This is a genomic window from Euzebyales bacterium, from assembly GCA_035461305.1.
Classification (GTDB): Bacteria; Actinomycetota; Nitriliruptoria; order Euzebyales; family JAHELV01; genus JAHELV01.
Map to the genome: position 1 here is coordinate 1 of DATHVN010000135.1, position 55,368 is coordinate 55,368.

Here is a 55,368-nt window from a genome sequence, read left to right on the forward strand (position 1 = left end):
GCTCGAGCATGTCGCGGAGCCATTGCCGATACTCGGCCGGCGACACCGCGATAACCTCGAACCGCATGTTGGCGTGCTGGACGCCGCAGAACTCGGCGCACTCGCCCAGATACCGCCCTGGCTCGGTGGCATGCAGGGTCAACACGTTGGTGCGTCCCGGGATCATGTCACGCTTTCCCGACAGCTGGGGCACCCAGAAGCTGTGGATCACGTCCTCGGTGTGCAGCCGCACCCGCACGTCGGTGCCGGTGGGGATGTACAGCTCGTTGGCCGTCACCAGCTCGGCGTCCTCGTAGGCGAACTCCCACCAGAACTGGTAGCCGGTCGCGTCGACGACGACGTCGTCGCCGCCTGGTCGTGCCGCGATGCCCAGCAGGTCGATCACGAACAGGGATGCGAACGCAACCGATGGCAGCACGATGCCTCCGCCGACGATGAACCGGCGGTGCAGTCGCCGTTCGTGCTCCTCGTCGACGTCGCCGCTCGGTCTGCGGACCATGGCGACGACGAACAGCGCCAGCCAGCCGACGAAGATTGCCCCGCCGAGGGCCAACGTGAACCACCAGATCCTGGCCGCGATCTGCGCATCGGTGCCACGCGGCGCCAGCGTGCCGCTGAGGCTGCATCCGGCGAGCAGGAGCATCGTAAGGAGAACCACAGCCGTGCGGGCACGCCCCAAACGCCCCGAGTGGACCTGCTGCTCGCGCAACGATGCGCCGGATGCGACGGTCATAGGCATGCGCGACCGCGGTACCCGACCATGTGACGTCATATTCGTCGTCCGGCGAGAAGCATGGCAGCCGATCAGTCTCCCCCACGCCGCGTCGTCCCCGAACGGAGTGTGCCGGATAAGACCCGGATGCGCGTGTTGGCCGGCACGGTCAGTCGCGTTGGAGCACCAGTGCGGCATTGATGAGCGCGAGATGGGACAGTCCCTGGGGGTAGTTGCCCATCAGCACGCCATCTTGGAGTTCGTGTAGGGCCGCTGCGCTCCCTCCAGCTCCGAGATGCCTGAGTCATCACACGTCCACAGCGCGGTCACCAGGTTCGCCATGTCGGCGACGGGGCGCGCAGTGCGGTCGTCGAGCACACGCCCGTCATTGGTGTAGCGCCACGTCATGTCGAGCAGGTCACCGAAGTTGCCGAGCTGCAGCTGACCGGCTGCGCCGTTGCCGATCCGCACCGGTCGGGAGTCGCGGTAGCCGCGCAGATCCAGCGTCTGGTCGGGCAGCCGGGGATCGCCGTCGAGGCCGAACATCGGCTGGATCCGGGGATGCGTCCGGTTCGTCGCACGCTGCAGCGCGGTGAACGAGGCGTGCGCCTGCGCCTGGAGACCGATGCCCATGAACGCGTCGAGGATGAACGACGCGTCGCGCACCCACCGGTAGCGGTAGTCGTAGTTGGCCGAGCCTCCGATGCGCTCCGGCAGTGCCATCGTCGCGGCGGCCGCGATCGCTCCGGAGGACTGGGAGATCAGCAGCTGCAGGGCGAGGCCGCTGCGCACGACCGCGTCCCGGTACGGCCCGTCGTACGACATGGCCGAAGCCCGCTGCCGCCAGAAGTCGGGGGTCCGGCCGATCCGCGTCGCGACCTGGTCCAGGCGTGGGAACACCAGGGGCTCGTCGTCGACGCCGACCAGGCACAGCAGGCGGCGCGAGCCCTCGGTGCACGACACGGTCGCCGTCAGCGTGCCGCCCTCCGCGCGCAGCTCGCCATCGGCATCGGTCACCACTGACACCGCTGTCGAGTCGCCTTGCGCGACCGGGTGGCCCCGTTCCATGCGCCAGCGCGTCGGTCTGCGGCCGAAGTCGAACCGCGGCCGCACGCGGACATCGACGTCGACGCGTCCGCTGACGCACTCGATGCGCCGTGCCAGCTCGACCCACGGCAGCAGGCGGCCCTCCTGCAGCGTCAGCGCATCCATGACCCGCACGACGGCGTTCGCGGTCGTGAACGGGTTCTCGAGGACGTTGGTGTCCGGTAGGTACCGCGGGCGCGCGGTGAACTCGCCGCAGGGTCGCAGCTCGAAGCTCCCGCCGCGGTCAGGGTCGAGCAGTGCCGCGAAGAACGCCGGCCCGGACAGGTCGGGAGGCAGAGCCAGTCGATGGCCCCGTCGGCAGCGACCAGCGCGGCGGCCCGCCCATCACCGATGACGCCGTACGCACTGATCGGTGCCTAGCCGTCGATCCTGTCCATCGCACCTCTCCGTGCATGTTGCCGCTCGACGACGGATGCGCCAGTTGTGCGACGCCTCGGCCGTCGGTAGCGGACCGACCGTCACGGCCGACGCGCAGGTCTCCCCACCCCGCGAGGTGACGCGGCATGCCGACGGCGGGTGGGACGATGATCCCGAGCCGGAGGTCGACGGCGCCTGCAGCCTCGACGACGCGCCGAGCTTGGCGAGCGGGTTTGTTGATGTGCACGAGCCACTCGTCCGGTGCAAGTGTGCTGCTCGCGGCGTGCATGTGGCTCCCGCAGCCGGAGATGTAGGGTCGCAGCGCGCGGCGTAGGAGGTGGCAGTGGACGCAGTGAGGAGTGGCCGACGTGGGTCCCGTCGTCGCGCCCTCGCCGGATGGTCGCTCGTCATCACGTTGATCGTGGCCGGCTGCACCGCGCCGATGACCCGCCCGCAGCAGGTCGGTGCAGGGGAACCCGAGATCGGCCGCCGACTGATCAGCGACTACGGATGCGTGAGCTGTCATGTGGTGCCCGGCATCGCATCGACGCCGTCGTACGTCGGTCCGCCGCTCGACCACTGGGGGCAGCGCTCCTACATCGCCGGCGCGCTGTCCAACAACCAGGAGAACCTCGTGCGCTGGATCGTGGGCCCGCAGGAGGTCGAGCCAGGCACCGCGATGCCCGACCTCGGCGTCACCGAGCAGGACGCCACGAACATCGCCGCCTACCTGCTGTCGCTCAAGGAGTGATCGCGGAGTGATCGCGCCTCGCCGCTGTGACGCGACGGCGAGCCTCACCGGCGCTCCCGCCGACCGTGCGACTGCTGTCGTTCACGACGGGCGGCGTCGGAGCCCGTATCGCACGAGCGAGCCCACGGCGGCGATCGCGCCCACCGCGGCGACGGCGCCGGCGAGGGTCGCTGGTCTGCCGCGATCGTCGAGTCGGTGCCGCATTTCGCCCGAACGGTGCGTGCCCACCGTGACGGCGCCGCTCGACGTCGTTGCGTGACCGGCGATCGCCGCGTCGGCCGCCTCGCCTGCGTGCGACGGTTCGAGCGGGTCGGCGCGCGACAGATCGCGTGCGGCCTTCCACACCCCGAGACCGACGAGCACCGGGAGCACGAAGAAGAGCACACGCTCGGCGTTGCGGACAGGCACGATCGACCAATCGAACGTCGTGACGAACACGTCGTCACTGCCGGCGATCAGCAGCACGACGAAGCCCGTGATCGCCGCGGCCCCCAGCGCCGTCCGGACGGGACGGTCGCGTGGGCGGTCCAGGATGTGGTGCTCAGCGTGGTCGCCCGTGAGCCAGGCCTCCAGGAACGGCCACAGGTAGAGCACGCCGAACACGACCCCGGGGTAGAGCACGGCCGGGAAGAACTGGTTCGCCACGGTCCAGGGTCCCAGTTCGAGGCTCACGCCGGGCATCAGCCGCAGCGCGCCCTGCAGCCACAGGAAATACCAGTCGGCCTGCGACCCGCTCGACACCGCGAACACGTCGTACGGGCCGTAGAGCCACACCGGGTTGATCTGCAGGAACCCACCCATGAGGTTGAGCACCGCGGCGATGAGGAAGAACAGCCCGACCGAGAGCGTGGCGTAGGACGGCCACAGCCGTAGGCCGACGACGTTGTCCTCGCGACTGCCACGCCCCGGGAACTGCGTGTGGTGGGGGCGCGCCACGAGGAACAGGTGCACGCCGATCAGTGCGGCGATGAGCGCCGGCATCAGGAAGATGTGGACGGCGAAGAGCCTGGACAGGAACCCCTCGCCCGGATACTCGCCACCCCAGATCCAGTACGCCAGCCACGTGCCGACGACGGGGATCGACTCGGCGATCGAGTAGCCGATGCGCACACCGGTGCCGCTGAGCAGGTCGTCGAGCAGCGAGTAGCCGGCGAAGCCCTCGGCGATGGCGACGACCATCAGGGTGACGCCCGTGATCCAGTTCAGCTCGCGCGGCCGACGGAACGCGCCGGTGAAGAACACACGGCAGAGGTGGATGAAGATCGCGCCGAGGAACACGATGGCGGCCCAGTGGTGGGTCTGGCGGAACAGCAGGCCGGCGTCGACCGAGAACGACAGGTTGACCACGGACTCATAGGCCTCGGTCATGGTCACGCCGCGCAGCGGCTCGTACGTGCCGGCGTAGATGACCTCGGCCTCGCTCGGTGTGTAGAACAGCGCCAGGAAGATGCCCGTCCCCACCAGCACGACGAACGAGTACAGCGCGATCTCGCCGAACAGGAACGAGAAGTGCTTGGGGAACACGTAGTCGAGCGTCGAGCGGGTGAACTTGGCAGCGCCGACCCGCTGATCGATCCACTGGGCGAGCCGGCCGAATGGCGTCGTCGTGTGGTTGGTCATGCGCCCGCGTCCCCGGCGTCACCCAGTCGCCATCGGTCCGGCCCGACTGGTCCCGAGAAGTCGCCGGCGGCCAGCAACAGCCCGTCCGTGTCGATGCGCAGTGGCAGCTGCGGCAGTTCCCGCGGCGCGGGGCCGAACACCGGGACCGCCCCCTGCGCCACGTCGAACGTGGCCTGGTGGCACGGGCACAGCAACAGGTAGCCGACGTTCTGGTACAAGCCGACGGGACAGCCGGCGTGCGTGCAGACCTTCGAGTAGGCGACGTACCCCTGCGGCGTCCAGTTGGCGCGTCCGGGCGGCAGGTCCAGGTCCTCCATCGGGATGCGCATCAGGACGACCTGGTCGTCGGCTCTCGGGTCACGGCCCTCGGGGAAGACCGTCACGACGCCACCGAGGTCCAGTGTGTCGGACGCGATCCGATGGCCGCGCTCGTCGATCAGGTACACACCCTCACGCCATCCGGTCTGGCGGAGCCCCAACGACGGGGCGGGCCCCAACGACCGTGCGGGCCACACGGTGCCGAGGCCGAGTGCGCCCAGCGCCGCAGCGAGCAGCCCGCCGAGCAGCCCACGGCGTCTGATGGCCCGTCGGCCCGCCTGGAACCGCTCGGCGGTCTCACGCTCCTCCTCAGGCGGTGGGACCAGGGTCGGTCGCGGTTCCTCCGAGGACTCGTGTGGCATCAGCCGCCGCGACCACCAGGCCAGGCCGGCACCGATGCTTCCCAGCGCCACCGCGAGCGCCGCCGACAGCCACTGCGTGCCGGCGTCGAACTGGTACGCGGCGATGAAGCCCGCGCTGGCCGCGACGCTGATCAGGAACGCCAACGCGACCCGCACGGTCCCCCCCGGCCGGTCAGCCACTGCGCTCTCCCAACCACGCGGTCACGAGGACCAGCACCAGCATCGCGACGAACCCGGCCAGGGTCTCGGTCGACGGACCCCAGTGGGCCAGGCCGTACCCGCCGGCGTCCTGGGGCGTCCGCAGGTAGTCGGCGTAGGCGATGACATCGTTGAGCTCCTGATCGTCGAGCTGCCGCTCGCTGAACTGCGGCATCGCGCCGGGACCGACGCGAATGGCCTCGGCCAGCTGCCGGTTGGGCACAGCATGCAACGGCGGTGCGTTGCCGCGGTTGACCAGCGCACCGCCCTTCCCGTCCCAGTTGTGGCACGAGGCGCAGTTGAGCCGGTACAGCTCGCCGCCACGTGCCAGGTCGACGTCGGTCAGGTCGAGCTCCGGGATCGGCGGGCCCGCACCGAGGCCGTCGACGTAGGCAACCAGCTCGCGGATCTGGGGGTCGCTGAAGGCCGGTTCGCCCCGCTTGGTCTCCTGGTCCGGCTCGTCGATGGGCATGCGCCCGCTGCGCAGCCAGTAGTCGGCACTCGCTGCTCCGACGCCGATCAGCGAGGGGCCGCGCCACGTGCCCTGGCCCTGGTTGCCATGGCAGCTCGCACAGTTGGCCTGATACAGCTCGGGCCCGAGGGGCAGCTCGCTCTCGGGGACGTCCTGGCCGTGCGCTGGTCGCAGAAACAGGAGGGTGCCTGCGACGGCGAGCACCACCACCCACCCGAGCAGGGCCCCGGCCTGAGGTCGACGCCGGAAGGCACCAACGGACGGTCGGCGCCGCCAGATGGCGGGCTCGCTGTTCGTCATGCGGGCGGGCCTACCCCTGGTCTCTTCATACAAACGGCTGGTCGTCCGGCTCGTCACGCTACCGAGCCGCGTGTGGACCGCGGAGGCCAGTCGCCATGATGTGTGTCCTTCGGTGAGGCGGGAAGGCAGCAGAGACTCGCCCGACCTCGACAATTGACTCGATGACGGAGTGGACATGGCAGACAGCGGCACGACCGTCGTGATCACAGGGGGGACGGCCGGCGTTGGGCGAGCGACCCCGCGCCGGTTCGCTCAGGACGGCGCCCGCATCGCCTTGCTCGCGCGCGACAGTGATCGCCTGGACGCGACGCGCAGGGAGCTCGAGGAGATGGGCGCGGCCGTGCTCGCGCTGCCGACCGATGTGGCCGACCCCGACCGCGTAGAGGCCGCGGCGAAGGCGGTCGAGGAGGGCCTCGGCGAGACTGACATCTGGATCAACGACGCCATGGTGACGATCTACGCCGAGTTCCTCGACATCGACCCCGACGAGTTCCGCCGGGCGACGGAGGTGACCTACCACGGAACGGTGTGGGGCACGCGGGCGGCGCTGCAGCGCATGGTCCCCCGTGACCGCGGGACGGTGGTCCAGGTCGGGTCGGCGATGGCCTACAGCTGCCAGCAGACCGGTCAACCGTTGGATCCGGAGGGACACGACAACCTGTTCGAGCCCGCGTCCGGCGACAGGGGCGCGCACGGGCCGTTCGACGATCAGGCCCATGCGCACAGCCCCCAGCTGTGGCTGACGAGGCGCCGGGGGCCGGTCGCGCTGGCCGTGGCGGCGGTGTCGGCCGCCGCCGTCGGCACCCTGCTCCGCCGCTCATAGCACGCTGCGCCGGTGCGTGCCCGACTGCTCGTTGCGTTGGTGCTGCTGGCGAGCGCGTGCGGCGACGCGTCGCCACCGTTGGCCGAGACGTCGACCGATCGTCTCGAGCTCGAGGTCGCACTGACGCCCGATCCGCTGGTCGGCGGTCGGGAGGCGACGTTCGAGCTGCACGTCACGAACACCAGCGACCGGCGCGCACTGCTCACGTTCGACACGACCCAGCGCGGCGATGTGGTGCTGTCCACAGGAGACGTCGAGGTGTACCGATGGGCGGCGCGTCGGGTCTTCGCCCAGGAGCCGCACGAGGTGGCGTTCGCGCCGGGGCAGACCGTGCGTTTTCCACTGGAGGAGGAACCGCTGCCGGTCGCACCTGGGGACTACGAGCTGATGGCCACCGTCACGGGCGTGCCCAAGCTGCGTACGATCCGCACTGCCGCCTCGGTCGTCGGCAACGCCGCCACCGAGACGCCGTCGCCTGAGCCGACCGGCCCGCCGGAGCTGTCGGTCGCCTACGTCGGGGTCGTCGCCGACTACGCCGCGGTCGTCGACGCCGGCGGCCGCGCGGCCCTGGACGCGCCGCAGGCCGACCTCGAGCAGGTCGCCGCGAGCCTCGGGCCGTTCGTCGCGGTCACGGCGGGGGGCGTCATCGGGTCCGACTCCGTCACCGAGCTGTTCGGCGCGTGGTCCGACGCCGTGGCCGAGGCGGTCAGCGACGGCGGACGCGGCGGTGCCGTCGCCGTTGCGCAGGCGCACGCAGCGGCGTCCGAGTCCGTTGATCCGCCCGCTCACGATGTGGCCCAGGCGTACGTGGAGCACCTGGACCCGATGGCTTCGACACTGCGGCGCGAGTGCGTCAGAAGCTCACGACGCAGCTGATCGACGAGGTGTTCCTGCTCGCGACGGCCGTCGATGTCGGGAGCTGGAGCAGGCACCCGTCACCGACGTCCTCGACGAGAACGCCGACGGCCGGGGATCGTCGCGGGCCTGCCCACTCAATCGCTCTGGTCCGCGGCGGCCTCCCGGAGCGGCAGCTCGGGTCGGCGCAGCGTTCCGAGGCTGACCACGTCGCGTCCCATCAGCTCCCGCAGGGTCCAGTCGGACCAGACCTGCAGCTTGCGCCGCACGCTGGGCACGCGCGCGATGTGGTACGCGCGGCGCAGGTACCACGGCAGCGCACCGTGCAGATGCCGGCCGAACAGCTGGGCGACGGCGTCGTGGCGGCCGAGCGTGAGCATCTCGCCAACCATCCGGTAGCGGAACGGTGTCGGCCGGCCGCCGCGGACGACCGCGGTCAGGTTGGCGGCCAGGTGCCGTGCCTCCCGGAGAGCGTACTGGGCGCTGGGCGGGCACGTGCCACCGGTGACGATGTCGGGCACCGCCGCGCAGTCGCCGGATGACCACACGGCGTCGTGACCGGTCACGCGCAGCGTGGGGTCGACCGTGACCGCGCCGCTGTCGTCGACGGGTAGCCCGAGCTCGGCCAGAAGAGGGTTCGGCGCGACGCCGGCCGCCCACACCAGCGTGTCGGCCGGCACGGTGTCCCCGTCGGACAGCGTCAGCACGCCGCCGGTCGCGTCGTCGACCGTGGTCCCCAGCCGGATGTCGACGCCACGCCGCCGCAGCGCCGCGGCGGCCTGGTCGGCCAGTTCCTCGTCGACCATCGGCAGGATCCGGTTGGTCGCCTCGATCAGCAGCCAGTGCTGCTGCTCCGGTGCGATCTGCGGGTACAACCCCGCCGCGCTGCGCGCCATCGCCTCCAGTTCCCCGAGGGCCTCGACGCCGGAGTAGCCGCCGCCGACGAATGCGAACGTCAACGCGCGGCGCCTTGCGGCCGGGTCGGTCAGCTGGGACGCGGCTTCGAGCCGCGACAGCACGTGGTCGCGCAGGAACAGCGCCTCGGGCACCGTCGTGAACCCGACCGCGTGCTCGACCAGCCCGGGCACCGGCAGGACCTTCGTCTCGGAGCCCAACGCCAGGACGAGGTGGTCGTATCGGACCTCGGTGGTCTGGCCGTGTGTGGGCTCCACCGTGATGGTCGAGCGGGACGTGTCGACGTCGGTCAGCCGGCCCGCAACGATGTTGGTGCCGTCGAGCACGCGTCGCAGCGGGACGACCACGTCAGTGGGCTCGAGCATCCCCGAGGCCACCTCGGGCAGCAGCGACTGGTAGACCATGTAGCCGGTCGGGTTGATCAGCGTCACGGCCGCATCGTCGGCGTCGAGCGTCCGTTGCAGGCGCCACGCGGTGGTCAGGCCGACGATGCCACCGCCGACGATCACGATGCTCGGTCGCATCTGGGTGGTCGTGGTTGCAGTCATGGGTTCGACGCTTCCCATCGCGGTCCGGCATATGCGGCACCGTCGGATGGGTAGGCCGCTGGTCCACACCGTCAGAGGTCCTTCATGTCCACCGCCGTCGTCCTGTGCACCCGCGACCTGCGCGTGCACGACAACCCCGGGCTCGCCGCCGCCTGCGCCGAGGCCGACCGCGTGGTGCCGCTGTTCGTCTTCGACGACGCGGTGCTGGCCGCGCGTGTCGCCGCGCCGAACAAGGTCGCGTTCCTGCTCGACAGCGTGCGCGACCTGGCGTCGAGCCTGCGGGACCTGGGGGGTGCGCTGTTCACGCGGCGGGGCGACGTGGTCGACGCGGTCGGTGGGGTGGTCGCCGACGTCGACGCCGACGTCGTGCACGTCGCCGACGACGTGACCGGGTACGCGGGTCGACGGCTCGAGGAGCTGCACGGTTCGTTGGACATCGAGGTGCTGACCCACCCCGGTGTCACCGTGGTCGCGCCGGGCGAGATCGTGTCGTCGTCGGGCGGTCACTACGAGCGCTTCACGCCGTACTGGCGGCGTTGGCGCGACGTCGAGCACCGCATGCCGGTGGATGTGCCGGACGGCGTGTCGTGCCCGTCGACCCTGCCGGTCGGCTCGATGCCCGCGCTCGGTGACCTGGTCGACGGCCCGCTGTCGCCGGACCTGCCCGACGGCGGCGAGACGGCGGGGCGCGCCCTGCTCGACGCGTGGCTGTCCGAGGGTGTCGCGACGTACGACGACGGGCACGACGACCTCGCCGGCGACTGCACGTCGCGGCTCTCTCCCTACCTGCACCTCGGCTGCGTGTCAGCCAGCGAGGTCGTCGCGCGCGCCCCCCGCCGCGGGACCGGTGTGGACGCCTTCGTCCGACAGGTCTGCTGGCGGGACTACCACCACCAGGTGCTGGCCGGCCGCCCCGCGTCCGCGTGGGAGGACCACAACGACCGGGGTGACGTCTGGCGCGATGACGACGAGGCGTTCGCTACGTGGCGGGAGGGCCGCACCGGCTACCCGATCGTCGACGCGGGAATGCGTCAGCTGCGGCGCGAGGGGTGGATGCACAACCGCGCACGTCTCATCGTCGCGTCGTTCCTCGTGCGTGACCTCTACGTCGACTGGCGCGCCGGAGCGCGGCACTTCCTGTCGCTGCTCGTCGACGGCGACATCGCGAACAACCAGATGAACTGGCAGTGGGTCGCGGGCACCGGTACCCATGCACGTCCCAACCGCGTGCTCAGCCCGCTGCGGCAGGCGGAGCGGTTCGACCCGCACGGCGACTACGTCCGACGGTACGTGGACGAGCTCGCGGGTATCACAGGCAGCGCGGTCCACCGGCCGTGGGAGTTCGATGACGAGGTCCGTGCGGACCTCGACTACCCCGACCCGATCGTCGACCACGCTGACGCGGTCGACCGCTTCCGGGCAGCGCGGGGACTGGACTGAGGCAGCACACCGGACACAGGAGCAGGTCGATGTCGGACACCCAACCGAGCACCAGGCCGGTCGAGGCGGCGTTCGCCGACGCTGCGCAGGCCGAGCGGGCCGTCGTGCAGTTGCAGGAGCACGGCATCCCGGCCGACCGCATCGACGTCGAGCACGGCGCGACGGCCGCCCCGGGGCGCACCGCGGCGGAGGACACCGAGACGATGAACCGCATGGCGGGCTCGTGGTGGGGCGGTGTGGTGCTGGGCGCGATCGCCGGCGGGCTGCTCGGCGCCCTCATCGGCGTCGTCGTGTCGGGCCCGGGGACCGGCGTGTTCTGGGGTCTGTCGTTCGGCGTCGGTGGCGCCGGTGCCGGACTGGGCGCGCTCTACGGCATGTTCAGCGGGTTCGTCGGGCGCAGCAGCCGCACCCGCCAGTTCGACGACGACCACCGGCCGGAGCTGAGCGACGCGGTGCGGCTGCTGGTCGCCGTCGAGCCGGACCAGCTCGACACCGTGCGCCGCATCGTGCGCGAGAAGGGCGGCACGTTGTCGTAGGCCCGTCGTGGGCGCCGCAACGGTCCTTTGACGAGCTTGGCTTGGTGGAGTGGCTCACGCCACGTCGCGCCCGTCTGAGAAGCTTGGCGCTGCTGTCGGGTCGCCGCGTCGATGGCGTCCTGGCCGCCTGCACGGCCACCAGCTCGCAGCGCCGTACCGCGCGTTACAGCGTCGCGACCAGGTCGACGGGCGTGTCGACGACCGTCGCCGGTCCGCGCGCGGTGAGCGCACTGTCGCCGAAGCCGCCGCTGCGTACCGCGATCATCTGCATGCCGACCCGCCGGGCCGCCGCCACGTCCCATGGGCTGTCACCGACGAGCACGGCGTGCGCGGGCTCGACCTCGATCTCCCGGCACGCCGCGACCAGCAGGTCGGCCGCGGGCTTGGCGTCGTCGACCGCGTCGGCGTCGGTCGCCGGCAGCTGCGGGTCACCGAGCGCGTCGAGGAGGGCCTCGCGGATGGCCGCCTGTGCCGACGTGGCGATCACCGTCGGCACGCCGCGCCGGTCGAGGTCCTCCAGCAACGCGGTGGCCCCGACCGTGGGACGCAACCGGTCGCGCTGCTCGAGGAACAGCTCCTCGTGCGCGTCGGTGATGGCGTCCAGGTCGTCGGGCGCGCCACTCAGCAGCCAGGTCACCAGCCGGCTGCCGCCGAGCCCGATGCCCCGGTGGATCCGGTCGAGTGGCACGTGGTGACCATGGTCGCTGAGCGCCCGGTCCCACGCCAGGACGTGATGGTAGACGGAGTCGACGAGCGTCCCGTCCAGATCGAGCACGACACCGAGCCGCACGGCAGGTCCTTTCGAGGTGGGCGACGTCCTTCGTCCTACCCCGTGCGCCGCCGCACCATCGCGCTCGCCGTGGCTGTCGATCAGCGTGCCAGGACCAGCTGCAGCGCCATCGCCCCGACGATTGCCACGAGCAGGACCGTGATCGCGATGGTGGTCGCCGGCCGCACCGTCAGAACCTCCCGGGTCGTGCGTGCCCACTCGATGCCGGTGTGCGGTCCACGATCGGCACGCCCACGCCGGTCTCGTCCAGCGCCAGCTCGTCGGCGAGGCGCTGAGCCCCGGGAGCACCCGGCTCGTCGGGAGCCGGGAGCTCGCCCCGCAGCCACCGCTCCGCGCGCTCGCGCTGACCGGAGAGGAACCGCACGAGGTCGTCGCGGTCGTCGGCGTACGGGCGGATGTCGAGCTCCAGGGTCACGGTGCCGCTGTAGCCGCTGCGCCCGACATGCGCGAGGAAGCGGTCGATCGGCAGCATGCCCGTGTCGAGTGGTGCGTGGCTGTCCTTGCCGTTGCCCAGGTTGTTCGACACGTGTAGGTGCACGACGCGGTCGCGCAGCGCATGCCACGCCTGGAACAGGTCGACGCCGGTGACCGCGAAGTGGCTCGTGTCGAACACGACGTGGCGGAACGCCGTCAGCTCGTCGGGCCGGACGACCGACGAGAACGGCAGGCCCCACAGCGGGTAGAGGTTCTCCATGCCGAAATGCAGGTGCCGGTCGGCGGCCTCGTCGGCGGCGTCGGTCCGGGCCCAGTCCGTGTGCGCACGTTCCCACCGCATCGGGGCGTGCGCGACGAGAATGCTCGCGCCGACCTCGTCGGCCAGCTCGAGCGACCGGCGCGACTTGTCGACGTAGTTCCCGCTGAGGACGTTGCGGAGGAACAGCATGTACGGGCCGTGCACCACGGGTACCGACAGGCCGGCCTCGCGTGCGAAGTTGCAGATCTTGTCGCTGTCCCGGGTCTCGGCGCTGTGCGAGAACAGGACCTCGACGCCGGTGAAGCCGGCCTCGGAGAACAGGTCCATGGTCCAGCCCAGCGGGCTGAACATGAATGGGCCGGTCGCGCCGAGCACCTGCGGAGCTGAGGTCATGCTGCCAGGCTAGCGAGCATGCCTGTCGCTTCGTGGCGGGTGGGCACAGCGGAGGAGGTCGAGCCAGCCGTGGTCACACGCCGGAGGGTCACTGTCTACACCCGGCGGGGCTGCCACCTGTGCGAGGACGCCATCGCGATCGTCCGGAGGGTCGCCACGGGCCGGGCGGACGTCGAGCTGGTCGACATCGACGGCGACCCGCACCTGTTCGAGCGCTACACGGTCCGCGTGCCGGTGATCGCGGTCGACGGCGTCGAGATCGCCGAGTACCAGATCGCCGCGGACCAGCTGGAGCACGCGCTGCGCTGACGGCTGGGTCGTGGTCAGGCGCACGCTGACCTGGTGTCCGCGATGCACGCGGTGCCAGCGAGTCGCCGGGCGAGAGCCTGACGCGCCAGCTGCTGCGCACTCTGGGCGTACCCGCGCCGCGGCAGCAGGACCGGATCCGGCTGCCATCCAGAGCCGTCGCCCGTGTCGACTTCCTGCTCGCCGGGCATGTCGTGGTGGTGGAGTTTCGATGTCCCGGACCCTCGACCGCACGGTCGTGACGCGAGCGGACACGCTCGTAGGTGTCCTCGTGAAACGACCGCGACGGTCGGGCGTGACACGCAAGGCTTTGAGGCGGTCGGCCCGCACGCCTACGCTGGTTGGGTCCGGCACCGAATCGTCCGAAGGCCGCACGTGGCCCCCCGTCAGATCCCCGAAGCGAGCGTCTCACGCCTGCCGGTGTATCTGCGTGCGCTGGTCGAGCTGGCCGAGCAGGGCGTGCACACCGTCTCGAGCGTGGCGCTCGCGGACGCCGCAGGTGTCAACTCGGCCAAGATCCGCAAGGACTTGTCCTACCTCGGCTCCTACGGCACGCGCGGCGTCGGCTACGACGTCGAGTACCTCATCCACCAGATCAGCCGGGAGCTGGGACTCGAACAGGACTGGCCGACGTGCATCGTCGGCATCGGCAACCTGGGCCGCGCGCTGGCCCAGTACGGCGGGTTCGGTCAGCGTGGGTTCAGGATCGCTGCGCTGTTCGACGCCGACGCCTCGAAGGTGGGCACGGGCCTCGGGGGGTTGGCCATCGCCCACATCGACGACATGGACCGGGTGATCAAGGAGCACGAGATCACCATCGCCATCATCGCCGTCCCGGCACGCAACGCACAGGACGTCGCCGATCGGCTCGTCGCCGCCGGCATCACCTCGATCCTGAACTTCGCGCCGTCCGTGATCCAGGTGCCCGACCACATCAGCCTGCGCAAGGTCGACCTGTCGATCGAGCTGCAGATCCTGTCGTTCTACGAACAGCGCAAGGTGGCGCAGGAGTCCGTGCTGCGCGGGACGACCCGCCGACGCCTCGAGGCGGTCGAGCGCGACAGCGGCGCGGACGCCTGACCCCAGGGGCGCCGCGATGACCGACGCGCAGGTCCCGGCCGCCGGCGTGCCCGTCCTGGTGTATCCAGCGCGGCTGCGGGTGCTCTGTGTCGGTGGCGGCGTCGTCGCCACCGGCAAGATCACGGATCTGCTCGACGGAGGTGCGCGGGTGCGGGTCATCGCTCCCGAGGTGACCGCCACGCTGCGGCAGGCGGCCGACGAGGGTCGGCTGCGGTGGCGGCGCGGACACTACCGCCCGGACGACATCAGTGACGCGAACCTCGTGCTCGCGGCGACCGGTTCGCCACAGGTCAACGCGGCGGTCGCGGCGGACGCGGACGCGGCGGGGCGTCTGTGCGTCCGCGTCGACGACGGACCCGCCGGCAGCGCCGCGATGATGGGATCGGTCAGGCGCGGACCGCTCGTGCTGGGCGTCGCGACCACCGGCGCGGCGCCCGCGCTGACCCGTCTGGTGCGCCGCGAGCTGGCGGACCGCTACGGTCCCGAGCACGGCGTGCTCGCAGAGCTGAGTGTCGAGCTGCGGAGTGACCCGCGGGTCGTCGCCGCGCTCGGCGATCTGGACGTCGAGACGCGCCGCGCGCGTTGGCGCGCCGTGTACCACCCGGATATCCTCGACCTCATTCGAGCCGGACGTCTCGATCAGGCAAAGGAAGCTGCGTTAGCGTGTCTGTTGTCGTCGTCGGACTGAATCACCGGCACGCCTCGCTTGAGCAGCTCGAGCGGCTGGCGGTGTCTGCGGACCAGGCCCCCAAAGCGCTGCTGTCGCTGACGCAGCGCACCCACATCGCCGAGGCGGTCGTGCTGTCGACGTGCAACCGCGTAGAGGTGTACGCGTTGGTCCACCGCTTCCACGGCGGCATCGCCGACGTGCGCGCCTTCCTGTGCGAGTGGGGCGGCATGGCGCCCGAGGACCTCGACGGCCTCACGTACGAGTACCACGACGAGCGTGCCGTCGCCCACCTGTTCTCGGTCGCCTGCGGCTTGGACTCCGTCGTCATCGGCGAGCGCCAGGTGGCCCGCCAGGTCAAGCACGCGCTGTTGGCCGCCCGCGCCGAGGACGCGTGTGGCTCGCGGCTGGGCGTGGTGTTCGAGCGCGCGCTGCGGGTCGCTCGACGGGTGCGCACCGGCACACGGCTCGAGCACGCCGCGTCGTCCATGCTCGACGCGGGCATCGAGGCGGCACTGACGCACCTCGACACACTCACGGGGCGCACCGTCCTGCTCGTCGGTGCCGGCAAGATCGGCGCGATGGCGGCCCGCGAGCTCGGTCCGCTGACGGGGCGGCTGCTCGTGACGAACCGGACCGCCGAGCGCGCCGAGCGGCTGGCGGTCCACGGTGCCACCCCGGTGCCCATGGACGACATCGAACGGGGCCTGGCCACCGCGGACCTCGTGATCAGCTCCACGGCGTCGCGGGGTGCGATCATCACACGCGACCTGCTCGAACGGGTCGTCACCCAGCGCGACGGGAGGCAGCTCGTGCTGGTCGACCTCGCGGTGCCGCGGGACGTCGCCGGTGACTGCCGGGACGTCGACGGCGTGGTGGTGCTCGACGTCGACGCCGTCTCGTCGACCGTGACGTCCGCCCCCGCCGTGACCGAGCTGGCGCGCGCGAAGACGATCGTGGCCGAGGAGGTCGCCGCGTTGACGGCCTGGCAGCAGGCGCGGCCGGTCGAGCCGACCATCGCGGCACTGCGGCGGCGGGCAGAGGAGGTCCGCGTCGAGGAGGTCGAGCGCCTCGCATCCCGGCTCGGCGGGCTCGACGAGCGGCAGCGCGCCGCCGTCGAGCAGCTGACCCGGGGCATCGTCAACACCCTCCTGCACGAGCCGACCGTCCGCCTGAAGACGGCGGCGGGCGACGACGCGGCGTGGCGTGCCGAGGTTGTGCGGGACCTGTTCGACCTCGACGATCTCGGCGACTGAGCGGTCTGCACGTGTTGCGCATCGCGACACGCCGCTCCGCGCTGGCGCGCGCCCAGGCGACGCAGGTCGGCCTGTCGCTCGGCGTGCCGTTCGAGCTCGTCCCCATGGCGACCACCGGGGACCTCCATCCGGACCGGGCGATCGAGGCGTTCGACACCAAGGGGATGTTCGTCGACGCCATCCGCGTCGCGGTCGCCGACGGCTCGTGCGAGCTCGCCGTGCACTCGGCCAAGGACCTGCCCGGCGATGCCGTCCCCGGGCTCACCATCGGGGCGTATCCCCGGCGGGAGGACCCGCGCGACGTCCTGATCACCGCCGAGGGCCACCTGCTGCGCTCGCTGCCGTCGGTGGCCACGGTCGGCACGTCCAGCGGGCGGCGCAGGCTGCAGCTGCTGCGCGTGCGGCCGGACCTGCAGGTGCTCGCGGTGCGCGGCAACGTCGACACGCGCCTGCGCAAGGTCGTCGACGGTGAGCTGGTCGCCGTGGTCGTTGCGCTGGCCGGGCTGCGCCGTCTCTACACCGACCCGTCGGAGGGTGGCGTCGGGCCGCTCGGGCTGCCGCTGAAGGCCGTGACGCTCGAGCCGGGGGAGTGCCTTCCCGCCCCCGCGCAGGGCGCGCTCGCCGTCGAGTGCCGAGCCGACGACGCGGACACGCTCGCCGTGCTGGCCAACGTCGACGATCCCGGGACACGCGTGGCCGTCCGGACGGAGCGGACGTTCCAGCGCGCGCTCGGTGGCGGCTGCCTGACGCCGATCGGCGCGCTGGCGACCGTGCACGGCAACGGCCTCGAGCTGGCGGGGATGCTCGCTGACCCGGTGCGCCGACGGGTGCTGCGCCAGACCGCGACGGGCACCACGTCCGCCCCGGAGGCCGTGGCCCGCGCACTTGCCGACCGGATCCGCGAGCTGGGCGGCGAGGAGATGCTGCGCAACATCGACACGCAGGTCCGGGCCGGCCATGGACGATGAGCAGCTCGGCCTTGCCGGGCCGTCCGCGCGGCCCGGCACGGTCCATCTGGTCGGTGCCGGACCGGGCGACCCCGGCCTGCTGAGCCTGCGCGCGGCACACCTGCTGCGCACCGCGACCGTCGTGGCGTACGACCGCCTGGCGCCGACCGCGGCGCTCGCGCTGTGTCCCGCCGAGGCTCGCCTGACCTACGTCGGCAAGCAGCCTGACGGGCACGCGCTGTCGCAGGACGAGATCAACGCGCTGCTGGTACGTGAGGCGCGAGCGGGCGAGGCGGTCGTCCGGCTCAAGGGCGGTGACCCGTTCGTGCTCGGCCGTGGCTCCGAGGAGGCGCAGGCCTGCCGGGACGCGGACGTGCCGTTCGAGGTCGTGCCGGGCGTCACCTCGGCCATCGCCGGTCCCGCCTACGCGGGGGTGCCGGTGACCCATCGCGGGCTGGCGCCGGCGTTCGCGGTCGTCACCGGCCACGAGGACCCGACCAAGGACACCACCCAGGTCGACTACGACGCGCTCGCCCGGTTCCCGGGGACGCTCGTGCTGCTCATGGGAGTCGGACGGCTCGGCGGGATCGCCGCCGCGCTGCAGGCCGCGGGTCGTGGGGCTTCGACACCGGTTGCCGTGGTCCAGTGGGCGTCGACGCCCCGTCAGCGCACCGTCGTCGCTACGCTCGACACGGTCGAGCGACGCGTCGCGGAGGCCGGCGTGTCGTCGCCCGCCATCATCGTCGTCGGCGACGTCGCCGCCCTGCACCACCAGCTCGCCTGGTTCGAGGGCGCCGGGCACGACTGGGTCACCGAGCGGCGGCCGCTGCACGGCCGGCGGGTGCTCGTGCCGCGCACGCGCCAGCAGGCCAGCGAGCTGTCATCGCGGTTGCGGGCGCTCGGGGCCGAGCCGGTCGAGGCGCCGACGATCGCCATCGAGCCCACCCGCGAACCCGACGCGTTGCGCAAGCGGGTCGCCGAGATCGCCGACGGCGCGTTCGACTGGGTCGCGCTGACCAGCGTCAACGGCGTGGCGGCGCTGTGGGAGCACATCACCGCGCTCGGGGCCGACGCCCGCCTGTTGGCGCGGACCCGCGTGGCGGCCGTAGGATCGGGCACCGCCGGTGCGCTGCGCCGCCATGGCATCATCGCCGACGTCGTGCCGGACCGCTTCACCACCCGCGGCCTGGCAGGCGCGCTGGTCGCCGCCGGGCCACCGCAGCGGGTCCTGCTGCCGCGTGCCGACATCGCGACGCCGATGCTGGCCGACCTGCTCCGGCGGGCGGACTGGGACGTAATCGAGGTCGAGTCGTACCGGACGGTGCGGGCCACCGCGCTGGACCCCGATGTGCACCGGGACCTGCGCGGGGGCGGGATCGACGTCGTGGCGTTCGCATCGTCGTCGACGGTGCGCAACCTCGTCGACCTGCTCGGCGGTCCACTGGACGGTGCCGTCCGCGTCGCCGCGATCGGCCCCGTGACCGCCGACACCTGCCGCGAGCTCGGCCTCCGCGTTGACGCGGAGGCGGACCCGCACGACCTCGACGGCCTCGTGGCGGCCGTCGTCGAGGCCGCGCGGTAGGAGAGGTGTCATAGGGCGGGCCGTCGGCGGGGATGACACGGCACACGTCCTCTGGGGGACACCCAATGCGCAGTCTGTTCGCAGCGCCGCTGTTGCTCTGCCGCGCCTTCCTCGCCGCGTATGGCGACTGCGGCGAGGACGGCGGCAGCGACGGCCAGGAACAGGAGCAGGACGGCTGACACGGAGGTCAGCGGGACGGGACCGTCGGTGACCGGTAGGCTCTGCGACGATGCAGCCGCCGCCGTTCCCGACGTCCCGTCCCCGCCGACTGCGGCGCACCCCCGCGGTGCGCGCGCTGGTGCGTGAGACGACGCTGACGCCCGACCGCCTCGTTGCCCCGCTGTTCGTCAAGGAGGGCATCGACGAGCCGCAGCCGGTGCGGTCGATGCCAGGCGTCACGCAGCACACCGTCGCCAGCCTGCGCGACGAGGCGAAGGACCTGCGCGCGGCGGGGGTGACCGCCGTGCTGCTCTTCGGTGTGCCAGCCGCCAAGGACCCGGAGGGTTCCGAGGCCTGGAACGACGACGGGGTGCTGCAGCAGGCTCTACGCGCGCTGCGTGACGACCACGGCGACGGCATCGTCCTGCTGGTCGACACGTGCCTCGACGAGTACACCTCGCACGGCCACTGCGGGCCGCTGCGCGCTGACGGCACGGTGGACAACGACGCAGCGAACGCCGCCTACGCCCGGGCCGCCGTCAGCCAGGCGGCAGCCGGTGCCGACATGGTCGCGCCGTCCGGGATGATGGACGGGCAGGTCGCGGTGATCCGCGCCGCGCTCGATGACGCCGGGCACGCCGAGACGACCGGCATCATGGCCTACTGCAGCAAGTACGCGAGCGCGCTGTACGGTCCCTTCCGCGATGCGGCCGAGTGCGCGCCGCAGTTCGGCGACCGCACCACGTACCAGCTCGATCCGGCCAACGGTGACGAGGGCGTCCGCGAGGCGTTGGTCGACGCCGCAGAGGGCGCCGATGTGCTGATGGTCAAGCCCGCGGTCGCCTACCTGGACCTGGTGTGGCGCGTGAAGGAGGCCACCCGGATGCCGCTTGCCGCGTACCACGTGTCGGGCGAGTACGCGATGGTCCACGCGGCCGCCGAGCGCGGCTGGCTCGACGGCGACCGCGCGATGGCCGAGGTGCTCACGTCGATCGCCCGCGCCGGCGCGGACCAGGTCATCACCTACGCCGCCGCGTGGATGGCCCGCCGCCTCTCCAGTGGCTGACACCACCTTGCGTTTCCGGTACGAAGCACGGTGGTCGTCGTTCGGTGCGGGGGGCGTGCGTGCCGGCTGCCGGCGTGTGGTCGGGAGGCCATGTGACCACCGGTGACCGCCGCGCGGTGGTCGACGCCCACGTGGCCGCCTTCAACGCCGCCGACCTCGTGGCGGTGATGGACGGGTTCGCCGACGACGCGGTGCTGTCGGTCGGCGACCAGACGGTGATCGGTGCCCGTGCGATCCGCACGTTGTTCGCCGACAGCTTCGCCTCACCCGTCACGGCGGAGCTGACGCTCCACCGGGCCGTCGTCGAGGGCGACACGATCGCCTGCGAGCTGACCGAGCAGCTCACCGTCGAGGGCACGAGCCACACGATCGACGTCGCCGCCTTCTACACGGTGCGTGACGGCCGGCTGGTCCGCGTCCGCATCTACCGGGACCTCGGACCCGCGTGACCCTTCGCGATGGCCGCCGGACGCGGCACGCCGTCCCGCGGATCCCGAACGCCCGCGCCGCCGGCGGCTCAGGCCTCGACGGCGGCCACCGACGTTCGTGCCACGCGTCGGCCAGCGGTCGACCACGACCATGCCGGCCGTCGTTCAAGTCATCGAGATCCGCTCCCGTTCGCGGCGTCCGGCCGAGGGCGCCCGCCGAGACAGATCGACCAGTGCGCGCCGGAGCATGGCGCGGACGACAACCGGGTGGACGAGGCGGGCGATACCGAGGTACGGGCGGCCGCCGCGGTTGTTCACACGGGCGACGGTCGAGACGGTCATCGAGCCGTCGGCGATCAGGATCGACGCCCGGAAGTCGAGGTGACGATCGTCGGTGCCCAGCAGCACCTCGTCGGCGGTCTCGGCGACGGGGTCGAAGGCCGACACGCAACCCCGATCGATGCCGATCAGCCCGACGAAGGTGTTGCGCACCAGCATCGCCGCGTCGATCCACATCGGCACGGTCCCGGAACACCGCGGTCCGCCAGACCTCCGGGTCGCGGCTGACATGCGCAGGCAGTCCGGACAAGATGCGCGTCGGCGACGTCGCAGTGGTCGAACGCGTGCCGCGCGAGTGACCCATCGGCGGGATGGCGACCGACCGCGTGGATCTGCCAGCCGGACCGCGCGGAGCAGGCGGACCAGCGGCGACCAACGCGTGGGCCCGTCGATCCGACCGGTGGCCGCAAGCTCGACGTTGTCGAGGGCGTCCTCGATCAGCGCGTCATGCAGCGGACGGGCGATGGTCGGCCACAGCGCGCGCAACACGCCGGCCAGGCGACCATGCATCTCGTGCGTCACGACACACGCCGTGTCGTCAATCGCGTCGACCCGCAGCTCGTGCCAGCCGTCGAGGCCGGCGTCCTCGGCGAATCGGAAGCGCACGCGTCGTCGGGGTTCGTAGGTGATCACCGTGTAGCGGATCCGGCCGGGGCCGCCGGTTGTCGCGCGACGACTGCACGTGCGGCGTTGCAGGCGATCGCAGCGGGAGGCATGCGATCGGTCGCCATCGAGCGGCTCACGGGCGAGCTCGGTACGACCAAGGGCAGCTTCTACTGGCACTTCCGCGAGCGCGCCGAGCTCGTCGATGCGGCGCTGACGCTGTTGGAGCGCGAACACACCGCGGCGGTCATCGAGGCGCTGGATCGCGAACCGGACGCCGCGACACGCCTGCGTACGCTGTTCACCCTGATCGTCACGGCCGCACGGGAGGACCGCGTCGAGCTGCCGTTGCTGGCCCACGCCGCGGACCCGACGGTCCGGTCGGTGCTCGAGCGGGTGACCCCGCGGCGCATCGACTACGTGACCGAGGCGTTCGAGCAGATCGGCTTCCCGCACGCCGCCGCGCGCTGCTCGCGTACACGGCCTACCTGGGCCACCTCCAGCTGCTCCACACCACCGACGAGTTGCCGGCACCGCCCTCCGATCTGTGGCGCGCGCACCTCGACGAGGCACTCGACGCATTGCTGCTCGACGCACGATGATGCGTGCTGCGCCGGCCGCCGTGCGGGGGCTAGGCTCGGCGGTGCTCAGCGACGACCGGAGCCTTTCGACCATGCGGTACCGCAAGCTCACGCCCGAGATCGAAGTCAGCGAGGTCGGCTTCGGCAACTGGACGGTGACCACCGGGTGGTGGGGCCACTACACCGAGGCGGAGGCTGTCGACCTGCACCGCGCGGCCTTCGACGCCGGCATCACCTTCTTCGACACCGCCGACGCCTACGCCGAGGGCGATGCCGAGCGCGTGTTGGGCAGGGCGCTCGGCGACGTGCGCGATCAGGTCGTGATCGCCACCAAGTTCGGCTACGACATCTCCGACGCGGCGACCGCCAACCGCCGCGGACAGCAGGAGCGGGCGAAGGACTTCTCGCTCGACACGGTGCGCGCGGCGCTCGACGACAGCCTGCGCAGGCTGGGCCTCGACCACATCGACCTGTGGCAGCTGCACAACCCACGCATGGGCCACATCGACGACGACGCGCTGTTCGCGTTCCTCGACGAGGCTCGCGAGGCCGGCAAGATCCGCGCGTTCGGCGTCGCGCTCGGCCCGAAGATCGGCTGGCTCGAGGAGGGCGTCCACGCCATGCGTACCCGGCGGGTGCCGGCGATGCAGATGATCTACAACGTGCTCGAGCAGTCCCCGGGCCGTGAGCTGCTCGACGTCGCCGCCGAGACGGGCACGAAGATGGTCGTGCGGGTCCCCCACTCGAGTGGGATGCTCGAGGGCAACCTGACCGAGGACACGGTGTTCCCAAAGACGGACCACCGCCGGCATCGGCCGCGCAGCTGGCTCGTCGAGGGCGTGCAGAAGGTGGCGACGCTCGACTTCCTGACCGGGCCGGACCGGACCCTGGGCCAGGCCGCGCTGCGCTGGGTGCTCGCTGACGCCCACGTCGCGAGCACGCTGCCCAACATCTACGGACGGGAGCAGATCACGGAGTTCGCGCGTGCAGCGGACACGCCGGACCTGACCACTGACGAGCTCGCCCGCGTGGCGGAGCTGTACGCCGGCAACTTCGGGGTCGTACCGCTCGCCGACCAGGCGACGAAGGTGAACGCCTGACGCGCCCGCAGCGGCGTCCGACCAACGATCTGGGGACGCGCCCCAACGCCGAGCCGTCGAAACGTCCCCACAGCGCGAGCGCGCAGGCGGACTGGGGACGCGCCCCAACGCCGAGCCGTCGAAACGTCCCCACAGCGCGAGCGCGCAGGCGGACTGAGGACGCGCCCCAACGCCGAGCCGTCGAAACGTCCCCAGCAGCAGCGAGGCAGTCACGAGCGGGGAGGAGCACCGGACATGGCCAGCACCGAGTCAGCGCAGCGGTCAGCTCAGCTGTACGCGCGGGCGCAGCGCGTGATCCCAGGCGGTGTCAACTCGCCGGTCCGCGCGTTCCGGGGCGTGGGCGGGACGCCCCGCTTCATCGCGCGCGGTGACGGCGCCCACCTGCACGACGTCGACGGTCGCCGCTACATCGACTACGTCAACAGCTGGGGCCCGCTGATCCTGGGGCACGGCCGCCGTGAGGTGGTCGAGGCGGCCCGTGACGCGCTGGAGCGCGGGTCGAGCTTCGGAGCGCCGACCGAAGCCGAGGTCGCGCTGGCGGAGGAGATCGTCGAGCGGGTCCCGGGCGTCGATCAGGTGCGGTGCGTGTCGAGCGGCACCGAGGCGACCATGAGCGCCATCCGGTTGGCCCGCGGCGCGACCGGCCGTCCGAAGCTCGTCAAGTTCGCCGGTCACTACCACGGCCACAGCGACGCGCTGCTCGTCGTGGCAGGCAGCGGCGTGGCGACGTTCGGCCTGCCCGACTCGCCGGGTGTGACGCGGGGCGCGGCGGCCGACACGATCGTCGTGCCGTGGAACGACGTCGACGCGGTGGACGCGGTCTTCGCCGAGTTCGGGGACCGGGTCGCGGCCGTCATCTGCGAGCCGGTCGCGGCGAACATGGGGGTCGTGCCGCCGGAGCCCGGCTTCCTTCAGCACCTGCGCGATCTGACGCGCACCCACGGCGCCCTACTGCTGTTCGACGAGGTGATGACCGGCTTCCGGCTCGCCCGCGGCGGCGCCTGCGAGGTGTTCGGCATCACGCCCGACCTCGTCGCGCTCGGCAAGGTCGTTGGCGGTGGCTTCCCGCTCGCGGCGTTCGGTGGGCGGGCCGATGTCATGGCCCAGCTCGCGCCGGTCGGTCCAATCTACCAGGCGGGCACGCTGTCGGGCAACCCGGTGGCCGTCGCCGCCGGCCTGGCACAGCTGCGCCTGCTCGACGCCGACGTCTACGCGGGGCTCGACCGGCGGGCCGACCGCATGCTCGACGGCCTGGCGAAGGCCCTCGCCGAGCGCGGCGTGCCCGCGCAGATCCAGCGGGTGCGGTCGCTGGCAGGGCTGTTCTTCGCCGATGCGCCGGTCCGGGACTTCGACCAGGCGCGGGCTGCTGACCACGACCGGTACGCCCGATTCTTCCACGGCATGCTCGACCGTGGGATCTACCTGCCGCCGTCGGGCTACGAGGCGTTCTTCTTCAGCGTCGCCCAGACCGACGACGACCTCGACGCGACGGTCGCCGCGGCCGCCGAGGTCGCGACGACGCTGTAGCGGTCGAGGCCGACGCGGAGACGGTGCCCGTCCTACCTTCGATGTGCCGTTCGTCCGTAGGCTGGCTACGGTGCCGGATACGAACGACGAGGGGATCGAGAACCATGGCACGCAGACGCCGTCGCCGCCGTGGCGGCCACCGCACCAGACTGCATCGTCCAGGGGCGGCCGATGCCGCCGACGACCTCGGGCCCCCACCTCTGGACCACGTGCGGGCGGCGCTTGACGAGCCGCACCCCCTGACGCTGCTCGCGGTCGCCAGCAGCATGCTCCACGTGCTGGAGCCGGCGCGGCCGGCTCCGGTGCCCATCGCGGACGACGAGGACGCCCGCGATCTGCCCTCGGTGCCGGAACTGGCAGCGTCGTTCATCCAGATCGACACCGTAGAGACGACGGCGCTGTTGGGCGTGTTCGCCGAGCTGATCGACGACGACGTCCTCGCCAGGCGGATGCGCCGCGCCGTCGCCGGGCGTACGCACCGCATGCCCTCGTGGCTGACCGGCCTGACGCCGATCGAGGTGCACACCGCCGTCGCGCTGTCGCACGTGCTCGGCGATGGCGACAACGTCATGCTCGGCGTCCGCACGGCCGTCGGCGACGAGCTCACGGTCGCTGTCTACATCGACCACAACCTCGGGACGGTCGTCAAGGACGCGTTCGTGATCGGCGAGTCGCTGGAGGCCGTGGTCGAGGAGTTCGCCGCCGCCGCCGACGACCCCGACGTCGCGTCGCACGAGCTGGGTCCGGCCGACGCACGCGCCAGGATCGACGCGGCGATGGAGCTCGCGGCGATCACCTGGCCGCCGTTGGAGACCGACACCTGGCCTGCGTGCAGACCGCTGGTCCGGTGGGTGCTGCGGCACCTTCCGCCCGGCGGACAGGGCTACGTCCGACCGGAGTGGAGCGACCACGACCGCGCGGAGCTCACCGAGCGGTTCTTCGCCTCGCGCTTCGGTCGTGTCGAGGACGATGCCGACGGCCGCAGCCTGTTCGAGTCGCTGCTGTGGTTCGGCTGTGACTACGGGCCCGGTGATCCGCTGCGGTGGAGTCCCGTGGCGGTCGAGATCCTGCTGACCGACTGGCTGCCGCGCAAGGTCGTGGCCGACGTCGCGTTCCTGTCCCGCGCGCCTGACCTGCTGCGCGCGTTCGTCCGGTTCAGCCACGAGGAGCGTGGCATCCGCGACGAGCTGACCGCCGAGACGTTGGCGGCCATCGACGACCTGGAGGACGGGTACCAGGAGGTCATCCGCTCACTGCGACCGCAGGGACCGGCGGCACTGATGGCGGCGATGGGCGTGCCCGTCGGCGACGGCCCGTTCGGCACCGACATCGCACCATGGTGGGCCGACGCCAGCTACGAGGAGCTGGCGTTCGATTCACTGGCCCGCGCCGTCGGCGGTCGCGCGCAGCTCGAGGTCCTCGACCGCGCGGCACTGCCCGACGAAGCCTTCGCGTGGGACGTGGTCTCCGACGACGTCATCGACCGGGTTCGCGACGTGCTGACGCTGACCGACCAGTGCTGCGACGAGCTGCTCGACGTCGAGTACCGCACGGCATGCCGGCGCCTGCTCGCCGACGTCGCCGCAGCCGACCCGCAGATCTTCCGTCGTCGGGGCCGCGCCGAGACCGCGGCGGCCGCGATCGCCTGGATCGTCGGGAAGGCCAACCGGCTGTTCGACACCCACCGGACAAATGTCGCCGTCGCCGACGTCGTGGGCTGGTTCGGGGTGTCGGGCAGTCCGTCGCAGCGCGCCGCCACGATGCTCACGGCCCTGGGAGTCGACGACGCCAGCGCGTACAGCATGGATCTCGGTACGCCCCGCTACCTGGTGTCCGAGCGTCGCCGGGATCTGAGCCAGCGTCGCGACGCCCTGCAGACGGCACGGTCCCGGACGACGAGCACCGCACCCGACGACGATGATCCACGTGCTGTGCTGTCCGACGCCGTGCACGGTGGGGAGCTGGCCGATCTGCTCGCAGAGCGACGGACGACCGGGGCGACGGCGGCCACGAGCGAGCCGGTGGGCGGCGACCTGACCTCGCTCGACGCGTCGCACCCGGACCCTGCTCCCAACCGGACCACGGACGTCGCGACCGCCGTCGGCTGGTTCCCACCGGACCAGTTCACCGTCGCCCGCGAGCGCTGGCCCGAGCTCGCGCAGCGCTGGGCCAGCGACGACCACACCGCGTACGCCCGCGGCATCCAGGGGCATTTGCTCGACCTCTCCCGCGCGGCGGGCCGCAACCCGCAGGTCGTGCCGCTGGTGGTCGACGAGCTCGACGCGTACGCCGAGGAGCACGGAACCGACCCGGGCGCTCCGGAGACGCGGGCCGCGTTCGCAGCCGACGCCGCACGTGGCGGACGTGGCGTGGCGTGGCCACCGCGGCGCAATGCACCGTGCTGGTGCGGCAGTGGGCGCAAGTACAAGAAGTGTTGCGACACGGTGCCGGCCGACCCGGCCCAACGTCGGACGGTGGGCACGTACGAGTTCGACGTCAGGCTCGCCGGCGTGTCGCCATCCGTGTGGCGCCGGTTCCGTCTGGACGCCAGCGGGACGTTCGCCGATCTGCACCACGCGATCCAGGACGCCTGCGGCTGGGAGGACGCGCACCTGTTCAGGTTCACCACCCCGGACGGCGCAGCGATCGCAGGATCGGCGTTCGATGGTGGGTTCGGAGACGTGGAGCCCGCCGCCCACACCGTGCCGCTGGGACACCACTTCGCCGCGCAGGACCGCTGCATCTACGAGTACGACCTCGGCGACAGCTGGATCCACGACGTCACCGTCGTCGACCGCACCGCCGCACCGGCGACGTTCGCGCGCCAGCTGGTCGACGGCGGCCGCGCGTTCCCGCCCGAGGACTGCGGTGGTCTGCCCGGCTACGAGCAGTGCGTCGCACTGGCGACCGGTCGGGACGACCTCGGTGGGCGGTTCGGACCGCACGGCCCCGGCGACCTGCGCGAGTGGCTCGGCGAGTGGGATCCCGAGGCGTTCGACCGCGAGCAGATCGCCCGCTGGTTCGACCAGCGGAGGTGACGCGGCATGGGCCAGGGGGTGCACGGTGATCGAGCCGGAGGTACGGATCCGGTGCGGGCGGACCCGCACGTCACCCACGTCAACGTCGCCACGCCGCGGCCCAAGATGGTCGGCAACCGGGTGGTCGGGACCGCTATCGACAAGCACCCGGTGGACGGGCGGGTCGAGGTCGGCATGGAGGGCTTGGTCACGGACCAGGTCGGTGACGCGAGGCACCACGGCGGCAACGAGCAGGCGTTGTACGCCTTCGCCGGCGAGGACTACGACCACTGGGAGCACGAGCTGGGCCGTGAGTTGCGCCCGGGTCTGTTCGGCGAGAACCTGACGACCCGGGGCATCGACGTCAACGCTGTGCTGATCGGCGAACGCGGGCGCATCGGGACCGTGAGGGTGGAGGTGAGTGGACCCCGGATCCCGTGCGCGACGTTCGCTGTGTCAGGTGGGGGAGAAGGGCTGGCCCCGGAGGTTCGGCGCCCTCGATCGCACCGGCGCCTACCTGCGCGTGCTGGAGGTCGGCGCGATCGCAGCAGGCGACCGGATCGAGGTCGTCGACCGTCCGGACCACGACGTCACCGTGTCTGACGCCCATCGCATCCACCGCCGCGCCCGGGACGAGGCCGCGCGGCTGGTCGGCCTGCCCGGCCTGGCGACGTCGATGGCCGACTGGGCCCGGGCAGTGGGCGAACGGTGCGGGGGTGACGCGGCGGGGCGGGGGGACAGCGGGCGCTCCGCGCTGAGATCGTCGCAGACCGGTCAGGCGGCGTCGGTGAGGAGGTCCATCAGCTGGGCGGCGTTGCGCACGCCGTAGTCCTGGTAGCAGTTGTTGAAGATCGCGTGCGTCTCCGACGCGCCGTCGGCCAGCTCGGCGACCTGTGGTGCCCACTGCCGCAGCTCGTCCTCGGAGTACAGGTAGCGGAAGCGCTCGGCCGGGGAGATGCCCGACGCCTCCCACGTTTCGCTGTTGCGCCCGTGGAACCGCATGACCGCGAGGTCGGCCGTCACAGCGAGCACCGGCGGCACCGACGAGTCGAAGCCCTGCGGCTCGTCGACGCAGACGTAGGCGAGCCCCCGGTTCTCCAGCTGGCGCAGGGTCTTGGGGCCGCTCTCGCCGGAGAACCAGCTGGCGTGACGGAACTCCACGGCGACGTCGTAGTCGGGCAGCCGGTCGGCCAGCGAGTCCAGGTACCTGCGGTTGTCACGTCGGTTCGTGAACCACTTCGGGAACTGCAGGAACACCCCACCGAGCTTGCCGGCCGAGTGTAGGGGCAGCAGGGCCTCGGCGAACTTCGCGAAGGCCAGGTCGACGGCCTGCTCGGGGAGGTGGGACAGGTAGGCCGAGCCGCCGCGGGACCGCTCCTCCGGGAGGTGGGCGAGCACCTCGTCCCATACCGCGTCACGCCGAGCGGGGTGGTGCGTCAGCAGCGCGAACGCCTTGACGTCCATGCGGAAGTCCACGGGGGTGCGCTCGGTCCACAGGCCGACCAGCTCCCGGGACGGCGGGTAGTAGTAGGTCGCGTCGACCTCCACCACGTTGAACTGCGACGCGTAGTACTTCAGGCGATCCTCCGCCGACATCGACTTGTCGGGGTACCAGTCGCTGTCGCGGATGAGGGTGCGGTCCGTCCACGACGCGGTGCCGACCCGGATGTCCATGGGGCACTCCTCTCGCGAGCGGCGTCCGGCGGGTCCGTCCGCCCTCAGCATTCCCGACTCAGGATCGCATCGCGCGGTAGCCGGCCATGATCGCCTCGACCGAGCGGTCCACGTCGCTGGTGTCGGTCTGCCAGTTCGAGACCGAGATGCGCAGGAGCCGTCGGCCGCGCCACGTCGTCCCGCCCATCCAGCAGGTGCCCTCGCGCTGGACCGCGGCGGCGACGGCGTGCGCGTCGACGTCGTCGAAGCCGACCAGCACCTGGTTGAGCACGACGTCGTTGTGGATGGTGATGCCCGGCTCGGCGGCGAGCCGCTCGGCGAACCGCGATGCCATGGCGCAGCAGCGGTCGACCGTGGTCACCACCCCGGTGCGACCCAGAGAGCGCAGGGCTGCCCAGACCGCGAAGCCCCGCGCCCGGCGCGAGGCCTCGGGCGTCCACTGCATCGCGTCGCGAGCCTCGTCGTCGAACGCCAGGTAGGACGCCTGCGCCGGATCGGTGCCGGTCGCCGCCGTGTGGCTGGCCGGGTGCGCGGTGAACACCATCCCCGAGTCGTACGGCACGTTCAGCCACTTGTGCGCGTCGACGGCCCACGAGTCGGCGCGGTCGATGCCGGCGATGTGGCGGCGCAGCCGTGGCGAGCACGCGGCCCACAGCCCGAAGGCGCCGTCGACGTGGACCCACGCACCGTGCCCGTGGGCGACGTCGCAGATGGCACCCACAGGGTCGAGTGCGCCGGTGTTGACGTTGCCGGCCTGTGCGCAGACGATCACCGGTCCCTCGATGCCGTCCAGCACGTCCGCGAGCGCGCCGGAGCGCATCGCACCGTTGTCGTCGACGTCGACGGGCACCGGCCGCCCACCCAGCCCCACGAACCGCATGCCGCGGTCCACGGTCGAATGCCGCTCCGCACCCGCGACGACGGTCACCGGGGGTCCGCCGGCCAGCCCGTCGCGCTCGACGTCCCGGCCCACTGCCGCGAGCAGGTGGTGGCGCGCGACGGCCAGCGCCGTCGTGTTCGCCATCTGCCCGCCGGTCACGAGCCCGAGCGACGCGTCCGCCGGCAGGCCCAGCAGCTCCACCAGCCAGGTCCGCACGACCTCTTCGGCCGTGGCCGCCAGGGGTCCGCCGACATGCATCGCAGCGTTCTGGTCCCAGACGGCCGCCAGCATGTCGGCCGCCATCGCCGCCGGCAGCGCGCCGCCGGTGACGAAGCCGAAGTAGCGGGCGGACGTGGTCGCGGTCATCGTGGCGTCGGCGTCGCGCGCGAGGGTGTCGACGACCGCGACGGGGTCGGCCCCTTCGTCCGGCAGGGGGCCGTTGAGCGCGGCCCGGAGCTGCTCGCTCGCGGCGGTCGCCCGCACCGGACGCGCGTCGAGGCCGTGCAGGTAGCGCGCGGCATGGGTGTGCACCGCGTCGAGCAGCCGGGTGGTCGTGTCGGGGTCGGGTCGTGGCATCCCGGATCCTGTGCTCGGGAGATCGTGGCCGGATGCTAGGGGCTGCCTCCGGTCCCGGCCGGCATTCGGGCGCATCTGCATCCCGGCTCGCGTCGTTGCGGCTCGCGCCGACACAAGCCCGGTGTTCGTCGCTCACGCACCCTTCGAGCCGGGCGCAGCTGCCCTGGTCGCCGTGCGGAGGCTCCCTGGGCCGTTGGGACTCGAGCGTCGGCCGGACGACCAAGCGCACGACCGGGCCACGAGACAGACCTAGCCAGGACGGCGGGGAGACGGCTCGATCGACGGTCCTGCTGACGGTCCGCGGCGGCATGCGATGCTGGCAGCACGATGTCCCGGACCGAGACGCCGACCGAACCCGTGGCCGTGGAGCGTGCACGGTCAGCTCGCCCGACCCTGCGGCTCGTCGCGGTCGTCGGCCTGCTGGTCGTCCTGGGCATCGCTGGCGTCGCCATGCTGCGCCCTGACCCCCCGGCACCGGCCGCCGGCGGTGTGACCGCCGACACGCCACGGCTGGGTGCGCCCGACCGCGCGGTCGGACGGCCCATACCCGATGTGACGCTGCCGCCCCTGGCCGGCCTCGGGCCGTCGGGTGGCCTGGCGCTGCCGCCCGGCGACGGTGAGCCGATGGTCATCAACTTCTGGGCCAGCTGGTGCCAGCCGTGCGTCGACGAGATGCCGATGCTTCAGCGGGTCGCCGACGACCTGGATCTCACCATCGTAGGCGTGGACTACATCGATCAGGCCGACAAGGCCGTCGCGCTGGCGGAGCGGCTCGGGATCCGCTACCCGCTCGTGCGTGACGACGAGGGCACCTTCGGGCAGGCGGTCGGGCTGGCCGGCACGCCTACGACACTGCTCGTGGACGGCGATGGGGTCGTGCGCCGCCGGTTGACCGGCGAGCTCACGGAGCAGCAGCTGCGGGACGCCATCGCGGCCGATCTCGGGTGAGCGCCCGCGCGCTGGAGGTTGGCGTCGGTGAGGGGTGATCGGTACAGTTGCCCTGCGCCGGCGGCGCTCCCCGGATCGGTGGATCGCCGGACCCGCAGCTGACGAAAGGGCGCTCGAGGATGAACGTGATGGGGGACTTCTTCGCCACGCTGCCCGCCGCGCTGAGAGCGCTGTGGGACTTCGGCGACGGGTTCGTCGGCGTCGTCCTGATGGTCGCCAGCATCGGCATGATCGTGGTCTTCTCGGGGCTCGCGTACCAGCTGCGTGAGCGCCTGGGCTGGCTGTCGGCCCTGTTCGGCTCCATGGCCGTCCTGCTCGGACTGTGGTGGGCCCTGGGCATCATCCCGTCGGCCTGGATCTACTTCGCCGACTCGCAGAGTGAACTGTTGGCGGACAGCATCGTCCCGAGCGCGATCGTCATCGGTCAGCTCGAGGTCGCGTCGAACTTCTACAACGTGTTCCGCGACTCGATCGTCATGGCCGAGGCCACGGTCGTGCTGCTCGTGGGCGCGTGGTTGATCTTTGCAGTCCAGAAGCGGTTCCCGGGCGGGCTGGCCGAGGGTGAGGGGCGCGGCCCGACCACCGGCGGATACAAGTAGAGGGGCGGAGCATCCGATGGGCCTGACCGACAAGGGACTCCACCCGACGATCTTCGATGACTACCGCATCGAGACCGTCGACCCAGGATGGCTGCAGGAGCGAGTCAAGCCGAAGCGCCACATCGGGCTGACGGCGGAGCTGTGCATCCTGTGTCGCGCATGCGAGGACGTGTGCCCGTGGGAGTGCATCTGGATGCTGGCGCCGAACATCGTCACCGATGCCGAGTCCGAAGAGGTCATGACGCTCGCGAACACCGCCACGGCGGTGTTCGTCATCGATGACAACGAGTGCACCCGCTGTGCGATCTGCGTCGAGCGCTGTCCTTCGGACGCGCTCTGGCTGGGCCGCACGAGCGCCTGACGACAACTCTGGGGGGCCTGGTTCCGCAGACGACTGGCGGACCGGCTCCGCCGGACAGAAACTGAAGAGGGTGACACGGCTCCGCTGACGTGTCGCATCGAGACAGAACAGGACCAACCGCGTGGCGAACATCCCGAGCGCCGACGAGCTGAAGAAGCGCCTGCAGGACAACGTCATCTGGAAGTCGATGTTCCGGCCGGGCTCGATCTACCGCAAGGGCTACCGCGACACGTCACGCGACCGTGCGCTGGCCGCCATGAACAACGTCCTGTACCACCTGCACCCCGTGAAGGTCAAGCGTCACGGCCTCAAGCTCACCTACACCTACTGCCTGGGCGGCACCAGCTTCTTCCTCTTCATCCTGTTGACCGTCACCGGCATCTTCCTGATGTTCTTCTACCGGCCGGCCGCCGGCGCGGGCAGCGAGATCGCCTACCTCGACATGCAGAACCTGCGCGCCAACGTGCAGTTCGGCGATCTGGTCCGCAACATGCACCGGTGGGGCGCCCACCTGATGGTGTTCACGACCTTCCTGCACATGGCCAGGGTCTTCTACCACGGTGCCTACAAGCCGCCCCGCGAGTTCAACTGGGTCGTCGGGGTCATCCTGCTGTTGACCACGCTGTTCCTCGCGTTCACCGGCTACCTGCTGCCCTGGGACCAGCTGGCGATCTGGGCGGTCCAGGTCGGCACGAGCATGGCCGGGTTCACGCCGGTGTTCGGACAGCAGATCCAGTTCGCCCTGCTCGGTGGCGTCGAGATCGGACCCGAGACGCTGCTGCGCTGGTACGTGCTGCACGTCCTCGCGCTGCCGTTCATCCTGACCATCTTCCTGGCGGTGCACTTCTGGCGCATCCGCAAGGACGGCGGCATCTCCGGGCCACTGTAGGGAAGGGTCGACGATGGCTGAAGATCCAGGGATCGACCAGGAGACCTTCGACAGGCTGGTCGCCGAGGGGCAGCCCGAACGCGTGGCGCGCGCCAAGGCGAAGGCAGCCGCGGCCCGCAAGTCCCGGCAGGCCGAGGCGTCGGCCGGCGACGGAGCGGCGAGCGGCGACGGCGGTGGCGGTGGCGAGACACCCGAGCAGGTCCAGGAGCGGGTGTTCAACGAGCTCGTCGCCGAGGGACAGCCGGAGCGTGTGGCCCGTGCCAAGGCCAAGGCGGCCGCGGCGCGCGCCAAGCGGTCGTCCGAGTCGGAGGCGGAGCCCGCGAAGCAGCCGTCGGCGTCGGGAGCGAAGGCCGCTGCCGCGCCGGCCGCTGCCGCTACCGCGGGCAACGGTGCGAGCGGCGCCGGCAACGGCGTCGCGTTGACGCCCGAGCAGCGCCAGCAGCGGGTCGCCGCGGCGCTGGCCGCGCGGGGGGAGGGTGGTCCGCACGAGCGGACGGGCGGCGTCGAGACGAAGTACGCGGGGCAGGAGCACACCCACCGGCTGCTGGCGATGGTGCCGCCGACTGGCATCCAGCAGATCCGCGGCAAGCAGGACGACAAGGCCTACACATGGCCGCACCTGCTGACGGCGGAGTTCGTCTGCCTGATGGCGGTGACCGCGTTCCTGTTCGTCTTCAGCGCCCTGGCCCCCGCGCCACTGCGTGAGCTGGCGAACCCCAACGTCACTCCGAACCCCTCCAAAGCCCCGTGGTACTTCCTCGGGCTTCAGGAGATGCTGCGGTACTGGCACCCGATGGTCGCCGGCGTGACGATCCCATTGATCATCGGTCCGCTCGGTTTGATCGCGATCCCGTACCTGGACCGCAACCCATCGATGCGCCCCGAGCGACGCAAGTTCGCCTACATGCTGTTCACGATGTTCCTGGTCGCGGCGTCGACGCTGACGCTGGCAGGCTCGTTCTTCCGTGGTCCGGGGTTCAACTGGACCTGGCCGTGGGCCGACGGCATCTGGTTCACCCTGTGACGGAGGTGGCGTGATGATGCTCGAGATCCTCGCGACGACGGCCGCGGGCCTGCTGGTGCTGGCCTGGTGGCTGCGCCGCGCCGCGCTGCGCCCGGCTGCTGTGCGCGCGCGCCCGGTCCCGGCGCCGGCCGAGCCTCCGTGCGCCGGTGACGTGCTGCTGATGGCGGCGCCGCCCGACACAGCGACAGGTGGACAGCCCACGGCCCGGCAGCAGCCGCCCCCCGCGGCGAGCAAGCCGCCGAAGCGCAAGGCGAGCGGTCCCACACGTCGCCAGTTCGTCAAGTGGGGGATGGGTCTGGGGATGCTGGGCGTCCTCACGGGGTTCGCGACCGCCAGCCTCGCGTTCATCTGGCCCAACCTGCGCGGTGGGTTCGGTGCGCAGCTGCCGGTCGGGACCGAGGACGACATCCTCAGCGAGATCGACGCCAACGAGGGCCGCTTCGAGTTACCCGAGGCGCGCTCGCTGATCGTGAGGTACGACGGGAGCCTTGACCCGGAGGGGCAGTACGCCGAGATCACGAACCAGACCAGCATCATGGCGCTGTACCAGAAGTGCGTGCACCTGGGGTGCAAGGTGCCGTGGTGCGCCGAGTCGCAGTGGTGGGAGTGCCCGTGCCACGGGTCGAAGTACAACCGCTGGGGCGAGTGGCAGTCGGGGCCTGCACCCCGCGGCCTCGACCGCTTCGTGGTCGAGGAGGTCGAGGGGCAGATCGTCATCGACACCTCCGCGGTGATCACGGGCCCGTCGCGCTCGGCCGCGGTGTTGAACCAGCCACCCGAGGGTCCGCACTGCGTGGGCATATGAGGCCGCGCGTCCACGCCGACCTGGCACGCATGGAAGGACCGATCTGGTGAGCCCCCTTGTTGCCGTTGCGATCCTGGCCCTGGCGGCCGTGCTCGTACCGGTGGTCCTGTACACACGCAGTGCGCGCGGACGCAAGCCGTGGATCGAGGACGTCCCCAGCGCCATGCGGCCCGGCTACTCCGACGAGGAGCTCGAGGGCAGGATCCGCATGCGCTACCTCACGTGGGGCGTCATGCTGACGATCTTCTTCGCCCTCGCGCTGCCGCTGTACTGGATCAACGAACAGCGCCGGCTGAGCAACGAGGTCGAGGGCTTCTTCACGGTCGCGGTCGAGCGGGGCGAGACGCTCTACACGGAGAACTGCGCGCTGTGTCACGGTGCGGACCTCAGTGGTGGTGGTGCCGCCTCGCCGTACAACGCCGACGAGAACTGGCCCGCTCCCAACCTGGCGACGATCGCGGCACGCTACGACAACAACCCCAACATCACCGATATCCGCCAGTACATCATCAACACCCTCGAGCACGGTCGGCCGGGTACCCCGATGCCGACCTGGGGCGCCGCATACGGCGGCCCGTGGAACGACCAGCAGATCGAGGAGGTCGCCGACTTCATCCTGTCGCGTCAGGTCGACGACACCGCCGAGGCGCAACAGGCGTCGGCGCTGAGCGGCCAGGAGCTGTTCGAGGGCAACTGTGCCCGGTGCCACGGGGAGGACGGCCGCAGCGGCGACGGACGACCGGGACCGTCACTGGTCGGCGTGTTCGAGCGTCACAGCCGCGACACGGTGCTCGGCATCCTGCAGAACGGCATCTACCTGGGCACGGGCGTCACGATGCCGCCGTGGCAGAGCGGCTACTTCTACCCCACGAGCCCGGGTGAGGAGGGCGGGCCCGCGGTGTACGAGGACACGGCGCTCAACAAGATCATCGACTACCTCGAGGAGCTCCAGCCCGCCGAGCTCCCGGCGGACGCCGGGCAGTACAACACGCCGGGTGTCGGCGAGGACGAGCGCGGTCCGTCCGGTGACGCCGGCAGCGACGAGGGAGAGGCGTGATGGCCGGTCTGCACACGGTCCTGCTGGCGGTCGCGGCGGCCGAGGAGTACGTCCCGCCGGACGACTGGCGCGGGGTGATCGCGCTGCCCGCCGGCATCATCATCTTCTTCGGCGCGATCTTCCTGCTGCTCAAGAGCAACCTCGGCACCCGCCGTGCCTACCTGGTCGAGGCCAGCTGCTTCTTCGGCTTCATGCTGATCCTGAGCCTGTTCTGGGGCTTCGGCGCACCGGGGACGCCGCGCAACACGGGTCCGCAGTCGCTGCCCGGCCAACCGGCGGACTACTACACGCCGAAGTGGGTCGCGTTCGCCGGTGACAGCACGCTGGCGCAGGAACGGTTCGGCCTGGTCCAGCAGTTTCCCGAGGGCTTCCAGGAGGAGGGCGGCGGTGACGGCGACGCCGCTGCGGGCGGCGGTGAGGGCGCGGCCGGCGGTGGCGGCGAGGAGGCCGAGGCCGGGGCCGAGGGCGCGGACGACTCCGCGGCGGGAGGCGCCGACGAGATCGGCAACTTCTTCCGCGAGGAGCGCGGCGGCGTCACGTTGATCGGCGACGAGTGGGTGCTGGCCGGTCCGCCGCTCGTGGCGACCGCCGAGAACGGGGAGAAGGTGGTCGGCGCGACGTATGCCAAGCCGTTCGCGTTCAACGACGACGGCGAGATCCCCGAAGGCCCTAATGGGCAGCCACTGTTCACCGAGGACCAGGTCGGGCAGCCGATCCCTGAGGACTTCCCGGTGCCGTCCGGGCTGGACCAGGCGGTGCAGGACCTCGTGACGCCGGAGACGTTCACGGCATACGCCTTCTTCGATCCTGGCTTTGCGTTCTTCCCCTCGCTCGTGATGATCGTGATCTCCGCTGTCGGCTTCGTCCTCCACGCGCTGCTACTCGGTTGGGATGAGAACCGTGAGAAGGAGCGCTCGGTCGAGGAGGTCGTGATCGAACGCGAGCCGGTCGGAGCCGGCCGATGACCGGCCGTAGCCGACGAGCGCGGCGCACCGGCTGCCACATGTCGTAGCTCGCTGCCACGCGGGCGCCGCGCCGCCCTCGGCGGACGACGGAGCTCCTGCGCCGCCGTCTGCCGCACGCACGCGCGACCCTAGACTGGCCGCGATGCCTCGCCTCCTGCTGGTTGTCGCCGCCTTGGCCGTGCTGACCGCCGGCTGCACGCTGGGAACGGCCGCCGAGGGCGACGGCTTCGTGTCCGCTGACGGCACGACCGACATCGCCGCCGGCGAGCGTGAGCCTGCGCCGGAGGTCACCGGGCCCACCCTCGACGGTTCGCCGCTCGCGCTCGCCGACCTCAACGGGCCCGTCGTCGTCAACTTCTGGGCGTCGTGGTGCGGGCCGTGCGCCCAGGAGGCGCCGCATCTGGCAGCCATCGCGGAGCGGTACGCCGACCGGGGTGTGCAGGTCGTCGGCGTCAACGTCCGGGACACGACCGCCAACGCGCTGGCGTTCGAGCGCGAGTACGACATCTCGTACCCGTCATGGGATGACGAGAGCGCCCAGATCGCCTCCCAGTTCGGCGCGCTCGGACCCGCCGGGCTGCCCAGCACCGTCCTGCTCGACGCCGACCACCGCGTCGCGTCGCGGATGTTCGGTGCCGTGAAAGCCCGTCAGGTGGCGCCGCGGCTCGACGCGCTGCTGGCCGAGGCCGGGTGAGGCTCGGCCGTCACGTTCCGCTCCGGACCCGACCCATCCACGGTCCTCCACGGAACGCGACGGCTCCACGAGGAAAGGACGTCGCAGATGTCGCCGGGCGAGCTGATCACCGACGCGAACCTGCTGGTCGCGGCCGCCGTGGCCCTCGCTGCAGGGATCGTGTCGTTCGCGTCGCCATGCGTCGTGCCACTGGTGCCCGGCTACCTGTCCTACATGACGGGGCTGTCCGCGTCGGAGCTGTCGTCGACGGATGGCAGCCGGTTGAGGGTGCTGGCCGGTGGGCTGCTGTTCGTGTTCGGCTTCGCCATCCCCTTCAGCCTGCTGGGCCTGCTCGGCGGCAGCCTGTCTGCGATGCTGCAGAACCGCGGGTGGCAGATCGTCCTGGGCCTCGTGGTCGCGGGGCTGGGCCTGACGTTCACCGGCCTGCTGCCGTTCGACCTCCTGCGGCGGGAGGCGCGCGTCACCGACCAGGCGATCGACCGGGGCGTGCTCGGCGCCATGCCACTGGGCTTCGTGTTCGGCGTCGGCTGGACGCCGTGCATCGGACCGGCCCTGTCCGCGATCTTCGCGCTGTCGGCGGCGACGGGCGGCAGCGCCGTGCGCGGCGGCGTGCTCGGCTTCGTGTACGCGGTCGGCCTCGGGGTGCCCTTCATCCTGCTGGGCCTGGCGTTCCAGCAGGCCGGGCACACGCTCGGGTTCCTGCGCCGCAACGCGCACACGATCCAGGTCATCGGTGGCGTGATGCTGGTCCTCGTGGGCCTGGCGATCGCGACCGGCCTGTGGACCGCCCTGATCCAGCGCCTCCTCCCGGTCATCGGCAGCTTCGAGACGGCCATCTGATGTAGTCGGCGACACGGGACCGGGCGGCGCGGGTGCCCGGATCTTCGACCGACTCACGCTACGCGCCCACGTCGCCCGCGTCGCACCGTCGGCGGCGCGGGTGTCGGATCTTCGGCCGACCCACGCCACCCGGACCCACGTCGCCTGCGTCGCATGGTCGCCGTGGACCGTCATAGGGTGGGTGGCCGATGGCCGAGACCAGGACGCGGGCGAACCGCCCGTCAGCGCAGGAGCCGCGCTCCGGATGGGCGCGGCTGCCCATGATCCCGGGGCCGTGGGAGACGCTCGTCATCGCGTGGCGACGGCTGCGCCGGATGTCGACCGCACTACTCCTGCTGTTCAGCCTGGCGATCGCGTCGATCGTGGCGACGTTCATCCCACAGGAGCCCCTGGTGCCCGACACGGTCGCGCGGTGGCGGACCGGTGCGGCCGGTCCCGGCCGGGCCGTCGCGCGGCTGCTCGATGGCGCGGGCGTCTTCGACGTCTTCTCCTCGTGGTGGTTCACGACGCTGACGGTGCTGCTGCTCGTGAGCCTGACCGGCTGCCTGCTTCCGCGGTACCTCGCCTTCTGGCGGACGGCCCGACGGCCACCGGCGACGGGGCGCAGCCTCGACCGCCTGACCAACCACGCCCTGCTCACGACCTCGGAAGCGCCCGACGCCGCGCTTGATCGGATCGACCGGATCCTGGGCCGGTGCCGGTTCGGCCGCCGCCGTGTGCCCGCCGACGACGCGCCGTCGGGCCACGCCCAGCTGGCCGCCGAGAAGGGGCACTGGCGCGAGGGCGGCAACCTGGTGTTCCACAGCGCGTTCTACGTGCTGTTCATCGGTGTCGCGGTCGCGCAGACGTTCGGGTTCACCGGCCAGATCAACGTCGTGGAGGGAGGGACCTTCACCGACACCCGCATCGTGTACGGCAACGTGCGTGCGGGGCGCTGGTTCGGCATCGACGAGCACCGCGGCTTCCAGGTCCGCCTCGACGACTTCGACGCGACGTACCACGCCAACGGCACGCCGGACGACTTCGTCTCGACAGTCACGGTGCTCGACGAGGGCGCCGTCGCCCGTGAGGGCGCGACCGTGCGGGTCAACGCTCCGCTGCGCTACGACGGGATGAAGCTGTACCAGTTGCGGTTCGGCATGGCCCCACGCGTGGTGGTCAGGGCAGGTGACACGGTCCTGTTCGACGACAGCGTGATGATGGCCGACAACGGCGGCGTCTGGACGGGCACCGCCAAGGTCAAGACCAGCGGTGCCGATCAGATCGCCCTCGACCTCGCGCTGCTGCCCGACTTCGCGCTCGACGGCCGGGGCCGGCCGGTCAGCCGGAGCCCGCAGCCGGACAACCCGGTGCTCTTCGCGGACCTGTGGGTCGGGGAGCTCGGCCTCGAGCGGTCGGTCGACGCGAGCCAGTTCATCCGTGACGGCGAGCCGGTCGCGGGGGCGACGCTGACCCCCGGCGACACCAGCGATCCGCTGCTCGGCAACCTCACTGTGGAGTTCGCCGAGCTGCCGATGTGGTCGGGGTTCCAGGTGTCCCACGCGCCCGGCCGATGGACGATGCTGGTCGGCTGCGTTGCACTGCTGATCGGCCTGGTGGCCTCGCTCTACGGCTACCGACGGCGCGTCTGGGCGGAGGCCTGGCGCGAGGCCGACGGAACGACCCGGGTCGTGCTCGCGGGTGTCGCACTGCAGCGTAAAGTGGAGTTCGCCGGGGCCTTCGAGGCACTCGTGGCCGATGTGCGGGCCGCCCTGCCGACCGCCGGACAGCGCCAGGCACAGGAGACGACCATGACGGATGCGCACCATGGCTGAGCTGTCCGACACGCTGTTCTACACGGCACTCGGCCTGTACGTGCTCGCGATGACGGTCTACTTCTTCGCCATGGCCTTCACGCGTGTGACCCTGGATGGTGTCCTGTCGCCCACACGGGCGGGCAGCCGTGCCGGTCGCGTCGCGACTGTGCTCACCGTCGCGGGCGTTTGTGTGCATGCGGGCAGCAGCATCCTGCGCGGCCTCGAGACCAGCCGCATCCCGCTGGGCAACATGTTCGAGTACTCGTCGATCATCGCCCTGCTCGCGGTCGCCGGTGGCCTGGTGGTGCTGCAGGCCCGTCTCGGCCACACCCACCTGATGGGCTTCGTCCTCGCGGCAGCGGCGCTGATGATGGGTGCGGGCTGGCTGCTGTTCGTGCCCGCCGGTCCACTCGTACCGGCGCTCGAGAGCTACTGGTTCAACATCCACGTGACGGCGATGGTCGGATCAGCCGCCATCTTCCTGCTTGCGTTCCTCGCGACGGCCCTGTACCTGGCGCGTGACACGGCCGAGCGGCGCGTGGCAACGCGCTCCGGCGCCGGCTACCGCGCCGGCACCGTAGGCGCGGCCCACGTCGAGCTCGCCGAGCGCACCGCCGAGGACGCGACGATCACGTCGCCGCTCGAGCTGCGTCGTGTGCTGTCGCCGTTGTGGTTCGTCGTCGTGCCCGGCGTGCTGCTGGCGCTGTACGGCTCGGACGGTGGCGTGCGTGGCGCCGTCGGTGGTGCGGTGATCGGCGGCGGGCTCGGCGCCTCGGCGTGGTACGCGATACCCCACCTTCCGGCCGCCGCCGAGCTGGACACGCTGGCCTACCGCATCACGGCGTTCGCGATGCCGATCTACACGTTCGGCGTGATCTGCGGCGCGATCTGGGCAGAGGAGGCGTGGGGGCGGTACTGGGGCTGGGATCCCAAGGAGACGGGAGCGTTCTTCACGTGGGTGCTCTACGCCGCATACCTGCACGCGCGGGCGACCTATGGCTGGCGTGGACGCCGGGCGGCGTGGATCGGCGTGGCAGCCTACGTCGGGCTGCTGGTCACCTACTTCGCCGTCAACCTCGTCGTCGTCGGCCTGCACTCGTACGCGACCTGACCTGACGCAGCCGGGTCGGGGTCTTCCGCCGCCAGTCCCGGCCGGCATTCGAGTCGCGTCTGCATCCCGGCCAGGGCGCCGTGGGGAGTTGTGAACCTGAACTGGTCAGCTTGCGCGATCCTCGATCGGCAGGTCGAGGTCGGCGACGTGTCGTACGAGCGCGATGCGGCTGCCGTACCGCGTTCGAGGGCAGCCTCGAGCGCTCCGCGGCAGGGGGATGAGGTGCCGACCACCGGGTCCGAGGTGCGGAGGTCGACGACGAAGTGGAAGCGGGTCGCCGACGAGGTCCAGCGCGTACCGCCGCAGCCGCTCGGCCCGTACCGCGAACGAACTGTCGGCCCCACGGGTCGCCCATGATTCCGCGGCGGGGTGGGTAGGGTCTGGCCAGCACGCGAACCGATCGGGGAGGCGACCAGTCATGCCCGACATCACGTCACTGCTCGGCGACGAGGCCGACGACCTGTTGTCGTACGAGTGCAAGACACTGCCACGCGAGGACCTGCACCTGCCCGGCCCGGATTTCGTCGACCGCGTGGTCGCCGGGTCCGACCGTTCACCGGCCGTCATGCGCAGCCTGCAGTCGCTGTTCGACCATGGCCGCCTCGCCGGGACCGGATACGTGTCGATCCTGCCGGTCGACCAGGGCATCGAGCACTCCGCCGCGGCGTCCTTCGCGCCGAACCCGCGCTACTTCGACCCGCAGGCGATCGTCGAACTCGCGATCGAGGGCGGGTGCAACGCGGTCGCGAGCACGCTCGGTGTCCTGGGTGCGGTCTCACGACGCTACGCGCACCGCATCCCGTTCATCGTGAAGCTGAACCACAACGAGCTGCTCACGCACCCCAACACCCACGACCAGGTCATGTTCGCCTCGGTCCAGCAGGCGTTCGACGTGGGTGCCGTCGGGGCGGGCGCGACGATCTACTTCGGCTCCGGCGAGTCGATGCGCCAGCTGCAGGAGGTCCGCGAGGCTTTCCAGCACGCCCACACATTGGGTATGTTCACCGTGCTGTGGTGCTACCTGCGCAACAGCGCCTTCAAGGTCGGCGGCACCGATTACCACACGGCCGCCGACCTGACCGGTCAGGCCAACCACCTCGGTGTGACGATCGAGTCCGACATCATCAAGCAGAAGCAGCCGGAGACGAACGGTGGCTACCGTGCGATCCAGAACTTCGGACGCACGAGCGACCTGGTCTACGACCGCCTGGTGACCGACCATCCGATCGATCTGACGCGCTGGCAGGTCGTCAACTGCTACATGGGTCGCGCCGGGCTGATCAACTCCGGTGGGGCGTCGTCGGGTGACTCGGACCTCGCCGATGCCGTGCGCACGGCGGTGATCAACAAGCGTGCCGGAGGCATGGGCCTGATCTCCGGCCGCAAGGCGTTCCAGCGACCGACGGCGGAGGGCGTCGAGCTGCTCAACGCCATCCAGGATGTGTACCTGGCGACGGAGGTCACGGTCGCCTAGCGGCCACGATCTGGGGTGTCGACCGGACCGGGGGGTCGGTCGGCACCCCGTTCATCCTGGGAGTGCCCGTCATTCCGCGTAGAGGTCGGCGGGGCGCGTGACCCCCTGACCGTCTCGGGCGAGCACCACGATCTCGTCGGGCTCGGCGTACGGTGACCCGGCCAGCATCTCCCTCACACGTCGCCGCTCCCGGTCGAGGTCGGCATTGGTTGTCCATTGCGCCGAGCCGGCGGCGACCGCGGCGCCGCCGGCGAGGGCCAGCGCGTCGACCTCGCCATCCCCGGTCGTCGACCACCAGGGGCCGCAGTCAGCCTGGTGCCCGTCGGCCAGCACAGACCGCAGCACCATGCGCAGGCTGCGCTGCTGGCTCGCGGCGAGCGTCGACCGGTTCGCGGCCAGCACCCCCGCCCCGCGTCCCAACTCGAACGCCTCGCGGTGGGGGAGCACGATCGCCAGCCACAGGCGCAGGAACGCGTCACGCACCTCGTAGCGGACCCGCCGCGTGCGCCGCGCGTCCTCGCCGACCGGAGTGACGCGGTCGACCAGACGCAGCGCCTCGAGCAGCGCCAGCGCCTCGCTGGTCGACGCGGGGGCGAGGCCGGTGCGCTCGCGCAGCGCCGAGAAGCTCTCGGCGCCCAGCGCGATGAGCTCCAGCACCCTCGCGGCCGCCGAGCCGGGCGTCAGCTCCTGCAGGACCACGGTGCCCTCGTCGCCGAGCGGCGCACCCGGTCCGTCGAGCAGCTCGGTGAGGTTGGTGAGCAGGCCCTCCCGCGGATCCCACAACGTGAGGTAACGCGGCATGCCGCCGAGCGTGCAGTAGGCCTCCATCCACGTGTCAGGATCGTCACCGCCAACGAGCAGGGGCGCCTCGTGCCACGTGAACGGCGCGAGCCGCAGGTGGGCGTCGGCGCGGCCGAACAGGGGCGCGTCGGCGGCGACCAGCTCCTCCATGAGCCCGACGTGACTGCCGGCGAGCACGACCGACAGCCGGCTGTCGCGGCGGTGGTCCCAGCGCGCCTGCAGCGTGCTGGGCAGCGTCCGGTCGGCCTCGCACAGGTAGGGGAACTCGTCGATGATCAGCAGCAACGGCTCGTCTCGTGCTCGGGCGAGCAGGTAGCCAAGCGCCGCGTCCCAGCTCGGGAGGTGCCCCAGGTCGAGCAGGTCGCCGGGCTGTGCGGGCAGGACCGCGCGGATGCGCTCCTCGAGCCGGCGCAGTGCCTCGCCGATCGGTGCGCGCGTGCCGGGCAGGAAGATGGCGCGTCGCGACGCGGAGAACTGGTCGAGGAGGGCGGTCTTGCCGACACGTCGCCGACCCGACACCACGGCCATGCCGCCGTCGTCGCCGCACGCCCGTTCGAGCGCGCGCAGCTCCCGCTCGCGGTTGACGAACCCTCCCCGTGACCGGCGCAGCCGGTCAGCCTCGTGCGTCGTGGAACCGTGCTCCGCGATGTGTGGCATCGCTGCAGTCTGCCATCGCCGGGACGGTCACCGGTGGATCTGCCGTCGCCGAAGCTTGGCCGCGCCGAAGTTCGGTAGGACCGAAGTTCCGTAAGAGCGAAGTTTGTCGTCCACGTACCTGCCCGGCGTTCGCCCTGGCGCAGCAAACACCAGGGGTCCTAGTGTTAGCGGCTGAGCGTCGAGAGGAGCGACGGACGTGTCGAGGTTGGCGGCGGGAGCGGTCTCCGCACTGCTCGGTGCGCTGATCGGCGTGGGCGTCCTCGTCGTGCTGGAGCGTTCGCGGACCGAAGCCATCGCACCGGTGGCAGCGGCTGCGACCGAGATCACGTCGACGGCGCCGGACGCCGGGGCGGGCGAGGCGTCCTCGCCGGAGCCACGCGAGCCGGTCGCCGATCCCGTCCGGGTGGTCATCCCGGCGATCGACGTCGACGCCGACCTCGTGGCGGTGGGCCTCAACCCCGATCAGTCGATGGAGGTCCCGGACTTCGGCGAGGCCGGATGGTATGAGCCGGGACCGCGTCCGGGGGAGCCGGGCCCGGCGGTCATCGCCGCACACGTCGACTCGGTCGCGGGCCCCGACGTGTTCTACCGGCTGCGCGAGCTCGAGCCGGGCGACGAGATCACGGTCGAGCACGCCGACGGCGCGCGCTCGACGTTCGCGGTGCGCGACGCCGAGCAGCAGGACAAGGACGACCTGCCCGTCGAACGCATCTGGAACGACACCGACGACAGCGTGCTCCGCCTCATCACCTGCGGCGGCGAGTTCGACCGGCAGCGGCGCAGCTACGAGTCCAACGTCATCGTCTACGCGGACGCCCGCGGCTGACGCCGACGGCTCCGTCGGCCGGGGTCGGCCCTGGGGTCTGTCTCCCGGTCCCGGCCGGCATTCGGTCGCATCCGCATCCCGGCTCGCGTCGTTGCGGCTCGCGCCGACATGGGCCTCGTGTTCGTCGCTCACCGCGCCGTGTGACCTGGGCGCCACTCCTGGTCGCCGTGCCGTGAGCGCCCTGGGCGGTTGGGCGTCCGGCGTCAGCGAGACGACCAGGCGCACGACTGGTCCGAGAGACTAGTCGTCGTCCGGCTCGATGGTCGGCGGGCCGCTGCCGGCCATCGTGCCCGGTGACCGCTTCGCAACGCCCGCCCACATGGCGGCCGCCAGGAAGATCGCGATGCCGAGGACGAGCACCCACGGGGACCTGAAGAGGAAGACCGACGCCGTGATGAGCGCGCCGACGGCCATCAGCGCGATCGGACCGTTGCTGCCGCCCGTCGTGACCGAGCCGTAGGGTCCGGTGCCCGGTTCGGTGGTCGGGTGCGTCTCGTGGTCGGGCAGTTTGGCAAAGTCCCCCTCGGCGTCGCGGCGCTGGATGCGATCGGCGCTCTGCTCGACCGATGGTGGGACCTGGTGCTCGTCGGCCACCGTGCGGCCTTCCGGTCTCGTCTGTTCGTGACGTACGACGATAGCGAACAGCACGGCCGGGCAGCCAGACCTGTCCGCTCGATACGGCGGGTGCAACTGCCGCCCGCGGCTGGACGGTCAACACTCACACACGACCACCCGGATGCCGAGTGCGGGGTGTGGAGACGTTGCAGAACCTTGGACGGATGCTGGTCGCGGCGCTGTTGGTGCTCATGGTCGTGCTGCCCACGGCCGCGGTCGGCGGCGAACCCAGCGATGCGCCGCTGTCCGACGTGCCCGGCGAGTACGTGCCAGCGCTACGCGCCGCCGCGGACGGCCTCGGCCTGTCGTACGACGAGCTGACGTCCGCGTCCGAGGACGAGTTGCAGGCACTGCTGTGCGACAAGCTCGATGAGACGTCGACCGACGAGATCGTCGCCCAGGCCCGCGCGGCGCTCGACAAGGCGCCCGAGGAGGAGCTCGCCCAATTCAGCGACGCCGAGCGCGAGCATCTGACGAAGACCCTGCCTTCGCTCATCGGCCAGGTCGAGTCGAGGTACTGCGACGGTGACGCCGGGACCTCCGGTGACGACACCTCGGGCGACGGCGTCGATGAGACGAACGACACCAATGCCGGGACGTCGGACGCCGGCGGCTCGTCGGACGGCGACATCCCCGTCCCGACCCGCGTCGACACCGGCGGTGGCGGTGCGGGTGGCGTGGGCACGGTCCCCGTCGCCTTCGGCGCCCTGTTCGCCGCGCTGTTCGGCCTGGTCGGCGTGGGTGTCACCACGCGGCGTCCCACCGGCTGAGCCCCAGCGGCACCGGCCACGCGGCCCGTTCGCTCCTGGCGCGGACGGGCCGCCACCGTGTCCATGCCCACCAGCGCGCGCGTGCCGTGTCAACGCACCGTGGTTGACACCGCCCCACGGTCGGCGCGGTCGTCGGAGGCCACGGCGGGGGAGCGAGCGACAGCCGACAGCCACATGGTGACGGCGGCGATCCACACGAGGCATGCACCGAGCAGGTGCGCGCCGACGAGCACCTCGGGCAGGCCGGTGAAGTACTGGACGTAGCCGATGAGCCCCTGGGCGAGCGACGCGCCCAGCAGGGTGGCCACGGCGCGCTGGACGCGCACCGGCGCGGCGGTGGCCCGCAGCCCGAACCACAGCGCGACGGCCAGGCCGAGGAGCAGGAAGACGCCGTCGGCGTGGAACTGGCTGGTGACCCGCGGGTCCAGGCCGAGGCGCGGGGTACCGACGTCGCCCGCGTGCGGACCGGTCGCGGTGACCAGGGTCCCCAGGGCCAGCACCGTGGCGACCACGCCGAGCAGCAGGTGCTGCACGCGTCGCAGCTCGGGTCGGATGACCACCTCGGCCAGCCCGTCGGGCCTCCGCACCCGGTCGTGCAGCACGACCGCGATGGCGATCAGCCCGATCGACAGCAGAAAGTGCGCCGCGACGATCAGCGGGTGCAGGCCCGTGAGCACGGTGATCCCGCCCAGCACGCCCTGCCCGAGGATGCCGGCCACGAGCGCCGCCGCCAGGCGCACCTGGTCACGACGGCGGGGTCGTCCCCGCCACACGGCGACCAGCACGGTGAGCGCGACCGCGAGCACGACGAAGCTCAGCAGGCGGTTGCCGAACTCGATGGCCTGGTGCCACGCGGCGACCTCCGCCGAGGCCAGCGGCACGACGCTGCCGTCGTTGCACGTCGGCCACTCGGGGCACCCGAGGCCCGAACCCGTCAGCCTGACCGCGCCGCCGGTCACGACGATCGCGACGTTGGTGACGACCGCCGCCAGAGTGAGCCGGCGCGTGGCTGCGACAGACATGCGGCGATGGTACCGACGCGGCCGCGCGCCGGTCGCCGCGTGCGCGCGTCTCAGTCCCGCGTGCCGATGGCCGCGGTGTCACCGGCACGCCTCCGCAGCGCGCCGCGGTCGACCTTGCCCAGCGCCGTGCGCGGCAGGGAGGCGACCACCTCAACCTGGCGCGGCACCATCGCGGCCGGCGCGGTCGCCCGGACGTGGGCGCGCAGGTCCTCGGCTGCCGGTGGTGAGGTGACGTCGGTCGCCACGACGTAGGCGACGACCCGCTGGCCCCATTCGGCGTCGGCGACCCCGATCACCGCGGCGTCCGCGACCCGAGGATGGGTCCGCAGGATGGCAGCGACCTCGGTCGTCGCGACATTGACCCCGCCACTGATGACGATGTCGTCGCTGCGGCCCGTCACGACCAGGCGGCCCTCGTCGAACCGCCCGACGTCCCTGCTGCGGAACCAGCCCCAGGCGTCGAGCAGCGGCACCAGCCGGCCACCCACGCGGTACCCGTCGGCCAGCACCGTGCCCCGCAGGAGGACCCGCTCATCCGGATCGATCGCCACGGCGACCCCGTCGAGCGGCACGCCGTCGTAGACGCATCCGCCGCAGGTCTCGGTCATGCCGTAGCTCACGGTCACACGGGCGCCCGCAGCGGTGGCGCGGGCGAGCAGGTCGGGCGGGGGGGCCGCGCCGCCGAGGAGGATCCGCTCGAACCGGCCGACGTCGACGCCGCGTTCGAGCAGGCGGTGCAGCATCGTCGGCACGAGCGCGACGTGGGTCGCCGCCGTCGCGCCAGCGACCGCGGCCGCGTCGAAGCGGTCGTGCAGCACGGGCGGCGTCCCCGCGGCGCGTGCCCGCAGGACGACCATGAGGCCGGCGATGTGGTGCACCGGCAACACGCCGAGCCAGCGTGCGGCGCCCGCGTCGAGCCGGTCGACGCTCGCCGCAACTCCGGCATCCAGCGCGCAGCGGCTGATCATGACCCCACGCGCGGCGCCGGTCGTCCCGGACGTGCGGACCACCAGCGCCGTGCCGTGCGGGACCTCGGCGCCGTCGCCGAGGTCGCGCTCGCCGTCGGCGTCGCGCACCGCGTGCGCGCCGAGGCCAACGGCGATCCGTTCGACGGCCGCATCCGGCAGCGTCGGGTCCAGCGGCAGCGCCGCGTCCCCGGCCCGCCACACGTCGTCGATCATCGCGACGGCCGCCCCTCCGGTCGGGCGCACGGCGATCAGCCGTACGCCGCTCCGGCGCGCGCTAGCCTGCGATGGGTCCATCGTCCACACGCTAGCGATCGCTGGAGACGGGAGTCGGCCCGTGGCGGCTGAGGTCTGGGTGGCCGCGGCGCGGCCGCGGACGCTGCCGGCCGCCCTGTCACCCGTGCTGGTCGGAACGGCGTCGGCCACGCGCGTGGTCGGGTGGCGCATGGCGGCCGCGCTCGTGGTGGCGCTGGCCGTGCAGGTCGCCGTCAACTTCGCCAACGACTACTTCGACGGGGTCCGTGGCGTGGACACCGCGGACCGCCGTGGACCACAGCGCGCGGTCGCGTCCGGCCACGTCGCACCGGAGCGCATGCGGACGGCGATCGTGGCGGCGCTGGCCGTCGCCGCCGTCGCGGGGCTGGCGCTGGCCGCGGCGGTCGGGTGGCAACTGCTGCTGGTCGGCCTGGCGTGCTTCGCCGCCGCGATCGGCTACAGCGGTGGGCCACGGCCGTACGCGTCCACCGGGCTCGGCGAGGTGTTCGTGTTCGCCTTCTTCGGGTTGGTCGCGACGATGGGCTCGGCCTACGTGCAGGACGAGCAGCTGCGCTGGCTGCCCGCCGTGGCCGCGGTCCCGGTGGGGCTGCTGTCGGTCGCGCTGCTGGTCGTCAACAACCTGCGCGACATCCCGACGGACGCACGGACCGGCAAGCGCACGCTCGCGGTGCGCCTCGGGGAGCGGCCGACCTTCTACCTGTACATCGTGCTGATCAACACCGCGATCCTGTCGACCGGCATGGTGGCGCTGGTCTCGCTGTCGGTGTGGCCGGCCGTCGCCTTCCTCGCCGTGCCGCTCGCGCTGAGCGCGCAGAACAAGGTGGCGGCCGGGATGGAGGCCGACGACGCCGCAGTGCTGGTCGCGGGCCTCGCGATGACCGGGCTCCTGCAGCTCGTCTACGGCCTGCTGCTCGCCGGCGGGCTGACGATGGCATCCATCGCGCCCGGCGTGTTCCTGTGACGGTGCCGTCGATGGGGTCCCCGTGGATGCAGGTCGACGATGCCGGGACGACGGTCGTGGCGGCGTTCGACATCCCGCTGCGGCTGCGGTTCCGAGGCGTCACGTCCCGCACCGGCGTCCTGGTGCGGGGCGCGGCCGGATGGGGGGAGTGGTCGCCGTTCGCCGACCACCGCCCGCATCTGGCTGCACGCTGGTGGCGTGCCGCGCACGAGGCCGCCACCCGGGCGTGGCCGCGTGCGCGACGCGACACGGTGCCGGTCAATGCGATCGTGCCCGTCGTCGACCCCCAGCGCGCCCACGACCTCACCCGGGCGTCGGGCTGCACGACCGCCAAGGTCAAGGTTGGCGACGCCGGCGACGTGGCGCGGGTCGAGGCCGTCCGTGACGCCCTGGGTCCCGACGGCAGGCTGCGGCTGGACGTCAACGCCGCATGGGACCTCGAGACCGCCGTCGAGAAGCTGCGCGCACTGGCGCGGTTCGACCTGGAGTACGTCGAGCAGCCCGTGGCCGACCTCGCCGACTTCGCTCGGCTGCGCACGCGGGTGGACGTGCCCCTGGCCGCCGACGAGTCGGTGCGCCTGGCGCCGGACCCGCTGCACATCCGAGGGATCGACGCCACCGACGTCGTGATCCTCAAGGTCCAGCCGCTCGGCGGCGTGTGGCGCTGCCTCGAGGTCGCCGAGGCCTGTGGCCGCCCGGCTGTCGTGTCGTCGGCGGTCGAGACGTCTGTCGGCCTCGCCGCGGGGGTTGCGCTCGCGGCGGCGCTGCCCGACCTGCCCCACGCCTGCGGGCTCGGCACCGCGACGCTGCTGGCCGGTGACGTCGTGGAGGACCCGCTCGTGCCGGTCGATGGCCAGCTGGCCGTGCGGCGTCCCGTCCCGTCGGTGCCGCTGATCGATCGATGGTCGGCCGGCGACGACGTCGTAGCCGCATGGGGTCGGCGCCTGGACACGGTGCGGGAGGTCGTGGGCGCGTGAACCCGTCGACCGCGCAGGCGCGCGTGCTCGCCGACGAGTTCGCTCGCGGTGGGCTGTGCCACACCGTGATCGCCCCCGGCTCGCGCTCGGCGCCGCTGGCGCTGGCGTTCGACGCACACCCGGACGTGACCGTCCACGTCGAGATCGACGAGCGCTCGGCGGCGTTCCTCGCGCTCGGCATCGGCAGGGCGTCGAGGCAGCCGGCCGCGGTCGTGTGCTCGTCGGGCACCGCCGCCGTCAACTTCCACCCCGCGGTCGTCGAGGCCCACCACTCCCGCACGCCCCTGGTCGTGCTGACCGCCGACCGGCCCCCGGAGCTGCGGGCCACCGGCGCGAACCAGACGATCGACCAGCCCGGCGTGTACGGCGGCGTGACGCGCTGGTCGGTCGACATCAGCGTCGCAGAGCGGCGCGCCGGCGCGGTCGCCTACTGGCGGTCGATCGCCGCCCGAGCGCTCGCGGAGGCGCGGGGCCACCCCGCCGGGCCGGTCCACTGCAACGTCGGCCTGCGCGAGCCGCTGGTGCCCGATCGCGACGACGACTGGATCGAGCCCCTCGACGGGATCCGCGAGGCGGGCCAGCCGTGGGCGACCCGCACGGTCGACCTCGGGCTGCCGGTGCCGTCGCTGGTCGCCGAGGCCGCCGGCCTGGTCGACGCGCACCCGCGCGGCGCGCTGGTCCTGGGAGACGTCGAGGTCGACGGTGTCGTCGTCGCCGGGTTCGCCACGGTGGCCGGCTGGCCGGTCATAGCCGAGCCGCACAGCGGCGCGCGCACGGGTGACCACGTCGTCAGCACCGCCGACCTGCTCCTGGCCGATCCCGGGTTCGCCGACGCGCACCGACCGGACGTCGCGGTGGTCATCGGTCGGCCGGTGCTGACCCGCAGCGTCCGACGGTGGCTCGACGGCGTGCCACGGACCGTGGTTGTCGACGCCGACGGCGCATGGCTGGATCCCGGGCGCACAGTCGAGCGCATCGTGCGAGCCGATCCCACCGCGCTGCTGCATGACGTGACGGACCGGCTCGACGGCCGGCGCACGACCCACTTCCTGGCGCAGTGGCAGCACGCGGAGCGGTCCGCTCGCGCGGCGGTCGACGCCGTGCTGGACGAGCGGTCCGCGCCCACCGAGCCCCGTGTCGCACGTGACCTGGCCGCGTGCCTGCCGGACGGCTCAGCGCTCGTCGCCGCGTCGAGCATGCCGATCCGCGACCTCTCGGCGGTCATGCGGCCGCGGCGCGGCCTGCGGGTCCTGGGCAACCGGGGCGCGAGCGGCATCGACGGGTTCGTGTCGACCACCCTTGGCGTCGCCATCGGCCACGACGGCCCGGTCGCCTCGCTGTGCGGCGACCTTTCGCTGCTGCACGACCAGAACGGCTTCCTCCTGGCGGACGCTGCCGAGCTGGATGCGGTCTTCGTCGTCGTCAACAACGACGGTGGCGGGATCTTCTCGCTGCTCGAGCAGCGCGAGGTGGAGGGCTTCGAGCGCCTGTTCGGCACCCCGCACGGCATCGCGTTCGCATCCCTGGCGGCGCTCTACGGGGTGGCGTACCACCCGCTGCCACGTGCCGCCGACCTGGCCGACACGGTCTGCGGCGCGCTGGATCTCGGCGGACTGCATCTGGTGGAGGTCCGCACCGACCGCGACGCCAACGCCGCCCTGCACCGCGAGCTGAGCGCCACGGTCGCCGCCGTCCTCCAGCACTGATCCGCCCGGCGCGCCTGCCACGGTCCCGCCTGCGTGGCAGCCGGTCACGATATCTCGGTGCTGGTTGCCACGGTCCCCCGTGTGTGGCAGCCGGTCACGGAATCTCGGTCCTGGTTGCCACGCTCAGAAGGCGGACTGCATCGCGCGCAGCTTCAGGCGGGTCTCCTCGAGCTCTGATTCGGGAAGCGAGTCGCCGACGATGCCGGCACCGGCGAACAGCCGGGCGCGAGCGCCGTCGACCTGCGCGCAGCGCAGCGCGATCGCCAGCTCGCCGTCGCCCGCGGCGTCGACCCACCCGACCGGTCCCGCGTACCTCCCACGGTCGATGGTCTCGAGCTCCGCGATCAGCTCCAGTGCCCGCGCCGTGGGCGTCCCACCGACCGCTGCCGTCGGATGCAGCCGCTCCGCCAGCGTCAGCGCGTCGACCGATGACACGAGCGTGCCCGTGACCGACGTCGCCAGGTGCATGACATTGGCGAGCCGCAGCAGGTGGGGGGTGTCCTCCACGTCGAGGCGGGCGGTGAGCGGCTCCAGCGTCGCGTGCACCGACGCCACGGCCGGGCGGTGCTCTGCGAGGTCCTTGGCCGACGCGAGCAGGCGATCGCCGAGCCGGCGGTCCTCTGCGTCGTCGGCGCCGCGTCGGGCCGTCCCTGCCAGCACGAGCGAGCGCAGCCGGTCACCTGTCCGGCGGATCAACAGCTCGGGCGAGGCACCGACCAGGCCCGCGACGCGGAACGTGAAGCAGTCCGGGAAGCGGTCCCGCAGGCGGGTCACCAGCGTGACGAGGTCGAACGGCGCCTCGCTGTACACCTGCCGGTCCCTGGCGAGCACGACCTTCTCGACGTCACCCGCCCGGATGCGGCGCACCGCGCGGTCGACCGCGTCGAGCCAGCCGATCTCGGCGGCGCTCGCCCCCGCGTAGCGCACCCGCGGGGACGGGCGCGGCGCCGGCGGCGGGTCCGCCAGCCGCAGATCGTCGTCGGCGACGGGTCGGTCGCCGACGACGGTGAGCCACGCCCGACCATCGCGGCGACGGACAACGGTCCGCGGGATGACCAGCACCGAGCCGGTCGCGGCCGGATCGAATGTCAGGCTGGCGAACGCGACCGGGCCGGGCGTGCCGGTGTCGTCGGACACGATCGCGGCGAACCGCCGGGCCAGACGGTCGGCGGCCGCAGCCCGGGCGGCCTCGTCGTCCAAGGTCAGCCGAGTCGCTGCGCCCCAGCCGGCGAGCTCCACCGAGGGCCCCAGCCAGCACCACTCGCCGCCGGCGAGCACGGCGCCGGCGGCCACGGCCTCGACCTCGACGGTCCGGGACCACAGGCGTGGCGACGGTGCGGCCGCCGTCGTCGTACGTGTCGTGACGTCGGTCACGTGCGCTCCCGCAGTCGGTCGTGGGCGGCGTTGACGAGCAGGCGCCGGAAGTGGTGGCCGACCAGCGTGCTCGTCGCCGGCAGCATGTGGCTGAACGCCGTGAGCAGCCGTGCCGCCGCGTCGTCCTCGTCGGCGGCCTGCGACCGGATCGGGTCCCGGACGAACCGCAGGAACAGCTCCACGGCGTGGTCGGCGATCGTCCGCATGGCCGCCGTGTGCTCGCGGGCGAGGCTGAACAGCTCGTCCAGCGGCAGGCCGGCCTCGACCAGCGCCAGCCCGGCGCGCAGGGCCTCGACGTCGGCCAGTGTGTAGCGGCGGTCGTCGTCGGTCGCCCTGGGGATCAGCAGGCCCTCGCGCTCGACCGCCTCGAGCAGGGAGGCCGGCAGCTCGGCATGGTCTGCGAGTTGCTCGAGCGTCAGCAGCTCGACCTCCGTGTCCCCGTCCTCCCCGGGCAGCGGCCCGGACAGCGCGGCCGCGAGTGCCGCGTCCGCAGCGGGCAGGGAATCGTGGTCGGACGCCATGCGCCAATGCTAGGCCTCAGTGCACGGTCGGGTGCGGCGTCAGCCCGTGCGGCACCTCGCGTCGAGCGCGGCGGCGGCGCGGTCGCGCGCCCAGTTCCAAGACAAGGACGGCTCGCCGGCAACGGGCACGGTACGGGTGCACAACGCCGCGCGCAGCTGCGCACGGTACGGAGGATCGAGCCGGTCGGCGACGTCGACCAGGACGGGTACGGCGTCGTCGGACAGCCCGGCGGCGTAGCCGACGTCGAGGCGTCCAGTCTGCTCCCAGTGCCGGATGTTGTGGTGGACGACGAGCGCCTCGGGGTTGACCACGTTGAGGACCAGCAGCACGGCCAGACCGGTGCCTGCGGCGAAC

At 72.0% G+C, this 55,368-nt stretch carries 53 protein-coding genes; 35 read left to right on the forward strand and 18 right to left on the reverse strand.

Features of this window, described 5'->3' with window-relative positions; all coding sequences use genetic code 11:
• Positions 1–643 (reverse strand): cytochrome c oxidase subunit II (gene coxB / locus VK923_12400; protein HSJ45476.1); only part of this gene is annotated, 643 nt, incomplete at its 3' end.
• A gap of 309 nt (positions 644–952) precedes the next feature.
• Complete coding sequence (locus VK923_12405; protein ID HSJ45477.1) at positions 953–1,924, reverse strand: glycoside hydrolase family 15 protein; 972 nt, start codon at positions 1,922–1,924, stop codon at positions 953–955.
• Positions 1,925–2,519: 595 nt separating this feature from the next.
• On the opposite strand from VK923_12405, the gene VK923_12410 reads away from it, so the two are divergent.
• Positions 2,520–2,927, forward strand: coding sequence for a c-type cytochrome (locus VK923_12410; GenBank protein ID HSJ45478.1), 408 nt, complete (start codon positions 2,520–2,522; stop codon positions 2,925–2,927).
• An 81-nt stretch (positions 2,928–3,008) separates the two neighbouring features.
• Here the strand turns inward: VK923_12410 and VK923_12415 are convergent, their stop codons facing one another.
• The 3 genes from VK923_12415 to VK923_12425 are packed head-to-tail and all read right to left on the reverse strand — an operon-like array spanning position 3,009 to position 6,197.
• Positions 3,009–4,547, reverse strand: coding sequence for a cytochrome bc complex cytochrome b subunit (locus tag VK923_12415; GenBank protein ID HSJ45479.1), 1,539 nt, complete (start codon positions 4,545–4,547; stop codon positions 3,009–3,011).
• Positions 4,544–5,407, reverse strand: coding sequence for a ubiquinol-cytochrome c reductase iron-sulfur subunit (locus VK923_12420; protein HSJ45480.1), 864 nt, complete (start codon positions 5,405–5,407; stop codon positions 4,544–4,546). Before VK923_12420 ends, VK923_12415 begins: the two co-directional genes overlap by 4 nt.
• The gene (locus VK923_12425) at positions 5,400–6,197 is read right to left on the reverse strand and encodes a c-type cytochrome (protein ID HSJ45481.1); all 798 of its coding nucleotides are present in this window, start codon (positions 6,195–6,197) and stop codon (positions 5,400–5,402) included. Before VK923_12425 ends, VK923_12420 begins: the two co-directional genes overlap by 8 nt.
• A gap of 175 nt (positions 6,198–6,372) precedes the next feature.
• Between VK923_12425 and VK923_12430 the strand changes: the two genes are divergently transcribed.
• Positions 6,373–7,020, forward strand: a complete 648-nt coding sequence (locus VK923_12430; protein HSJ45482.1) for an SDR family NAD(P)-dependent oxidoreductase — start codon at positions 6,373–6,375, stop codon at positions 7,018–7,020.
• Positions 7,021–7,032: 12 nt separating this feature from the next.
• Positions 7,033–7,896, forward strand: coding sequence for a BsuPI-related putative proteinase inhibitor (locus VK923_12435; protein ID HSJ45483.1), 864 nt, complete (start codon positions 7,033–7,035; stop codon positions 7,894–7,896).
• A gap of 116 nt (positions 7,897–8,012) precedes the next feature.
• On the opposite strand, the gene VK923_12440 is transcribed toward VK923_12435, so the two are convergent.
• A complete protein-coding gene (locus VK923_12440) occupies positions 8,013–9,338 on the reverse strand; it encodes an NAD(P)/FAD-dependent oxidoreductase (protein ID HSJ45484.1) in 1,326 nt (441 codons plus the stop codon).
• A gap of 84 nt (positions 9,339–9,422) precedes the next feature.
• On the opposite strand from VK923_12440, the gene VK923_12445 reads away from it, so the two are divergent.
• The gene (locus VK923_12445; protein ID HSJ45485.1) at positions 9,423–10,778 is read left to right on the forward strand and encodes a deoxyribodipyrimidine photo-lyase; all 1,356 of its coding nucleotides are present in this window, start codon (positions 9,423–9,425) and stop codon (positions 10,776–10,778) included.
• A 29-nt stretch (positions 10,779–10,807) separates the two neighbouring features.
• Positions 10,808–11,314 (forward strand): hypothetical protein, encoded by a 507-nt coding sequence (locus VK923_12450; protein HSJ45486.1) that lies wholly within the window; start codon positions 10,808–10,810, stop codon positions 11,312–11,314.
• 163 nt (positions 11,315–11,477) lie between these two features.
• Here the strand turns inward: VK923_12450 and VK923_12455 are convergent, their stop codons facing one another.
• Entirely contained in the window at positions 11,478–12,104 is a 627-nt protein-coding gene (locus VK923_12455) for an HAD family hydrolase (protein HSJ45487.1), read from the reverse strand.
• Between the two features lie 169 nt (positions 12,105–12,273).
• Positions 12,274–13,191, reverse strand: a complete 918-nt coding sequence (locus VK923_12460) for a sugar phosphate isomerase/epimerase family protein (GenBank protein ID HSJ45488.1) — start codon at positions 13,189–13,191, stop codon at positions 12,274–12,276.
• 18 nt (positions 13,192–13,209) lie between these two features.
• Here VK923_12460 and VK923_12465 point away from each other — a divergent pair, with 18 nt between their 5' ends.
• From VK923_12465 to VK923_12500, 8 genes are all read left to right on the forward strand, one after another.
• Positions 13,210–13,500, forward strand: a complete 291-nt coding sequence (locus VK923_12465; protein ID HSJ45489.1) for a glutaredoxin family protein — start codon at positions 13,210–13,212, stop codon at positions 13,498–13,500.
• A gap of 372 nt (positions 13,501–13,872) precedes the next feature.
• On the forward strand, positions 13,873–14,577 hold the full coding sequence (locus VK923_12470; GenBank protein HSJ45490.1) for a redox-sensing transcriptional repressor Rex: 705 nt from the start codon (positions 13,873–13,875) through the stop codon (positions 14,575–14,577).
• Positions 14,578–14,593: 16 nt separating this feature from the next.
• Positions 14,594–15,265 carry a bifunctional precorrin-2 dehydrogenase/sirohydrochlorin ferrochelatase gene (locus tag VK923_12475; GenBank protein HSJ45491.1) on the forward strand — a complete coding sequence of 224 codons (672 nt, stop codon included), beginning with the start codon at positions 14,594–14,596 and terminating at the stop codon, positions 15,263–15,265.
• A complete protein-coding gene (gene hemA / locus VK923_12480) occupies positions 15,241–16,500 on the forward strand; it encodes a glutamyl-tRNA reductase (protein ID HSJ45492.1) in 1,260 nt (419 codons plus the stop codon). Before VK923_12475 ends, hemA begins: the two co-directional genes overlap by 25 nt.
• A gap of 11 nt (positions 16,501–16,511) precedes the next feature.
• Positions 16,512–17,468 (forward strand): hydroxymethylbilane synthase, encoded by a 957-nt coding sequence (gene hemC / locus VK923_12485; protein ID HSJ45493.1) that lies wholly within the window; start codon positions 16,512–16,514, stop codon positions 17,466–17,468.
• Positions 17,458–19,029, forward strand: a complete 1,572-nt coding sequence (gene cobA / locus VK923_12490; GenBank protein ID HSJ45494.1) for a uroporphyrinogen-III C-methyltransferase — start codon at positions 17,458–17,460, stop codon at positions 19,027–19,029. Before hemC ends, cobA begins: the two co-directional genes overlap by 11 nt.
• Before the next feature lie 229 nt (positions 19,030–19,258).
• Entirely contained in the window at positions 19,259–20,254 is a 996-nt protein-coding gene (gene hemB, locus VK923_12495) for a porphobilinogen synthase (protein ID HSJ45495.1), read from the forward strand.
• Positions 20,255–20,346: 92 nt separating this feature from the next.
• A complete protein-coding gene (locus tag VK923_12500; GenBank protein HSJ45496.1) occupies positions 20,347–20,703 on the forward strand; it encodes a nuclear transport factor 2 family protein in 357 nt (118 codons plus the stop codon).
• A 144-nt stretch (positions 20,704–20,847) separates the two neighbouring features.
• Here the strand turns inward: VK923_12500 and VK923_12505 are convergent, their stop codons facing one another.
• Positions 20,848–21,984: a DUF2867 domain-containing protein gene (locus tag VK923_12505; GenBank protein HSJ45497.1), complete on the reverse strand. Its 1,137-nt coding sequence runs from the start codon at positions 21,982–21,984 to the stop codon at positions 20,848–20,850.
• 238 nt (positions 21,985–22,222) lie between these two features.
• On the opposite strand from VK923_12505, the gene VK923_12510 reads away from it, so the two are divergent.
• From VK923_12510 to VK923_12525, 4 genes are all read left to right on the forward strand, one after another.
• Complete coding sequence (locus VK923_12510; GenBank protein ID HSJ45498.1) at positions 22,223–23,305, forward strand: aldo/keto reductase; 1,083 nt, start codon at positions 22,223–22,225, stop codon at positions 23,303–23,305.
• 234 nt (positions 23,306–23,539) lie between these two features.
• Positions 23,540–24,832 (forward strand): glutamate-1-semialdehyde 2,1-aminomutase, encoded by a 1,293-nt coding sequence (hemL, locus tag VK923_12515; GenBank protein ID HSJ45499.1) that lies wholly within the window; start codon positions 23,540–23,542, stop codon positions 24,830–24,832.
• A 104-nt stretch (positions 24,833–24,936) separates the two neighbouring features.
• On the forward strand, positions 24,937–27,870 hold the full coding sequence (locus tag VK923_12520) for a DUF6398 domain-containing protein (GenBank protein ID HSJ45500.1): 2,934 nt from the start codon (positions 24,937–24,939) through the stop codon (positions 27,868–27,870).
• Positions 27,871–27,876: 6 nt separating this feature from the next.
• Positions 27,877–28,452: an MOSC domain-containing protein gene (locus tag VK923_12525; protein HSJ45501.1), complete on the forward strand. Its 576-nt coding sequence runs from the start codon at positions 27,877–27,879 to the stop codon at positions 28,450–28,452.
• 171 nt (positions 28,453–28,623) lie between these two features.
• On the opposite strand, the gene VK923_12530 is transcribed toward VK923_12525, so the two are convergent.
• On the reverse strand, positions 28,624–29,523 hold the full coding sequence (locus tag VK923_12530; GenBank protein HSJ45502.1) for a DUF72 domain-containing protein: 900 nt from the start codon (positions 29,521–29,523) through the stop codon (positions 28,624–28,626).
• Between the two features lie 58 nt (positions 29,524–29,581).
• Complete coding sequence (locus VK923_12535) at positions 29,582–30,979, reverse strand: pyridoxal-dependent decarboxylase (GenBank protein HSJ45503.1); 1,398 nt, start codon at positions 30,977–30,979, stop codon at positions 29,582–29,584.
• 327 nt (positions 30,980–31,306) lie between these two features.
• Here VK923_12535 and VK923_12540 point away from each other — a divergent pair, with 327 nt between their 5' ends.
• From VK923_12540 to VK923_12600, 13 genes are all read left to right on the forward strand, one after another.
• Complete coding sequence (locus VK923_12540) at positions 31,307–31,927, forward strand: redoxin domain-containing protein (GenBank protein HSJ45504.1); 621 nt, start codon at positions 31,307–31,309, stop codon at positions 31,925–31,927.
• A gap of 119 nt (positions 31,928–32,046) precedes the next feature.
• Positions 32,047–32,526, forward strand: coding sequence for a hypothetical protein (locus tag VK923_12545; protein ID HSJ45505.1), 480 nt, complete (start codon positions 32,047–32,049; stop codon positions 32,524–32,526).
• Between the two features lie 16 nt (positions 32,527–32,542).
• On the forward strand, positions 32,543–32,887 hold the full coding sequence (locus VK923_12550) for a 4Fe-4S binding protein (protein ID HSJ45506.1): 345 nt from the start codon (positions 32,543–32,545) through the stop codon (positions 32,885–32,887).
• Between the two features lie 121 nt (positions 32,888–33,008).
• Positions 33,009–33,776, forward strand: a complete 768-nt coding sequence (gene extP / locus VK923_12555; GenBank protein HSJ45507.1) for a selenite/tellurite reduction operon b-type cytochrome ExtP — start codon at positions 33,009–33,011, stop codon at positions 33,774–33,776.
• Between the two features lie 13 nt (positions 33,777–33,789).
• Positions 33,790–34,800: a hypothetical protein gene (locus tag VK923_12560; GenBank protein HSJ45508.1), complete on the forward strand. Its 1,011-nt coding sequence runs from the start codon at positions 33,790–33,792 to the stop codon at positions 34,798–34,800.
• A 13-nt stretch (positions 34,801–34,813) separates the two neighbouring features.
• Positions 34,814–35,605 carry a Rieske 2Fe-2S domain-containing protein gene (locus VK923_12565; GenBank protein HSJ45509.1) on the forward strand — a complete coding sequence of 264 codons (792 nt, stop codon included), beginning with the start codon at positions 34,814–34,816 and terminating at the stop codon, positions 35,603–35,605.
• 46 nt (positions 35,606–35,651) lie between these two features.
• The gene (locus tag VK923_12570; protein ID HSJ45510.1) at positions 35,652–36,662 is read left to right on the forward strand and encodes a c-type cytochrome; all 1,011 of its coding nucleotides are present in this window, start codon (positions 35,652–35,654) and stop codon (positions 36,660–36,662) included.
• The gene (locus VK923_12575) at positions 36,662–37,627 is read left to right on the forward strand and encodes a hypothetical protein (GenBank protein ID HSJ45511.1); all 966 of its coding nucleotides are present in this window, start codon (positions 36,662–36,664) and stop codon (positions 37,625–37,627) included. The genes VK923_12570 and VK923_12575 overlap by 1 nt, the downstream gene beginning before the upstream one ends.
• Positions 37,628–37,769: 142 nt before the next feature.
• Positions 37,770–38,321, forward strand: a complete 552-nt coding sequence (locus tag VK923_12580; GenBank protein HSJ45512.1) for a TlpA disulfide reductase family protein — start codon at positions 37,770–37,772, stop codon at positions 38,319–38,321.
• Positions 38,322–38,408: 87 nt separating this feature from the next.
• Positions 38,409–39,161: a cytochrome c biogenesis protein CcdA gene (locus VK923_12585; GenBank protein ID HSJ45513.1), complete on the forward strand. Its 753-nt coding sequence runs from the start codon at positions 38,409–38,411 to the stop codon at positions 39,159–39,161.
• A 188-nt stretch (positions 39,162–39,349) separates the two neighbouring features.
• On the forward strand, positions 39,350–40,975 hold the full coding sequence (locus tag VK923_12590) for a cytochrome c biogenesis protein ResB (GenBank protein ID HSJ45514.1): 1,626 nt from the start codon (positions 39,350–39,352) through the stop codon (positions 40,973–40,975).
• Positions 40,968–42,068, forward strand: a complete 1,101-nt coding sequence (gene ccsB / locus VK923_12595; GenBank protein ID HSJ45515.1) for a c-type cytochrome biogenesis protein CcsB — start codon at positions 40,968–40,970, stop codon at positions 42,066–42,068. The genes VK923_12590 and ccsB overlap by 8 nt, the downstream gene beginning before the upstream one ends.
• Positions 42,069–42,486: 418 nt before the next feature.
• Entirely contained in the window at positions 42,487–43,542 is a 1,056-nt protein-coding gene (locus VK923_12600; GenBank protein HSJ45516.1) for a class I fructose-bisphosphate aldolase, read from the forward strand.
• Positions 43,543–43,611: 69 nt separating this feature from the next.
• Here the strand turns inward: VK923_12600 and VK923_12605 are convergent, their stop codons facing one another.
• Positions 43,612–45,000, reverse strand: coding sequence for an ATP-binding protein (locus tag VK923_12605; protein HSJ45517.1), 1,389 nt, complete (start codon positions 44,998–45,000; stop codon positions 43,612–43,614).
• A gap of 196 nt (positions 45,001–45,196) precedes the next feature.
• Here VK923_12605 and VK923_12610 point away from each other — a divergent pair, with 196 nt between their 5' ends.
• Positions 45,197–45,826, forward strand: coding sequence for a class F sortase (locus VK923_12610; protein ID HSJ45518.1), 630 nt, complete (start codon positions 45,197–45,199; stop codon positions 45,824–45,826).
• Positions 45,827–46,066: 240 nt separating this feature from the next.
• On the opposite strand, the gene VK923_12615 is transcribed toward VK923_12610, so the two are convergent.
• Positions 46,067–46,420, reverse strand: a complete 354-nt coding sequence (locus tag VK923_12615) for a hypothetical protein (GenBank protein ID HSJ45519.1) — start codon at positions 46,418–46,420, stop codon at positions 46,067–46,069.
• Between the two features lie 158 nt (positions 46,421–46,578).
• Here VK923_12615 and VK923_12620 point away from each other — a divergent pair, with 158 nt between their 5' ends.
• Complete coding sequence (locus tag VK923_12620) at positions 46,579–47,211, forward strand: hypothetical protein (GenBank protein HSJ45520.1); 633 nt, start codon at positions 46,579–46,581, stop codon at positions 47,209–47,211.
• Between the two features lie 89 nt (positions 47,212–47,300).
• Here VK923_12620 and VK923_12625 read toward each other — a convergent pair whose 3' ends face one another.
• Positions 47,301–48,233, reverse strand: a complete 933-nt coding sequence (locus VK923_12625) for a COX15/CtaA family protein (GenBank protein HSJ45521.1) — start codon at positions 48,231–48,233, stop codon at positions 47,301–47,303.
• 50 nt (positions 48,234–48,283) lie between these two features.
• The gene (locus VK923_12630) at positions 48,284–49,444 is read right to left on the reverse strand and encodes an AMP-binding protein (protein ID HSJ45522.1); all 1,161 of its coding nucleotides are present in this window, start codon (positions 49,442–49,444) and stop codon (positions 48,284–48,286) included.
• Positions 49,445–49,535: 91 nt separating this feature from the next.
• Between VK923_12630 and VK923_12635 the strand changes: the two genes are divergently transcribed.
• Genes VK923_12635 through menD form a run of 3 tightly spaced genes read left to right on the forward strand, consistent with a single transcriptional unit; the run spans position 49,536 to position 53,118 of the window.
• Positions 49,536–50,435: a 1,4-dihydroxy-2-naphthoate polyprenyltransferase gene (locus tag VK923_12635; GenBank protein ID HSJ45523.1), complete on the forward strand. Its 900-nt coding sequence runs from the start codon at positions 49,536–49,538 to the stop codon at positions 50,433–50,435.
• A 26-nt stretch (positions 50,436–50,461) separates the two neighbouring features.
• Complete coding sequence (locus tag VK923_12640; GenBank protein ID HSJ45524.1) at positions 50,462–51,412, forward strand: o-succinylbenzoate synthase; 951 nt, start codon at positions 50,462–50,464, stop codon at positions 51,410–51,412.
• Positions 51,409–53,118 (forward strand): 2-succinyl-5-enolpyruvyl-6-hydroxy-3-cyclohexene-1-carboxylic-acid synthase, encoded by a 1,710-nt coding sequence (gene menD / locus VK923_12645; GenBank protein HSJ45525.1) that lies wholly within the window; start codon positions 51,409–51,411, stop codon positions 53,116–53,118. The genes VK923_12640 and menD overlap by 4 nt, the downstream gene beginning before the upstream one ends.
• A 123-nt stretch (positions 53,119–53,241) precedes the next feature.
• Here menD and VK923_12650 read toward each other — a convergent pair whose 3' ends face one another.
• The 3 genes from VK923_12650 to VK923_12660 all read right to left on the reverse strand — a co-directional run.
• On the reverse strand, positions 53,242–54,492 hold the full coding sequence (locus VK923_12650; protein ID HSJ45526.1) for an isochorismate synthase: 1,251 nt from the start codon (positions 54,490–54,492) through the stop codon (positions 53,242–53,244).
• Positions 54,489–55,013 (reverse strand): MerR family transcriptional regulator, encoded by a 525-nt coding sequence (locus VK923_12655; GenBank protein HSJ45527.1) that lies wholly within the window; start codon positions 55,011–55,013, stop codon positions 54,489–54,491. The genes VK923_12650 and VK923_12655 overlap by 4 nt, the downstream gene beginning before the upstream one ends.
• A 39-nt stretch (positions 55,014–55,052) precedes the next feature.
• The coding region (locus VK923_12660) for a DUF4153 domain-containing protein (GenBank protein ID HSJ45528.1) at positions 55,053–55,368 on the reverse strand (316 nt) is incomplete at its 5' end.

Coding starts and splice junctions, on each gene's coding strand:
- VK923_12565 (HSJ45509.1), top strand. CDS start 34,814: ATGATGCTCGAGATCCTCGCGACGACGGCCGCGGGCCTGCTGGTGCTG.
- hemB (HSJ45495.1), top strand. CDS start 19,259: ATGCAGCCGCCGCCGTTCCCGACGTCCCGTCCCCGCCGACTGCGGCGC.
- ccsB (HSJ45515.1), top strand. CDS start 40,968: ATGGCTGAGCTGTCCGACACGCTGTTCTACACGGCACTCGGCCTGTAC.
- VK923_12425 (HSJ45481.1), bottom strand. CDS start 6,197: ATGACGAACAGCGAGCCCGCCATCTGGCGGCGCCGACCGTCCGTTGGT.
- VK923_12445 (HSJ45485.1), top strand. CDS start 9,423: ATGTCCACCGCCGTCGTCCTGTGCACCCGCGACCTGCGCGTGCACGAC.
- VK923_12520 (HSJ45500.1), top strand. CDS start 24,937: ATGGCACGCAGACGCCGTCGCCGCCGTGGCGGCCACCGCACCAGACTG.
- VK923_12510 (HSJ45498.1), top strand. CDS start 22,223: ATGATGCGTGCTGCGCCGGCCGCCGTGCGGGGGCTAGGCTCGGCGGTG.
- VK923_12605 (HSJ45517.1), bottom strand. CDS start 45,000: ATGCCACACATCGCGGAGCACGGTTCCACGACGCACGAGGCTGACCGG.
- VK923_12450 (HSJ45486.1), top strand. CDS start 10,808: ATGTCGGACACCCAACCGAGCACCAGGCCGGTCGAGGCGGCGTTCGCC.
- VK923_12560 (HSJ45508.1), top strand. CDS start 33,790: ATGGCTGAAGATCCAGGGATCGACCAGGAGACCTTCGACAGGCTGGTC.
- VK923_12535 (HSJ45503.1), bottom strand. CDS start 30,979: ATGCCACGACCCGACCCCGACACGACCACCCGGCTGCTCGACGCGGTG.
- VK923_12640 (HSJ45524.1), top strand. CDS start 50,462: ATGCAGGTCGACGATGCCGGGACGACGGTCGTGGCGGCGTTCGACATC.
- VK923_12540 (HSJ45504.1), top strand. CDS start 31,307: ATGTCCCGGACCGAGACGCCGACCGAACCCGTGGCCGTGGAGCGTGCA.
- cobA (HSJ45494.1), top strand. CDS start 17,458: ATGGACGATGAGCAGCTCGGCCTTGCCGGGCCGTCCGCGCGGCCCGGC.
- VK923_12430 (HSJ45482.1), top strand. CDS start 6,373: ATGGCAGACAGCGGCACGACCGTCGTGATCACAGGGGGGACGGCCGGC.
- hemL (HSJ45499.1), top strand. CDS start 23,540: ATGGCCAGCACCGAGTCAGCGCAGCGGTCAGCTCAGCTGTACGCGCGG.
- VK923_12475 (HSJ45491.1), top strand. CDS start 14,594: ATGACCGACGCGCAGGTCCCGGCCGCCGGCGTGCCCGTCCTGGTGTAT.
- VK923_12575 (HSJ45511.1), top strand. CDS start 36,662: ATGGCCGGTCTGCACACGGTCCTGCTGGCGGTCGCGGCGGCCGAGGAG.
- VK923_12655 (HSJ45527.1), bottom strand. CDS start 55,013: ATGGCGTCCGACCACGATTCCCTGCCCGCTGCGGACGCGGCACTCGCG.
- VK923_12545 (HSJ45505.1), top strand. CDS start 32,047: ATGAACGTGATGGGGGACTTCTTCGCCACGCTGCCCGCCGCGCTGAGA.
- VK923_12525 (HSJ45501.1), top strand. CDS start 27,877: ATGGGCCAGGGGGTGCACGGTGATCGAGCCGGAGGTACGGATCCGGTG.
- VK923_12580 (HSJ45512.1), top strand. CDS start 37,770: ATGCCTCGCCTCCTGCTGGTTGTCGCCGCCTTGGCCGTGCTGACCGCC.
- VK923_12590 (HSJ45514.1), top strand. CDS start 39,350: ATGGCCGAGACCAGGACGCGGGCGAACCGCCCGTCAGCGCAGGAGCCG.
- VK923_12625 (HSJ45521.1), bottom strand. CDS start 48,233: ATGTCTGTCGCAGCCACGCGCCGGCTCACTCTGGCGGCGGTCGTCACC.
- VK923_12465 (HSJ45489.1), top strand. CDS start 13,210: ATGCCTGTCGCTTCGTGGCGGGTGGGCACAGCGGAGGAGGTCGAGCCA.
- VK923_12600 (HSJ45516.1), top strand. CDS start 42,487: ATGCCCGACATCACGTCACTGCTCGGCGACGAGGCCGACGACCTGTTG.
- VK923_12440 (HSJ45484.1), bottom strand. CDS start 9,338: ATGACTGCAACCACGACCACCCAGATGCGACCGAGCATCGTGATCGTC.
- VK923_12585 (HSJ45513.1), top strand. CDS start 38,409: ATGTCGCCGGGCGAGCTGATCACCGACGCGAACCTGCTGGTCGCGGCC.
- VK923_12550 (HSJ45506.1), top strand. CDS start 32,543: ATGGGCCTGACCGACAAGGGACTCCACCCGACGATCTTCGATGACTAC.
- VK923_12530 (HSJ45502.1), bottom strand. CDS start 29,523: ATGGACATCCGGGTCGGCACCGCGTCGTGGACGGACCGCACCCTCATC.
- VK923_12415 (HSJ45479.1), bottom strand. CDS start 4,547: ATGACCAACCACACGACGACGCCATTCGGCCGGCTCGCCCAGTGGATC.
- VK923_12460 (HSJ45488.1), bottom strand. CDS start 13,191: ATGACCTCAGCTCCGCAGGTGCTCGGCGCGACCGGCCCATTCATGTTC.
- VK923_12405 (HSJ45477.1), bottom strand. CDS start 1,924: ATGGATGCGCTGACGCTGCAGGAGGGCCGCCTGCTGCCGTGGGTCGAG.